The following is a 55,280-nucleotide window of genomic DNA, read 5'->3' as shown; positions in this document are numbered from 1 at the left end:
GTATTCGACGTCACGAGCGGTTTGACTTCGGACGTTCCGTTATCCCGCTTATGGTGCACGCCTTTGTACGCTTGACTCTCTTGCCACGCATGGAATGCTGCTTGATTCGACCACGTCGTCATGATCGTGACGATGTCTTCTTCTTCCTGACTGATATCGACGAGGACTTGCATCCGGTGGAACCCTTCCATCCGTTCGATTCCTTTCGTCGTCTTAAAACGCGCTGCGACTTGATCTGCTGCACCTTTGACGACGTGTAACTGGTTCATGACGATCCACATGTTCTTCTCCCCCTTTTTTCGTCTTCAGTATACTAGAAGTCACGGGTCGTAGAAAACACGGATGCGTTATCGCTTGGTAACGTCAAGCGTTGGATTGTCTCTTTTCCGTCTACGCTCGTCGCGATCATCTCGAAGTAGAGCGAATGCGGGAACGCATCCGGTAACGGTTGAACGGTATGGAAACGTTCCTGATCTGCTACAGACAATGAGCGCTGCATTGGACGTAGTGGTGCCTCCCCATCAGCCGTCGTCTTATACGGCTCGAACCGGATCGATTTCATTTGCTTCGAACCATTCATGCCGTAGACGACAAGGTATCGCCCTTCGTCCGTCGTCAACAAGCGACCTTCGAACCAATCCGTCTCCATCGTCTGTTTCGAGCGAATGATTCGGTCGATTCGTTGTGCATCATCGGTTTGTTGCAGGAGCAAAAACAAGCGGTCGTGCTTCGCTTCAAGATACGCGACGGCATAATGGTCAGATAGTCGTTCGACGAAGTAGACGTCGCGCGCTTCGATTGTCGTGTTCGTCATCTGTGTATATAACCGAGCGACTTGCTTCGCCGTAAAAGAAGCGGTCTCTTGACGTGGTTGCATCCCCGTCAGCGTTCCGAGCACGAGACCGAACAATAAGATGAGGAAAAGACGCCGTTTCATCAGTCGACCTGTTTGACGAGCAGATGATAGCTCATCCCTGGTGGATAATCATCGATTCGTCCGACTTCGACGAATCCCTGTCGCTCATAAAACGGAAGCGCTTGAAACGAGAACGTCTCGACGCGAATTCGCTGAACACCCGCTGCTCGTGCCCATTCCTCCAGTTGACGGAATAATTGGGTACCGAGCCCACTTCCTCGTTCCTCTTCGGCAACGAAGAACCATTCAATATGTAACCAGCCCCAGTACATTTCCCCTGAGATGCCGCCGATCGGTTGATCACCACGCGTCGCAAGTAATGTGACTGCTTGTGTTCCCTCGGAGCGTTTCGTCGCATGAAGTGGTGAACGCTCGACATTATATTGACGCACTTGCTGCCTAAGCCAGTCCTGTCCGTCCTCATTTTCCTTGAGTTGAAATTGCAGCATGTCCAAACTCCTTTCTTGGTATAGTAGTAGTGGAGGTGACTACGATGGAACCTACGTTCCAGATTGATTGTACGAAGTGTTTTGGTTTATGTTGTACAGCACTCGCTTTTTCGAAATCCAGTGATTTTGGTCACGATAAACCAGAAGCGACACCGTGTCGTAATCTTGACGCCGATTACAGCTGTCGTATCCATGACCGGTTACGCGACAGCGGCTACAAAGGCTGTACCGTCTATGATTGTTTCGGTGCCGGACAGCATCTGTCACAGCAGACATTTGAAGGCGATGATGCACCTAAGCGACGCCAAGCGATCTATGCTACCTTCCCGAAGATGGTTCATTTGTTTGAAATGATGTGGTACATAACCGACGGGAAACGTGATGTCACGCGTGACATCCACAATCAACTCGATGAGACGCTTGCTGCACTGACTCGGTACGCGGCATTACCAGCCGATCAATTTGAACGACTTGACTTGATACCGGTTCGTCAAACCGTCCGACCACTCCTTGAAATGATTGCATCGCGTGTTCAAGCTCAGTATAGCGGAAGACGCGACCAGACACCACGCGACTGGGTCGGAAAACAGCTACAAGGACGTAATTTCTCAGGTGCCAGTGTTCAGAATCAGTGGTTGCTCGCGACGAACTTGTCGCACAGTAACCTGCGCGGAGTCAACTTTCTCGGGGCGGATTTGCGAGACTGTAACGTCAAAGACGCCGATCTGACGGATGCACTCTTTTTGACACAGGCACAAATCAATGCGGCAATCGGCAATGCAGCGACGCAGTTACCGCGTCGCTTACTCCGTCCGTCCCATTGGCGTTAAACAGAAGCGAACGATAAGGAGGCACGTTTTCGGTCGATTGATCCGAAAGCGTACCTCCTTTTGCTTGTTATCGTTTCCCGAGCGTAAAGCCGTCAAAATAACGCCCGCCGAATGGTGCGAGATAATCATCGACTAACGCGACGACCTCTCGTCGGTCATCCGATTGATAATACAACTCGAATGCCGTTGTGTGTCGACTAGCATAGTCTTCGTCAAACTCCGCAAGAGCACGGATCGCCCACTTCCCTTGCCCGATGTAGCGACGATTGGCGCGAAGGACGAACTCGATGCTCTGTTCATATAAACGTGACGCAATCGCTAGACCTTCCGCGCGGTTCGTCACACTCTCGAAGTCGTCGAGCATATCACTTAAAAAATAACGTGCGCGCTCTTGTTCCGAAGTCGTCCACGCAATCGGTCCGTCCGCCAATTGTTGAACGGCTTCCTGACGGATAGATGCAAGTCGCGGATGATCCTCGATTGTCCAACTGTCAGCAATCATTCGTTGCAGGGACGGGCGACCACGTTCCCGGTCACTCTCGAAAAACGACTGAATCGTCTCAAAGGAATGGACGAATGCTTCGACCGGGACACCGTCATGGATGAACGACTCCCGGTACGCCTGACCTCGACTTGCTTCAAAAATGATCACATCGACATCTGATTGTGCGGTCGCTTGCCCTCGCGTATGGCTGCCGGCAAGTAAAACAGCACAGTGATTCGGGTACCGTGACGCAACGAGCGGCATGATCCAGTCGCACCACTCCATGCGTGTCCACTTAGTCTTCAACTTGTTCACCGATTCTGGAGAAGACGGCCAGTTCGTCACCCGGTACGGCAACGATCGTCGCGTCGGCTCGGTGTGGTGCGAGACCGATATCGATCGCCCACGATTCATAATATGTATCCGATCCGTTCAAGACGAGCGTTTGTCCGTTGCTAAACGTTAGGAATAAGTGCGGTGCCGTCTTTCCGATCCGGACACCGGTGATGCGTTCCGCGTGAAGCGAGACGATCAAGTGTAACATCTCTTCCTTCGTCGCATGGCGGACGACCCAGTCCTGTGTCGTCTCGACATCGCCATAAAACAGACGATCCGTCTCGATCCGAAGTCGTAGTTCAGGCGCAGTCGTATCGAACAAATTGATGAATTCGAGCGTGACGTAGCCTGCGACATGGACCGTCGCTAATTGTGTACCGATGAAATAGGTCGTCAAGAGCTGACGGGCGAGTTGATGATCTTCTTTGTTCATGATGAGCACCTCATTTAAAAAGAATGAATGGTATCGGGATGAGTCCGAGAAACTTACTTCCACTCAATTTACCACAAATTAGTCGATACGAACATGAGAAGAAAGGCATGTTTTCGGTTTTCTGGGGCACGGAGGTGAGAATACGGTATACTGATGAGGAACTGACGTCGATCGTGATCGACAGAGAGGAGCTCCATTCATGCAATATTTCTACATGAGACCCTATCCGGATGATCCAGACTGTTCTACGCAACAAGAGGAAGCCGACAAGATTGATGTGACGACACGTGTCATCGAGACGCATGATTCGGCCAAACGACGGACGGAATTAGAACAGATGCTCGAGACCCTTCAGACGGGAGACGAAGTCATCGTCACGCATCTCTACATCTTAGCAGACTCGACGCGGCACTTGATCGAGATGCTCGAGCACATGGAGACACGCGGTGCGACGCTGTGGTCACTCCGCGAACAGATTCGGACGAGCGAGCGTGCCTCCTTGTCGTTTCTTGAAACGGCACGCCACCTGGTCCAGCTGCAAAGTGACGTCATCAGCATGTCGACACGTGCCGGACTCTCAAAAGCAAAAGAACAAGGAAAGCAGACCGGTCGACCGCGGAAGCCGGATGAAAATGTCCGCCGCGCGATCGCGATGTATCAAAGTAAAAACTATTCACTCGCTGACATCCGCGAACAGACCGGTATTAGTAAAAGTACGTTGTACCGATATCTCGAAAGCGAGACAATCGATGCAACGGATAAAGGCTGACTCCATCATGGAATCAGCCTTTTTTTCAGCTATTTTGCTTTAAGGTGTTGCCGAGCCATTTTTGGAGGGCTTTTCCGCCTTCATAGAACGAGCTGTCTCGTAATTCATACGTATGACCACCTTGTTCAATCAAGTCGAGGAACGTATTCCCGACATCCCGGTTTTCCCATTTCCGCTGATCCGTCAAATACTTGAAACCGAAGTTACATTCGACGTTGAAGATGATGTGGAAGGGTTCCTTGAACGATTGGACGGCACGAATCATCTCGATCAAGATCATCCGTTTCGGTGATGACGCTTCGAACGTATCGAACAGTGTCGTCCGGCGTCCGTGAAACTCGATGACGCGGATTGCGCGACCGGTATCCGCTTTAAAATCATAACTCGTCCGAATCGAGACGATGATCTCGCGTTGGTCTGGTTGTACTGGCATGGTGTATCGCTTCCTTTCTCTCGGTCGATTATAGCATGGACCTGCTTGAATTTAATAGATATCAACGACTCGGTCTCAAGAAGGATTGTCGTAACCCAAAATTTGTCTTATACTAAAATTACCAAATACATAAAGGAGCGTTTTCGTGAAACATCTATTTTCGATACTCCTCTCGGCGAGTCTTTTGTTCACGGGTTGCTACTGCACCCTCGACGAACGGACGGACGAGCCACACTTCAAATCGCGTGCCCGCTCCATCTCCTCGTACCATACCTTCGACATCGAATATGCGAAAGGGCTACGGAAGGAGCAAGTCTCGAACCGAACAGTCACCGTGACGGATTCGAACGGTGAGCGGATGCAAACGGAGATTGAAGTCCTTGACGGCAAAGAGATCCGAATCAAACCGCCGCGCACTGGATACAAAAAAGGACGTCGCTACATAATCCACATTCGGGATTCGATCGACGCCCGCAAACAAGTCCATACGAATACGATTCGGGAACGAACCTTCACTGTCGACCGCTGACAGACAAGGTTCGTTTTTCATTTGGATCGAGCCGGAAAGACCGTATAACTCATTGAGATGACCCCATCGATCACGAGGACGAGTCCCCACAATTGTAACGTCCGTAAGAGACTCTCCGTCTGCTCAGCATCTCCCAGCCACAAAATCATCGCACCGAGTAACGTCCCACCAATTAAAAATGCCAGCACGTGCCGATAGAACCCGTTTCGCTCTTTACGTGCCTTTGAAATTCGCTCCCGTGATACTTGTTCTCGCAGGATGAACCGGCGATACATCCCGTCCGCCCAGGCAATCATCTGTTTCCCGAAGGCGAGTGAGACGCCGATATAGATCGCAGCAAGTCCGTGCGCGATCGTCGCTGTGCTGCCGCGACTTAAGTCAAACACCGTTAAGACCAGTAAGACAATATCAATGACCGGTGACATCGCCATCAATCGAAAACCAAGCTTCTCTCGCCTGAATCCATAACGCACGATCAGTCCGGCGACAATGAATACCCAAAATAGAATCTCACAACAGACGATTGCCCACGCGACGAGTTGCATATCAATCCTCTCCTTTTTTAATACGACTGTATCATAAAGATAACACCTCTTTCATCGCTTGACTAGTCTTTTTAATACATTCGTGCTAAAAAAGATGATATACTTGAGACATGCCAAAACAAGTCAATCACGAAGAACGCAAACGCCTCATCGCCGAAGCGACGTGGCGCACGATTTCTCAAGTCGGTATTGAACAAGCCAGTGTCCGGACGATCGCCAAGGAAGCGGGACTCTCACTGGGTGCCTTACGGTATTACTTCACGACCCAGGACGAGTTGCTCCGCTTCTCGATGGACCTCGTCCAAGAACGGGTCCAAGCACGCATCACAACCATTTTCGAGAAAGGAGGAACCCCGGAAGAAACGTTATGTGACGTCTTACTTGAGGTCTTACCTTATGCACCCGAGCATCAGCTCGAGATGCAGGTCTGGTTTCAATTCATGATGTCCGCGTATACATCGCAAGCGGCGGAAAATCCGGATGATATCTACCATATGGTTCAAGTACTGTTGACACAGATTCCGGACGGTACACTCCGAGCAGGTTTAGACATTGAGCTTGAGAGTGAACGGCTCGCAGCACTCGTTGACGGGTTAGCCTTTCATGCTCTGTTTCGACCAGAACGATTACCAAAAGAACGCCTGCGTCATGTGCTCGTCCATCACTTGAACGCCCTCTTCGTCCGTCCTTTAGCGATCGACGACAAATAACCCGCTGTTCCCTTTGCGCGCGAGGGAAACAGCGGGTTTTTCATCGTCTTGCTTCTACGAGAATCAACGATAAGGAGCGAATCAAGAAGAACGTCAAAAACGCTGCCCAGACGCCCTGATTTCCAAAAGTCGGTGTCAGCAGGAGGACGACCGCAAAACCAATTCCTGCTTGAATCATCGAATTCCGAACGGGTGTTGCTTCAACCCGCCCGGCAAAGATTCCTTCGTAGATCATCGCCCAACCGGCGAGGAGCGGTAAGATGATGATCCAGAAGTAATAATCGCGCGCCGCGTCTAGAATTGCCTCTTCTGAAGTGAACAACTGAAGGAGCGGTGTCTCAAGGAAGAGGAGCACCAGTGACCAGAAGACGACCGAGTAGAATCCGAACGTCCGTGCCAAACGGACACTCGTCCGGTATCCTGCCTGATCTTGATGTCCTCTCGCCCGACCGACGAGAACCGTTGACGCATGACCGAGTCCACCGAACCAGTAAGAAATCAAATACTGGATTTGTAGCAGGATCGCGTTGGCTGCGAGGATATCCGGTCCGAATTGTCCACCAGCACGTGTGAACCAGCCGGTGACGAGTAGAAGGAAAATCGTGCGAATGAATAAATCACGATTGACTTGAAAGAATTGACGATAGGCTTGCCATGCCGTCAAGGCACGCCATTCATCACGCGTCATCGATAAATGACCACGAATCAGGTACAGACTACAGACGACGATGCTGATCTCCGCGATGACGGTCGCAACCGCGATTCCAGCAACACCGCCATCCAATCTGTAGACGAATCCGATATCGAGAACGACATTGACTCCTGTACTGAACAATTGGACGAACAAGGCGTGCTTGACTTGACCGGTACCAATCAACCAGCCGAGTAACGCATAACCCATCAACACGAACGGTGCGCCGATCATCCGGTATGAGATATACGTCTTGACCGCATCTAGCAAGTCAGCGGGTGGTGCAAGTAAGTACAGTCCGATTTGCTCGAGCAGCTGTCGGAACAACAGGATAAGCAGACCGATACAAGCTGCTAGAAACAGCGGTCGGTAAAGCGACGTCCGTAAGGCGTGCACGTCATTCGCCCCACTTGCTTGGGCGCTGAATCCTGTCGTACTCACTTTTAAGAAACCGAACAACCAGTAAATCGTATTGAAGAAGACGGCTCCGACGGCGATGCCGCCGATCGCCCGCGGATCACCGGATTGACCGATGACGATGGTATCGGTCACACCAAGCAAGGGTGTCGCAATACTTGAGAGAATCAGCGGATAAGCGAGTAACCAGTACGTTTTGTGGGTCGGTTGTGCGTTCACCATGTTCCGGCCTCGACGAATCGTTGGGTATACGCACCACCTGATTCCAATCGATCAATCAAATCAACAGCGCGACCGTCACGTAAGACGAGTATTTCCGAACAGAGGCGCCGGATGAAATCAATATCGTGCGAGATCAATACAAGACTGACACCGAGTGTCTGCTGCAAGCGTTCCAGTAGCTCGATGATCTGCGCCCGAGAGACGACATCAAGTCCCGTCGTCGGCTCATCCATCACGATGATGTCGGGTTCAATCGAAATCGCGCGGGCGATCGCGGCACGCTGAATTTGTCCCCCACTCAATTGATGGGGCACTCGATCGAATAACTGCTCCTCGACCCCGACAGCAAGTGCGAGGGCTGTAATGAGATTTTCTTCTGACGTCGCTGGGAAATGCCGCAAGATCGGACGATGCCGACGAAACGGTTCAAGAATCGATTCCCGCACCGTCCATTCTGGGTTAAAGGAAGCGAGAGGATGTTGAAAGACGGCTTGAATAGCTCGTCGCTCGTTTCGGTGCCCACTCGGAAAAGCCTTTTCATGTAAGGAAATCAAACCATGCGTGGGTTTGAGCAGACCGAGAATCAATCGTCCGAGTGTCGTCTTGCCACTCCCACTCTCCCCGATGATGCCAATCGACGCCTTTTTCGTCACGTGAAATGAGATATTCGACAAGATAGACTGACCCTTTATCTGATAAGTAAGATCTGTTACGGATAAGACTGGTGACATGAACTCTTCCTTTCTTCCAGTGATGTACGATGCGCTTGCATCAAGCTCATCGTGAACGGATGACGACTTTGCTCGATCATCTGTGGTGTTCCCGTCTCGACGATTCGTCCATCCTGCATTAAGACGAGTTGCTCCCCATAATGTAAGGCAGGTCCTAATTCGTGGGTGACGAACAAAATCGTTGCCCCGTACTGGTGTTGGTATTCGGTCAACCAGTCGAGTAAACGACGTGTCAAGACGGGATCGAGTGCCGTCGTTAATTCATCCGCTAAAATCAACCGTGGTTTTAAGGCAACGGCAAACAGGATCGCAAACCGTTGCAATTGCCCACCGCTCAACTCTCCTGGATATCGGTCCAACCAGGTCGGGTCCAACTCAAGTGTTCGCAAGACGTCATCGATATAAGGATGATTGATCTTGCGCCCATGTGCGCGATATGTATCCCGTAACATCTGACGCATCGTTAAAAACGGAAGAAACGCATCGGTATACTGCTGTGGTATGTAACCGATATCGAGACCACGTCGCAGGGGTTCGTCCGAGATGACTTCTCCCTTCGACGACATCCCGTCCGGCAATCGATCCAGTAATCGTTTCAGCAAGAGCGTCTTACCGCTCCCGCTCGCTCCGACGAGACAAATGAATTGGTGAGCCGGTAGCGATAGATTCACGTCATGCAGAAGGACGTGTTTCGCCCGAACGTGTAAGCTCCGAATCTGAATCATTTACGTGTCCTCCTTTTTTCTTCATCCACCGCGTCCATCCCATCGTCGCGACGACGGTCAAGACGATGCACGCACCTGGCAAAAGCATGAGCCGGGGTGCCGAACTGAAATAAGGACGTCCTTCGTTCAACATCGCTCCCCACTCTGGCAGTGGTGCTTGGACGCCAAGCCCGATATAAGAGAACGCCGATAAGAATAAGATGACTTTGCCGACATCCAAACTCATTAACACGACGACTTGCCGAATGATAGTCGGAAGGATGTGGCGTCGTAAGATCATCCTGTCTGTTAACCCGTTGATGCGTGCCATGCTGATGTATGGCTTTTGCATCGTCTCGGTCACGAGTGTCTCACTTAATCGCGCGTAGGAAATCCATTTGATGAGTAATATCGCAAAGATCAAACTTTGAGGACTAGCACCAAATAGTCCGGCAATAACGAGTGCTAGAACGGTGTCTGGAAAAATCACGAGACCATCTTCTAACCGATGAATCCACCGCTTGAGACGTCCATCATAAAAGCCAGCTAGACAACCAAGGCAGGTACCGATGCACGCTGTGAGCAACACAGTAAGCAGGCTGAAACCTAAGGATATCAAACCAGCTAAAAAAAGACGAGCTGCGAAATCTCGTCCTAGACCGTCTGTTCCGAGCCAATGCTCGAATGAAGCAGGCTCAAGTCTTTTCGCTACGTTTGTATCAAAAGGGTTGATAAATACGGTATATGAAATAAACAGTAGTAGACATCCTCCGAAAATGAGCCATCTTTTTTTCATGTGTGTGTTCCCTTCTGCCAATCTGGTCGTAATGTTCGGTTCAGCGATCTTATACCTTGATGCAGGACGAGAATGATTCCTGTCGTCAGCAAGATGTACCCTTGAATCAGTGGGTAATCACGTTGTAGGATCGCATCGACCATCAACTTCCCGACGCCCGGGTAAGCAAATAAGACTTCGAGGACGACGACACCTCCAGCAAGACTGCCGAGCGTCAGACCGAACACGGACAGGACCGGTGGCAAACTGCCGCGTAGCGCATAACGCCAAAGGATCGTCCGCTCAGATATCCCACGCATCCGTGCCAATTCGATGTACGGTTGGTTCAGTTCACGGCGTAGATTCAGTCGAATCAATGGAATATAGACGCTCGCAAGCGGAAAGCCGAGTGATAGAGCCGGGAGTATGAGTGACGTCATCCCTTCCCGTCCCATCACAGGTAACAACCCGAGACGGACGGCAAACAGATCGACGAGCAACAGACCGATCCAAAAGCCTGGCACGGCCGCTCCGCTCATGCTAACAAGGTGGGCGAGACGGACGACGCTTTGGCGCGTCGTCAAGGCGCTCCCGACCCCAAGGGGTAAGGCGATCAATAAGGTGATGGTAAGGCCGCCAAGTGCTAGTTCCGCCGTCACGAGATAACTCTCTTGCAACATCTCGATGACCGGTCGCCCCGTCTGTAACGAGTTTCCGAGACGTAAGGTGAGTATGTCTTGCAGCCAACGGACGTACTGGACGAGCATCGGCTGATCGTATCCTAATTCACGGCGCGCGGCCTCGATTTGTTCGGGCGTTGCTGATAATTCATCGATATTCAATAACGTCAAGACCGGATCACCCGGTAGTAACCGTAACAAGACAAAACAACTGAACGTAATGAGTAGAGTGAATAGACTCAGCGATAGCAGTCGATTGACGATCGAACGCATCAATCGGTCACCTGCAACATGTTCGTGATCATGTAGTATTCACTCTTTTCCGTTTTCCATCCTTTGACGCGTTTGCTGTCATAGGCGACGAGTGTTGAAGGATGGAGCAAGAAGCTATTGTAGCGTTTCTCGTCGACATATCGCGCGATTTGCTCCGCAAGCCGTGAACGCCCCTCGATCTGAATCGTTTCATTTAACGTCTCGATCTGTTTCGTCAACTTCGGATCCGCGACACGACTGAAGTTCAGTCCCCCGTTCGGATGATAGGTCGCGTTCAAATAATATCCAGCATCTCCACGCGGCGCTGTCAGATTGCTGTACGTCGCGATATCCCAGTCCCGGTTACTCGCCATGTATTCTTCTGGGACATCGATCTGTTTAATCGTGATCGCGACACCAATCTTTTTCGCGTCATCTTGAATGACTTGGGCGATCAACGGCAGGTCTGGTCGAGCCGCATACGTCAATAACGTCAGTTTTAAAGGACGACCGTCCTTTTGCATCCGTCCGTTTTGTTTTGTATAACCGGCTTGTTTCAGCCATTCCTCAGGCGTCTTCTGCACTTGTTGCGGATAGTTCGGAGCAAATGGGAATGACGATAGGAACGGACCACGCGCTGGCACCGCATATCCTTGGAGGACGTGATCAACGAGTTGCTTTCGATTGATTAAAGCATCCATTGCCTGTCGGACTTCAAGCGATTGCATCGGACCGTTCGCGACATTCATTGTCAACTGATGGACACGGAACGTATCCGTCGCTTGGACTGTCAACCCTTCAGACTTCAACTGCTTGACACTCTCGATTTCCGGTCGATAGACGATGTCCGCCTGTCCGGCACGCAAAGCGTTCGTCCGTGCGCCAGCATCTTCGTTGAAGACAAAATCAACGGAATCAAGTTTCGCTTGTTCTTGCCAATAGGACTTGAAACGTTTTAACTCGACTTTTGTTCCCGGAGCGAACCGCTCGACTTGGAACGGACCGGTTCCCATCGGTTCCTTCGTCACCCCGCTCGCTTTCGTGTCGATGATTGCTGTGTTCGGATTGACGAGTTCCGAGATGAACTCTGGATACGTCGTCTTCGTTTGAATGAGCAGATCGGGTCCGTCCGTTTTGATCGTCTCGATATTCAAGGCATTCTTGACACCTGGATTTTCGTCGATTGAGCGTTCGAGAGACGATTTGACGGCTGCCGCATCAAGTTGTTTCCCATTATGGAACGTCACGTCTTCCTGTAAGACGATCCGCCATGTTCGCTTTCCTTCGTAGTACCATTTTTTCGCAAGCCACGGCTCGACCGTCAATCGTTCGTCATCAAGACGGACGAGCGTCTCCGTCACCCCTGCGCGAAGCGGAACATAACTGCTGTCCCGATGCGGATCGAGCGATTGTGTCGCGAAGTTATAGACGAACGTCAAATGGTTTTGTTCTTGTGGCTTATCAGAAGCAGCACAACCGGCAAGTGTCAAACCGAGGAAGACACTACCGATGAGGCTCGCAGTTTTATATGTAGACATTGTTCTCCACCTTTAATTCGGAATAATTACGTTTTACATCATATCGTAACGATTCCGATTTAACAAGCGTCTTTTCTATTTCTCTATATTGAATTCGCCATCAAAAAATACCGAATCAACTACAAGCGAACAGCTCGTGTGATCCGGTATCGATGTGTGTCATAAGACATGGACGAATTGTTTTGCCTGACGCTCGAGTTGTTTCGCTGAATCAGCCAATTGATCAAACTCACTGACCGTATGTTCGAGTTGACCCGTACTGTCCTTGACCTTAGACGAAATGCGCTCGATGCTGTGCGAAACATCTTCAATCCGCTCAACGATCCCTTCAATGTTGTTCTTGATCTCCCCGATTGAGTGGGACACTTTGTTCGACAGGTTTCGGACTTCGGTCGCGACGACATCGAACCCGCGCCCATGTTCACCTGCACGTGCCGCCTCGATTGCCGCATTCAAGGCGAGCAGATTCGTCTGCGCTGCAATATCACGGATCGTCTTCACGATGTCGGTGATCGAGTTCGCATCCTTTCGTAAGGCAACAAGGCTCGACAGATTCTCGACGGATTCCGCCTCGACTTGTTGGACGGTCGCCAGCACGTTCAGACCGTCCTGACGACCACTCTCCGATTTGACCGTCAAGAACGCGGATGTCTCGTTGAGTTCAGCTGCCATCCGTAAGACTTCCTGTTGGCGAATCGTAATGTCCGATGCAATTTTTGAGACACCGACGACCCGGCGCCCGTCATCCGAATAGATCGGCATATACGTCGCTTCGAGCCATTTTTGTTGCCCATCGGCAGCACGGCGTTCAATCTTGTCCTGATAGGTGATGCCTTGCATCAATTTGCGCCAAAACAACTCATAATCCGGACTGTTGACGTACGCTGGAAAGCAAAGATCACGGTGGTATTTACCGATTAGCTCTTCCACTTCATACCCCATCGTCCGGGCAAACAACTCGTTGACATATGCGACTTTCCGTCGATCGTCAAAGCGGATGATTGCCAGATTTTGCTCGATTGCTCGAATGACTTGTGTGTCGGTGACGTGTGCTGCTTGTTCCTGCATCGACATGCCGATTCCTCCCTGGATTCAAACTCAAGGTCATAATGCTCCTATTGTCATATTATCCCTTATATCGACAGGTTCCTGCCATTTTAAACTGTAATCTAGTAAATAAGATACGATTTTTAATACGCACTCCATCCACCATCGGCGACGACGATCGCCCCGTTAATAAAACTCGCCTCGTCAGACACGAGGAACAATGCCAATTTTGCGATCTCATCCGGTTGACCGGCACGTGGATTGAGTCCCATGCCGAGCATCGCGCGACCCATCCCGAATTCATTCAGGTTCGTCATCGATTGTCCGATGTTCGTCTCGACGGCTCCAGGAGCGATCCCGTTACAGCGGATCCCCTCTCCGGCGTAAAAGAAGGCTGTATTCTTCGTCAAACCAATGACGGCATGTTTGGAAGCGGTATAGGCTGCTCCTGCTCGGGCACCGTTCAGACCGCCAATCGAGATGTTATTCAGAATGACACCACCTTTTACTTCCTTGAAATGCTTGACCGCTTCGCGCATCAGACGCATCGTTCCCGTCGTATTGACGGCGAAAACATGATCCCAGCGTTCATTGGAGATGTCTTCCACTCCCTCCATTCCGTCCATGATCCCAGCATTGTTGACGAGAACGTCCAGTTTGCCGTAAGCCTCAAGCGCTTGTTGGACGAGTTCTGTTGCTGCGTTAGGTTTGGCGATATCACTTACAACAGCGATCGCTTCTCCACCCGCTTCCTTGATGTCAGAGACGACCCGTTCAACAGTTTCCAACCGAATGTCCGCTGCGACGATCCGTGCGCCTTCTTGTGCAAACAATTTGGCCATGGCTTCACCCATTCCTGAGCCAGCTCCCGTGACGATGATCGTTTTACCTGTTAGTCGCATCATGAATCATCCTTTCGTTTATCGTGATACTAATCTATTCACGAAAAAGGCTCTAGTTTAGTCAAACGTCGTGTCGATTCCATGAAAAAAAGACCCGACGATTTTCGTCAGGTCCTGCAGTTAATGCGTTGCAATTGTTTCAATGCGACATCAACGTTGAGCCGGTTTCCGGATTTCTCCGATTCTCGGAACTTGCTCGGATCAAATAATCTAAATTGATGATTGATCCAGTTTTGTCGATAGATTTCGTGTGCTTGTTTTATGATTTCTTCGTCTGACAACTGTTTCATGTCTATTTCCACGCAGTCGAAATCATCTACACCGAACTCGAAACCACAGCATGGACAAATTTCGTTACTCCCCGCAAAGTGTTCATAATATGGTGGATCTTCAAGTTTATTGCATCCACACACAGGACAGATATAATACGGATCGTTTGGTTTCAAAGATACGATGCCTCCTTAGATAATGATCATTCTTTTCTTATATCTATCGTAACCCATCCAACCGTTATTTTAGAGAGGAAGTCATGTTATGAACACATGAAAAAAGACCCGACGAGTTCGTCGGATCTTTTGACTTCCTTATTGCAGTTCGCGGCTCTTTTCTTCTTGTTCGTTGTTCGATTTATTTTTTGCTTCAAATTCAGCGCGTGTCATGACGTCCTCGACGTGCATGTTGACTTCGACGACTTCAAGTCCTGTCATATCACTGATCGATTTTTTGATTTTAGCGACCGTCTCTTGGAAGATTGACGGAATGTTTTTACCGTATTCGACGATGACTTTCAAATCGAGTGCGACTTGGCGTTCGCCGACTTCTGCTCCGATTCCTTTCGTAATGTCTTCCGAACTCCGGAGACGATCCGTCAGTCCACTCATGAATCCACCACTCATTGACAAGATGCCTGTCACTTCATTCGACGCAATTCCTGCGATTTTTTTGATGACTTGATCTTCGAACGTCAATTTATTCTCGCGTACCACTTCGTTTTCAGTTGTTGTGTTTACTTCGTTTGCCATTTGAAATCTCTCCTTTTGAATGTGTAGTTAGATATATATGAATCAGTCCCGTTGAAAGAACTGAATCCACCCTTCGATATCGAGCGCACCATCGCGCCACTTCCCAATCAAGAATCCGATCGCTGCGAAGGCAACGATGAGAATTGTCGGACCAAAGCCAATCGTCAAGAATAAGATGGCGAGGATTAGACCGACAAGTCCTCCGATCAGTCGGAACCGATACGGGTAAAGTGCTTCCCTTGTCTTCATGTTCCCTCTCCTCTCTTAGACGACACGTTCCGATGTTTTTGTTTTCGTGTCACTGATTGTGACCTTCGTACTCGTGACCGGCAACTCGAGTAAGGATTCGACGGCTTGTTTAGCGCGTTCTTGGATATCCTTCGCGATCGTCGGCAGTCCCTCTTGTCCGAAGACTGAGCAGTCGACTTTTAAAGCAACCGTCTCTTTTTTCGAATGGATATCGGCATGGACACGCGGTGTCCGTACGCCACCAACCCCACGAATCGACTCCAGTGCCGTCCGTTCGATCGTTTCCTTCGAAATCGTGATCGTTCCGTCACCCGTTTGAATCAACAGACGTTGACCTTTCGAGCGGCTGAATAATCCTGTGAATAATAGAATGACGAATACGAATGCTAAAAATCCTCCGATGGATAGAACGGTATAGCTATACCATTGCTGATCCTGCCACTGCTCAATCAATGAACTGAGCCGTGGAACATCATACACACCGAGCACAAGCAGCCCGACACTGACGAGTCCGAGTATGCCTATGATGACGAGTAAGAATCGATTGAACCCATTCATCTGCACCTCTCCTTTACGATTGTTAACTTCTTTCACCCAGGTGATTCAACACATGAACTATTATGTGTATGGTGCTTTTATTCCCGTTCATTCGAACCCGAAACATTTAAATACACTTTTGTTAAAATGTTCATATATTCTGATTATTCAGACTATAATTAACGAAATAAGTGGATTATTTACTATATTTAGCGAAAAAAGACCTCTTTCAACTAAAAAGAGGTCAACAATCTAATTCATTTATCATTTCCCGTATACTTCGTCAATATGTTTTTTGAAAAATGATCATTCTACTTCAATCGGAATGGCAAAATAACCGTTTCCTTCTTCCCACCCTGCTCTAATCTGATAGACATATTTTCCACGGGTCGTTGGTAAAGTGATATTTTCTACGTCCTGAAACGTTTTAAGCTTTTTTCCATTTGCAACGGACCATAACTCAACGGCAACAGTTTTTGGATGCGGACCATTTCGAAAAAGAATCGACATCTGTTCTTCCGGTGCAACGCGTTCACCTTGTTTATCCTCTACTTGCTCAACTGGTCCGATCTTTGTATCAGCCGTCTCCCCTAAAAAAATTCCCGACCACGTATACGTTCCTAAGTACACCTTTGCTTCACGATTTTCAATCGTCACGTCAGGTGCTGGTGGTTGATGGCGGAAAGGATCCAGCGAGAAGAGTAATCCTAAACTAATCAGCACTATACCAATAAACGTTTGTTGTTTCACGAGGCAACCTCCTACAAAATGTTTTTAAATCAATAAAAGCGGCAATACCTTTCAGGGAGTACGTTATTCAAAAGGAGGAGTTCAGATGATTCAGGATAAAGTCGTCATCATTACAGGAGCATCAAGCGGGATTGGGGAAGCAACCGCTAAAGAACTTGCAAAACAAGGGGCAAAACTTGTTCTTGCTGCACGCCGGGAAGATCGTTTGCAAGAACTCGTCAAAGCCGTTGAAGCAGAAGGTGGTCAAGCCGTCTATCAAGTGACGGACGTCACGGATCGCGAGCAAGTCGATGCACTCGCTAAGCTTGCGAAAGACAAGTTCGGCTCAGTTGATGTCATCGTCAATAACGCTGGATTGATGCCACTATCACACCTCCACAAGAATCAACAGGATGAATGGAATACGATGGTCGACGTCAACATCAAAGGTGTTCTCCACGGAATCGGAGCCGTCTTGCCGTACATGCGCGAACAAAAAAGCGGACATGTCATCAACATCTCGTCCGTCGCAGGTCACGAAGTCATGCCGTCAAGCGCCGTTTATAGTGGTACGAAATTCGCCGTTCGCGCCATCACGGAAGGTCTTCGTAAGGAAGAATCCGTTGACAATCACATCCGTGCAACGATCATCTCACCGGGAGCGGTCGATACAGAACTGAAGGACCATATCTCGGATGACGAGATCAAACAAGGAATTGGTGACTTAAAAGCCATCGATGCGAGCGCGATTGCGCGTGCCATCGCCTATGCCGTTAACGAACCAGAGGATGTTGCGATCAACGAGATCTTGATTCGTCCAACGGCTCAACGTTAATTATTTGTAGATTTGTAGATTTGTAGATTTGTAGATTTGTAGATTTGTAGATTTGTAGATTTGTAGATTTGTAGACAGGACCCCTCATTAGCCAAACAGCTAACGAGGGGTCCTGTTATGTTTAGAGTAGTCGCTCCGCGATGAGCTGGTACGACTGCAATCGTTTTTCTTGATCAAAGGCATTGTTAATCAGTAAAAATTGATCCGTTTGATAACGGGTTGCTAATGCCTCAAGCTCTTGCGCAACGACATCCGGTGTTCCGACAATCGTCCGTCGGCGATCTTTACGAATCCGTTCTACTTGAACGTCATTCCAGACCTTTGCTTCTGTCGTCGTAAACGACGGAACGATCGAATTCCCGAGTCGGACGCCTTGAATCCAAGCATCTTGCGTCCGAGCGAGCCGTTCGGCCTCTTCTTGTGTCGGGGCACAGATGACGAAGACACAGACGATGACGTTCTTCCCACCTGCCTCGCGATATGTCGAGAGCGTCTCTTCCCAACGATCCGGATTGATGAAGTGACCAAAAACGAGACCACGATCTTGTTCTGCTGCAATTCGCGCACTACGTGGCGACAGACCAAGGATCGAAATCGGTGACGGTTGACGGTCACGCGGTGTAGTCTTGACGATCCGGTATGGGTGTCGATTCGATAAACCGTCTGTTAAGAAACCCGCCGTTTCATTGACGAGTCGACTAAACTCAGCTGCCCGATTTTTCTCTCCATCCGTCAACGCAAGTCGTGTCCGTTCGCTCCCGCCCGGAGAATTACCGATCCCGAGTTCGATCCGCCCCGGATAAAACGCATCAAGCGTCGCAAAGCTCTCGGCGACTTTCAGTGGATGATACTGCGGCAACAACACTCCACCTGAACCAAGCTTGATTTTTGACGTCTTCGCACCCATTCGGGCGATGAACAACTCCGGTGCCGCACTGAGCAACCCGTTCGTATTATGATGTTCGGCGAACCAGTACCGTTCGTAACCGAGTCGCTCGGCTTCTAAGACGAGTCGTTCCGTCGCTTCCATCGTCGCTTCGACCGTATCGCCCTCATGTAACGGCACTTGATCCAGTATTCCTAGTCGCATCACGCATTCCTCCTCTACCCTATCAGTGTAAAGGGTGGAGGAACGGAGTTCAAAAACGAGGCTCAAACTCGCACGAGACGATCTTCGATGATGACGCCATCTCGCATCTCGATCGTTCGGTTCGCCCGTTCGGCAAGTGTCGGATCGTGGGTGACGAACAGGACGCCGCAGCCTTTTTCTTCGTTTAATGACCGTAAGAGATTGAAGATGATTTCTCCCGTATCCGTATCGAGGTTCCCTGTCGGCTCGTCGGCAAGCAACCATTTCGGTTCATGAACAAGTGCTCGGGCAACGGCGACCCGTTGTTGTTGTCCACCGGAAAGTTGCGACGGCAAACTGCCTGCTTTATCGGCGAGACCGACTTGCGCGAGTAACTGCTCGGCGCGTTCTTTTTTATCGTATGGTACTTTTCGACCGAACAAAGGCGCCATGACATTCTCAAGCGCCGTCAGCGTCGGAATCAAATGAAACTGCTGGAAGATGAAGCCGATGTTCTCGAACCGGAAGTCGGATAGTTCTTTGCTGTTTAATTTGTTGATTGGTTTTCCGTCGTAATGCAACTCCCCGCTCGTCGGACGATCAAGCGTTCCGATTAGACTGAGTAACGTCGACTTTCCAGAACCTGATGGACCGATGATTGAGATGAAGTCACCTGCTTCAAGCGTCACTTCGATGTCTTGTAACGCATGTGTCTCGACTCCGTCTCCCGAAAATGATTTTCCCATTTGTTTGCATTGAAATGTTCCTTCCATATGTAAACCCTCCATATATTCGTGATAACGTATTATTCAAGAATTTATTGGGAATTCCTTCTAAATGAAAGAAAATAAAAAACAGCATTCTTGAAGAACAAGAATACTGTCAAGAAACACGTGGTTGAATGGAGACGAAATTTTTACGATAGACGATCTCATACGGTAAAACGAATAATAGACAGGCAAGAGCCGTGAACTGAATCATGCTTCCGGTTGGTGGTAGCGGAGACAGCGATGCATCATGCCACGCTTCATATAGACCGATGAATAGAAATAAGACGACAGCACTCGTCGTCACGTAGATGAGTAGACGAAGGGTTAACGGATAGTGGCGAACAATCCACAACATTGGTAAACCAAAGATAAAATAGGATAACGTCATCGCAAACGTTCCGAACTGATAGACGATCTCAAAGTCGATCGTCGTCAAGAACGAATACGCTGTGAACGCTAAGAACGAAAGAATCGTCACAACAGCCGCATAACTGATCCAGCGCATACGGTTGGGCTCCTCTCCTGAATGTCGTTCCTGTTCGCGCAATCGCGACAGAAACCGAATATGTACAATTAGTGTAGGCAGTCCGATTTCATTTGTCAATTGTCTTCAGATTGACTTATTCAGTCACTAAACGATTGCACTGGAAGCGGATTCATTGAATAATGGAAAAAATGGACTAGGAAAGTGAGGTTTTACCGATGGAGGACCAATTCACGAATTTTCGTGATCGTTTTGAAGCTACTCCTGATCGCCACGAGTGTCTTTCGTATGACGAGGTCGAGTCACGACTGACGTCTTCGAAACAAGCAGCCCTCGCTTGGATGGAACAGACAGGCGGAGAGCCGAATGTCGTAACCCTTGATGGACGATTCGTCATCGTCGACACTGTCAAAGAGAGTCCGTCTGGTCGTCGAAGTGTCTGTCTGGACGAATCCGCTCGGCTTGGTCGAAAGAAAAATGCGCCTGCCGCAAGTGTCGAGTCGATGATTGAGACGCTAGAGGTGCACCTCTTAACACCAGAACAGTATCAAACACTGCAGACGCAGTTTTCGTTTGACGAAAAAACCTCCAGTTGGCTTGCGACGCCGGACGTGATTCGTCAAAAAGGTGGCGCCTTATTCGGAGATCGTCGTTATGAGACGACGTTCATCTATCACAACGGGGCGGATTCCTATTATGCGAGCCGAGGATTTCGTGTCTGCATTGAGCTAGACTAATCAAAAAACACTCTACGATTAAAGTGGAGTGTTTTTTGTAAATTATAGGTAATAAAACCCAATTATGATATGATGGTCGATGAATAGAGGAGGTGGACGTCATATTTGTATTGGGATTGATTGTAGGTGGTCTTCTCATGTTGATCAGTTTCCGGTTATTCCGCCAGCAACAGCCGGATACGATCGCATTGTGTAAAGATATCTTCTACGTGTTCGAAGTGCAGCCGGAATATCGGTTTCGTTATATCAGTCCTTCCCTCGATGACCATATGGGGAAAGGCGTGGCAGCAGCTAGCTACATGGATCCAGACGAGTGTTTCGCGCGGATTCATCCGGAAGACATCGAAGTCTTGATGTCGAAGATTTCGGGCGACTGTGACTACGATCAGCCGTTTCGGCAACGCTGGCGGACGAATGGCGGAACGTACATCTGGTTCGAAGAATATGCGACACCAATTCGTGAAAATGGACAGATCGTTGCCATCCAAGGGGTGATCCGTAACATTGACGAGCAGTTGAAATCACAACAGGCATTGCTTGATCAATACCGGATCGATGCTTTGACACGTCTTGGTAATCGCCATGCCTTCAACGAGGCTGTCCGCACGCTCGATCAAGATAAGACGACTTATGGGTTGATTCTGCTTGACTTGAATGAACTAAAAGAACTCAACGATCGGTTCGGTCACGCGGTCGGTGATGCCTTGCTTGAACAAACTGGACTTTGCATCCGCCGCTTGACAGATCATGGCTACCGGATCGGTGGTGATGAATTCGTCTTGATTGATGAGAGTCCGTCGATTGAGACGTTTGAGGGATTCGTCGAACACGTTCGCTCGACGTTCGCGACGCACGAAATCGGGCTCGCAATCGGTGCCGTTCATACAACAACAGGACGCCGTGTCGACGACGTCCTGCATGAGGCAGATGAACAGATGTATCAAGAGAAGATAAACGAACGCTTAAGTCGTCAGCATGGATTGATGCGCTTGAAGCAATAAGGTGTTAAAGCGTTCCGGTTGATCGAGATTCGCTGTATGCCCCGCTCCCTCGACTGGTAAGACGATGACGTTTGGCACATGTTCCGCAACGAACGCGGTTGCGTCGACTTCGTATGTTTCATTCGTTCCATTTAGGATGATGACCGGCAAGGTGATCGACTGCAGCATCGTTTCCGTCAGTGCCGGGAAACGGAACGTCATCAAATCCAGAACTGCCCGCGCCGTCGTTTTCCAGGCAGGACCATGCAACTGCTCGAATTGGTCGGCAATCTCCGGTGCCTGCTGTTCGAGGTTAAGGAAAAACTCCCGTTGTTCGCGCATCAGCGGTTCCATCGCTTTAGGAATGAATGGTGAAAAACCCGTGATACATACACCTTCGAGTTCGTCCGGTGGGTCGAGCGCCAGTTTCATCGCAAGCGTCGCGCCGAGCGACAACCCGAGAATCCATCCTGGACCTTCCTGTGCCATCCGTTCGCGGATGGCACGTGTTGCTTGTGATAAGTAATCCTCCGTTGCCGGCTCCGTCGTCATTCCGTGACCAGGCAGATCAATCGGAATGAACGTAAAATCATCCGCTAAAGCAGATAGCTGTGGTGCAAAGTGTGTTGCTGCCGTTCCCATTAAACCATGTAGTACATACATACGTGTCATACGGTAAACTCCTTAAATTGATGTAGTGTCAATATCGCGTCTACGATGACGTCCGGACGATCGCGATGCATCAGGTGCGATGTTCCCGGAACGAACGTCACGTTCGCCTGATAGGATAGATTCGCCTGTCGCTGAATCAATTCCTGCCATTTCTCTTCCATCCGCTCCAGTTCGTCTTTTGGAAAACCAGCAGCAATCATCGTCTCGATTGACTGCGCTTTGTCCCGTCCAAGAACGGTCAACGGAACACCGAGATCGCGCATGCGTGGTTGAAGATCTTTCGCATCAGCTTTCCACTGCGAGATGATCGCATGCATCGACCGGTAATACGCCGGGTTCCAATCCGTGCGGTCATCCCCGTCCGGGAAACGGTCACGTAAATCAGTTGCTTTTGATAGTTCTTCGAACCGATCGATCCAGACAGCGTCATCCCCTTCTCGGTCGAGCACTGGTGTATCAAGCTGATCGAGTTCTGCTAAATCAATGGACGTCGCATCCACGAGGACGAGACCGGCGACGCGTTCTGGATGATGTAAAGCAAAAGCTTGAGCGACGAGTCCACCATAGGAATGACCGACGAGTGTGACTGGAGTCGTGATATCTATCACGTTAAGGAACTGGTCGATTTGGCGTAAGATGCCAGTCGTCCCGTCGATGTAATCATTCGACCATTCGTGCGGATGAAAGCTGACGACGCGGTAGTTCGGTGTCAGTTTAGTCAGAATGTCCGCCCAGTCCTGATACGTCCCACCGAGCGAGGGTAGGAGTAACAACGGTCGACCTGTCGAACCGTCATCATAATACGTCACTTGTTTTCCCTGATGTTGCATAATTCGTTCCATTATAATCACTCCTCTATACTTTGAAAGATGGTGTTTACCTTGATTCGTGCTTTATTGTTTGATTTAGACGAGACGTTACATGACCGGTCCGGTTCTCTTCCCTGTTTCCTTCGGGATCAGCATCAACGTTTTAGTGAAGTTGCGCATGTTCCGATCGACGACTACATCACGACGTTCTTATTGCTTGATCAAGACGGTCGCGTCTGGAAGGACGTCGTCTATGCCGAAATGATTCGTCGCTTCGAATTGTCGCTTTCTGTTGAAGTACTGCTACATGACTACATGACGCGTTACCCGATCTTCGCCCGGAGCTTTCCGGGAGTCGACACCTTTTTTGCGCAATTACCGCCTGAGCTACCCATCGGCTTACTGTCGAACGGTCGGACGACGTTCCAACGTGCCGTCTGTGACGCCATCGGACTGTCTCCCTCCTTTACGCAGATTGGGATTTCGGAACAAGAAGGCGTCCGTAAACCGGATCCGGCATTTTTCTTGCGCTTAACGGACCGTTTAGGTGTTCGCCCGGACGAAGTCCTTTATGTCGGCGACAATTACGACCACGACATCTTACCGGCGCGCGCCCTCGGCATGCAGGCGATTTGGAAGCGCACAGGCGATGTTCCATTGACCGACACGCAATTTTCGGACTGGTGCCAGTTACCTGATCCACTCCAAGACCTGATACGAAAGGAGAACCAGCCATGACGGAACAGATTCGCCGTTTCCAGCCTGACGATTTTGAGCAGATTCATCGATTGAACGCATTAGAAGGGTGGCAGGATCTCGTCGCTGATCAAGAGCGGACCCGCAACGCGTGGATGAATGCCAATGCCGCTTTTGTCCTTGAGTCTGACGGAGAAATCCTTGCCTATGTCCGAGCTTTAACGGACGGTTCAGTGACGACGTTCGTCTGTGAGCTCCTCGGCAGCCGAAACGCACGCAAGCGTGGGTACGGACAACAGTTACTCGATCACTTGCAACTCACCTATCCGACGCGGATCGATCTCCTGGCAACCCGTCAAGCTGCTTCCTTTTATGAACAACAAGAATTTCGTGCTTTCCATGGTTTCCGTAAATCACGATGAAGCGAGTGATTTCGAATAACTCGTGCTCGTCACGCTGTAGCCCATCGATTGATAAAAGTGATGGGCTGCTTCGCGTTCCGGTCGATTACCACTGTTCAGTAAAACGGCAGTTGCTCCTCTTGCATGCGCCCAGTCTTCCGCTGCTCGGATCAAACGGCGCCCAATTCCCTGCCGACGATGTTTCGCGTTGACGACGAACGCGACGATTCGGACATAGGTCGTATCATGCTCGAACGCTTGCGCCTGAAACAGACCGACGCAGCCGAGAAGAATATCGTCGTCTTCTAACACAAGCAATTCATAATCCGGATGACGGGTGACCCGCGAAAATCGTTCGCGTAAGACGTCCTCGCTTGCCGGATAACCAAGTTGCGTCATCAATCCGACCAATTGTGGTAGATCGTCTGTTGTCCAAGACCGGATGGTCATATTTCTCTCCCCCCTTATCGTGTGGGCGACAGAATCATCACCCGTTCTCGACCCTCTTCCTGACCGACGACCAGCACGTGCTCAGATACCGGATCGTCCTTGACTTGATACACGGTAAACGCATCGAGGTTCGACGCAAAATCAGATGTGTCCTGTTCCAGTTGCGTATCAGTCAAGACATCATCCGTGACGCCAAGTCGCTTCCCTTTCAGCTGTTGCCAATCTGTATCCGTAATTTTTTTGGCTACCGTGTATAACTGTTCATCATAATACATGCCGACGACCATCGATTGCGACGATTGCTCGGGAACGGTCTCATGCAAGGAACTAAAGCCGATGATCGTCAGACCGGCAGCGAGACAAGCAGCTTGTAACGAGCGCCGTCGCCGTTTCGCTTTGCGGATACCTTGGATTGTCCGTTGCCTGACAGATGACGGTACGTCGATCAAGATTTTTGGCTCGTGATTCATAGAACTCATCCCCTTCTGTCGTCGTACTTTCTCGAGTGCGCGGTACAACGTGCTTTTGATCGTACTCAGTGGCACATTGAAGGTTTGCGCAATCTCTTGCAATGACAAATCTTCTTCATACCGGAAGTAGACGATTGATCGCTCGGTCGGCTCGAGGACATCCAGTAAATCGTCCAAGTACAAGCGATCGACGAGACGCTCTTCAAACGACGTCGTTTGACTGGGTTCGATCGCGAGCGGCTGAAACGACGCTCGATGTTGCTGGAAAGCGCAATTCATCGTGATGCGCGTCAACCACGTCTTAAAATACGAAGCATCCCGTAAACTCTTTCGTCCACGCCATGCCCGGTACGCGACCTCTTGGACATTCTCAAGCGCTGCCGCCTCCTCTTTCAGATAAATGAAGGAAATACGGTACACATAGTCTTCTTCTGCGAATAAAGCTGCTTCAAAAGCAGCGTCGGATAATGCTGCACCTGACTTTCGAAACACATCGGCATCCTCCTTTTTTGCAATCACTCCCCTATTAGATACGCGACACGTTTAAAAAGTTTCATTTTTTTCAAATTTTTCTTATAATTCCCTTTTCTTGCATGAATGAATTCGATAGGATGGGAAACAGAGAGGATGATGAACGTGTACAAGAAACTCACTGCTTTACCGGAGCTTATGCATCTCGAAGGGGCGGTCTCCATCCACCAGCAAGGTGAACAAATCTTTAGTCATGCTAACGGATTCGCACATCGGCGCTACCGTGTATTGAATACAGAAACGACGCGATTCGGAATTGCCTCTGGTGCAAAACTTTTCACGGCGGTCGCCATCTTACGGTTAGTCGAGGCAGGAAAGGTTGCACTCGACGAACGCGTCGCGACGATTCTACCGGACATAGGAATCGATCTAGACAGCGTGACCATACATCATCTGTTAACTCATACGTCAGGCATCGGTGATTATTTTGACGAAGCGACGATGACCGATTTCGAGGAGGTCTTTCAAGATCTCCCAATGTACCGTTTGCGTCGTCCCATCGATTTTTTACCGTTGTTTCAGGACCAAAAAAGACAGTTCACTGCAGGCGAACGTTTTCATTACAACAATGCGGGATACATCCTGCTCGGTCTCGTAATCGAACAATTGACGAAACAACCCTTCGCGGATTACGTGACGAACGAATTATTCACTCGTGCGCAAATGACGCAGTCTGGCTACTTCCGACTCGATTCCCTGCCGGCGGATACAGCCACCGGCCATATCGAGAATGAAGACGGTACGTGGCGAACGAACCACTATGCGTTACCGATCATTGGCGGACCAGATGGCGGTGCCTTCCTCACAGCATCAGACATGGAACGTTTCTGGCGAAGTCTTCTGACGCGTCAGTTGCTGTCCGAATCGATGACTGCGCAACTGTTTCATCCCCACGTCAAAGTCAACGATGTTGCGTCTTATGGTTACGGCGTCTGGCTGAAACGACTCGATGCCACACACGAGAAGTGGCACATTATGGGTTACGACCCGGGTGTCAGCTTTCATTCCGCCTATTATCCACAATCGAAAACGATCGTCACCGTCTTATCGAATACGTCTAACGGAGCCTACGCGCTCGTTCAGGCCATCGAACAACTTTTACTTGAGAAAGGAATCCATACATGAACCTTTATATTGCTTCTCGCTTTGATCACACGTTGACCGTCCGCTGGCTCCGCGATGAACTCCGCTTGCGTGGACACGATGTAACATACGACTGGACGATGAATGATCGGGCAGAGGATCCCGAAGCATTACGAAAGATTGGTCTTGCTGAATTCGAAGCCGTGCAACAAGCGGACGCCTTCGTCCTCGTGTTACCAGCAGGGAAAAGTAGTCACGTCGAACTCGGGATTGCGCTCGCGACGAATCGCCCGATTTACTTATGCATGCCGGATGCGACCTACTTCACCGGACCATTGGCCAGTACGTTTTATCATATCGGACGGACGACCTCTTGCTTCGGAACGAAAGAAGATTGGCTCGCGCAGATTCTCGCTGATTGCTTACCGGAAGAACAACTGACATCATGAGGACCGTCCCATGCCGGGAAAACGACGTTCGCACGACAGCTTGCTCAACGTCTACCAGCAAGCCTTGTCATCGATCAGGATCTTCAAGCACGTTTTTTGCTCGAACATTATCCGGACCTCGTTCCAACAGAAGGACCGAATCAGATCAAACATGACTTGACGGGATGGTTGATCGAACAGGCAATCACGTCTTCCGTTGAGACCATCATCTTATGTAATGCCAACACCACGCAGACCGGTCGGAAACAATTATTAGATCCATTCTCCCGTTCGACGTTCCGCTCGATCCTCGTCTGGTTCGATTTACCCGAAGTGACAATTGCAGACCGACTGACTCACTCCAAACGCGATGGACGAGAGATTCGTGGCGACTCGTCGTACTACGACATCTATCAGCGTCAACGAATCGAGCCGCCAGTTACAGGTGAAGCGGACCAAATCGTTCGTCTTCGTTCGACGGAAGACGTTGACACATTCCTCGACCATGTCACGAATCCGTCGCTTGATGCTCTCTGCGATGCGGTATTGACTGATTGAACAACATGACAATCGTGCGTAAAGCACCCGCTTCTTCATCAACGCATGCAAAAAGACTAGCCGATATGTAACCGATTACAAAAGAAAGAAGGAACACTCATGTCTGAAGAACAACGACTGACTGGTGGAAATGTCTCCGCTGTCTATCAAAAAGGTGAGCATGTCTATCGCTCACAAAAAGAGAACAGCAACAACGTCCAACGGTTATTACGCCACTTAGAAGCTAAACGCCTATCCGGTGTTCCGCGTTTCGTCGGCATCGACGAACAAAATCGAGAGATCCTGACCTTTCTCCCTGGCGAAACGGCCGATTATCCCCTAAAAGCATACATGTGGCATGATGACGTATTGGACGATGTCGCACGTCTGATGCGCCAGTATCATGACGCGACAGTCGACTTCGACGTCTCACCGAACTGGGCACCGTTGCTCAATACCCCGACTCCATACGAAGTCATCTGTCACAACGATTTTGCCGTCTACAATACGATTTTTCAGGATCAAAAACTGAGTGGCGTGATTGACTTTGACCTCGCAGCACCCGGTCCACGTGCTTGGGATATCGTCTACACGCTCTATACGTTCGTTCCGCTTAGCCGCATACGACAAGCACCTGACGGATCCGTTCTTGCTTATTCACCAGAGCAAGATGACACACGTTTCGCCAAGCGAGTGAGTCGGTTCCTTGATGCGTATGGCTATGAAGGACCGCGTTCCGAACTTCTATCCATGTTATTGTTGCGCGTCGAAGCCCTCTATCTGTTGATTGATCAAAGAGCTGCGGACGGTGATGCTGCCTTTGTCAAGATGAAAGAAGAGGGTCACGATACACATTACCGCGCGGAATACCGTTTCATCGCGGAACATGGGGAGAAGTGGTTTATAAAATAATAAATCAAAAAAATCATAAAGTTAAAACTCAATAAATTTAACTATGGAGGAATATTTAAATGCGTTTAATAAATTTTAGTGTTACGAATTATAAAGTATTTAAAAAGAAATTTACAATTAATTTTTCTACAGATTCAATAGCTATTCTGACTGGTAGAAATAATACAGGTAAGTCTACTATCCTTGAAGCTATCTTTTGCTTCTTTAAAAATGAAACTAAAGCAAAAACTATTTCAACTGACTGTTTTTCTAAAGAAACTGAAGAAATAATTTTTGAAGCAGAATTTAATATTAAAAATGAAAATTATGTATTTATTAAAAAATATAAAAAAGATGCTGCTCCAAAATTTTATGACAAAGACAATATTGAAATTGATAAAAAACACCCTTTAAAACAAATCTTAGAAGAACTTTTAAATAATAAGCCGTTTTATATCACTCCATCGATGTTACCTGAAGATATTGATGAATTAATACACAATATATATTCCGAAATAATAAAAAGCGATTTAGAAAAATTAGAGTCTTTAAAAAGAACCGATGAGGATCAACATGAAGATCATTTAATTGAATTGGCGGAAGAGTATAAAAAACTTAAACAATCCTACCCTGAATTTCTTCGAAAGTTAAAATTAAATACTGATGAAATACTTAATGAAGTAAGCAAAGATGTATCAACTAATTTACAGAGTTTATTTTCAAACGATAATCTGCATTTAGAAGTAATTGGAGGAGAGACAGAAGGGTTTTCTTCGAATGATTTATTAAAATCAACAAATTCAAGCGTAAAAATTAAAAATCATCAACAAGAAAAAATGCTTTTAACAAATCAAGGGACTGGATTACAGAGAATGAGCTTAATATATCTAATACAGAACATGATTCAAAAAAATTTACTAGGAGATAGGGAAAATAAATTATTGCTAATTGATGAACCAGAAGCATTTTTACATCCTGAGGCTGTCCGCGCACTTAGTAGTTCACTATACTCAATTGGTTCAACAATGCCATTAATGATTTCAACTCACTCTCCAATTCTTATTGATTTGTCTGAAGGTCATACTTCAATTCAAGTTTTTCGTGTGGGTGAACATCAAGCGATACAATTATACAAATCTGAAAAAGAAAACTTCGATAAAGACGATATTAAAAATATGAAAATATTGAATTATGTTGATTCATACGTCAATGAGTTTTTCTTTGCAGATAAAATTATTGTTGTCGAAGGCGATACTGAATATATTGCTTTTAAGCACTTAGCAAAAAATAAAAATATTAATCTTCATATTATTAGAGCAAGAGGAAAATCTACAATTTGTACTTTAATGAAAATTTTAAATCAGTTCAAATCCAGTTACGATATACTGCATGACGTAGATAATCATTCAAGATTTTCATCTACAACTTTAAAAGCACAACAAACAAATTGTAAAAAAATTATGCAACAAAAAGGGTCCCGTTCAGGTATTAATGTTTTTTGCTCTATATCAAACTTTGAAAATGCTATAGGAATTGGCGATATTTCAAATGATAAAAAAACACAAACAATTTTTGAAATTTTGAATGCAGACCCAGAGAGTTCTTATGCAGAAACTAAACGTTTAATTGAAAAATTATTTGATAAAATCATATCCAAAAGTGCTAGTACTCTATCACCTAATTTTATGGAAATTCAAAGAGAAAAAGATTATGAGTTATTATTTGAAGATTTAATTGTACAAAAAATACAAGAAGAGACTAAAGTAAAGGCTACAAAATAAAGATTTTTTAAAAGATTAGGATTTCTTATATAAATTTCTTATAGTTTTTCATAAAATCTATAAAATTTAAATGTGTAAAAAAAAATATAAAAATAGACCAATTATAATGTATATTGTCTTTAATGAAATACATTTGGGTCTATTTTTATTAATTTCAACTCATTTTTTCACTTTTCTTCCTCTATCATTCTAACAATCACTCTTGCGCCTTGCTCCGAATGATTCCTAATCGTCAACTCACCATCATGTAAATCAATGATTCGTTTAACGATCGATAATCCAAGACCATGTCCTTCATTCGCTCGTGACTGTTCGCCTTGATAAAAGCGATCGAACACGTACGGTAAGTCCTGTTCTGCGATTCCTGGTCCTTCATCACGGATCGTGACGCGAATGTTCTCTCCTTCACTTAAGGTCACTTCTAACACTCCCGACTCTGGCGAAAACCGAATCGCGTTCTCAAGCAGATTGAGCCAGACGTGCTGCATCAGTTCCTCCTCCCACTCGACGGACACTTCTGGTAAATCAAGCTTCAGTCGAAGTGATTTCTCCGTCCACTGTCGTTCCAGTAGTAAAAGACATGTCCGAAGTTGTTCATCAAGGCGATACCTTTTCCGCTCGATGATCGTCTGATGATCAAGCCGCGATAAGCGGACGAGATTCGAAGTCAAGCGTGATAGACGGGTGCTCTCTTGCTCCATGATCGTCAAGTACTGCTGCCGTTTATCCGAGTTTTCTTCTGTCTGTAATAACCTAGAAAATCCTTGAATCGAAGCAATCGGTGTCTTCAGCTCATGCGAGATCGAGGCGACGAGATCCTTTGCGAGATGGTCGTTTCGTCGCAGTGCTTCGGTCATGTGGTTGAAGTTTTCAACGAGGAGTGCGACCTCATCATTTCCACCTTCCTTGATCGAGACATCATAGTTCCCGTTCGTCACTTCAATCGCCGCTTCACTGATGCGACGAATCCGTCGTGTCACGAGCGTGACGGCAAGCCAGGTCAGGATGAAGGCGACGCCGATCGTGATGACGATACCGATTCCAGCTGACGTTCGTAATCCGTCAAGGATGCGTTGTCCGGCAATCGGTGTCGAGACGAGATATCCTGTCTTCGTTTGGCGAATGTATTGCGACGGTTCGAGCCACGTTCCATCGATCGTGATTTCATCCTTTTGCTGTAACTGGTCACGTTCTGACGACGATAATGATTGTACTTGATTGAGCGACGTGTATTGTGTCGTCTCAATCAAAGACTGATCCATATACTGACTCGCCTCAGCGAACGACAGGTTTTGGTCTTGCATCAATCGTTCAATCTGATCCGTTCGTTGTTGCAATTGATTATTTAGGTCTTGATCGACTTCTTGAAACTGGAACCAGACCGTCATGATGAACGGTAACAGCAGTGGTAGTAACAATAAACCGAAGAGGATGACGAAAAAGCGACCAGAGATCGAGCGGACGAAGCGTTTCACTGGATCACTCCCTTATAACCGAGTCCCCAGACCGTCTCGATCGTAAAATCATCATAGGCGCTGAACTTGTCACGCAACCGCTTGATGTGGACATCGACCGTCCGACTGTCGCTCTCGACATCATATCCCCAAATTTCGTCCATCAACTGCTGACGCGTAAAAATCTGCTTCGGGTGTGCCAGCAAGCGATAGAGCAGTTGAAACTCCTTTTGTGGTAACGGTATCTCACCATGAGGCGTTACGACCGTTGCGTCCGTCATCCGTAGTTGCAGGGCGCCGACGATTAATTCTTGTGCTGCTACAATCTTTGACCGGCGTAACAGCGCTCGGATCCGCAGTAATAGCTCGTCCAAATCAACTGGCTTGACCATATAATCATCGGCACCGGTCGTGAATCCGGCTTCCTTATCCTGAAAGGAATCCAGCACTGTCAACATCAAGACAGGTTGTTCGTACCCGGATTCACGTAGCAGCTCAACCAGTTCGATTCCTGAGACGTGCGGCATCATCACATCCGTCACGACGAGGTCGACGTGTTTCTGATCGAGTTGATCGAGGGCGTCTTTCCCGTCTCTCGCTTCAATCACCGTAAAGCCGGCGGACCGGAGTGTCTCACCTAATAGTAGACGGACATTCCGGTCATCTTCGGCAATCAAAATCGTTACCATCGTCCTCCTCCTTCACTTAAACATTTCGTAAGGCATCGATCGGATTCAAACGAGATGCCTTTCGCGCTGGCATATAACCGAACAAGACGCCGACACCGATCGAGAATCCGGCGGCAAGCAGAATCGTGCTCACGGAGAGTGTGAACGGTGTACTGATCATCAGACTGACGCCAAATGCGAGCATCGCTCCGACAAGAATCCCGATCAGCCCACCCATCAAGGACAGCAAGATCGATTCCAAGAGGAACTGTAGGCGGATCGTACGTGGTTTCGCACCGAGTGCTTTTCGCAAGCCAATCTCCGTCGTCCGTTCCGTGACCGAGACGAGCATCATGTTCATGATACCGATTCCGCCGACGATCAAGGAAATCGACGCAATACCCGTCAACAGGAGCGAGAGCATCGTATTGATTTGGTCAATCGAATCGAGTGCTTCATCCAAGCTGACGACGTCATACGTATCGTCGCGTCCGTTATAGAATTGATACAGCTTTGCCGAGACATCCCGTTTGACGGTCGCGACGTCTGCCGCGTCCGTCTTGAAGACATCCACTTGCTTAACGGCTGTCACCCCAAGCGTCCGCAGGGCTGTCGTATAGGGAATGACGATTTGATCGCCATCCGCGTCACTGACACCGACGATCCGGTAATAGAGTCCATCGAGCTTGATCGTCTTACCGATCGCGACCTGACCCGGATAGAGCGTCCGGGCGACGGACGGACTGACGACGGCGACATGCGTCTGTTGTTTCACATCACTGATGACGATACCACGTCCTTGCGGGACATCTTCTGATTCCCGGTAATAGATGTGGTTTCGTCCTTCGATCGTCACTTGGTCGAGCGTGTGATTTTCGACACGGACGTCCCGGACCGTCGAAACGGTCGGTGAGACACCGCGTGTTCCTTTAATCGTGTTTAACTCTTCCAGTTGTGCAGGTGATAATCCTTCTTTCAACGGCGTCTCTGTCGTTTGGACCGTTAATTTATTGGCACCGAACGACGCGACCTCTTCGTTGATTGAGGCCGTCGCGCCGTTGACGATCGAAATCAAGGCGATGATCGATGCGACACCGATGATGACACCAAGCGTCGTCAAGAACGACCGCATCTTATGATGCCAGATATTCGACCATGCCATCCGTAACGTTTCGCGAATCATGTCGTCACCTCCGTCACCTGACCATCCTCGATCCGGATGATCCGGCGGGCTTGCTTAGCAATATTGACATCGTGTGTGATCATGATGATCGTCTTCCCTTCCTCTGAGAGGCTCTCGAACAACTCCATGATTTGTTTCCCTGTCTTTTGATCGAGCGCTCCGGTCGGCTCATCGGCGAGTAAGATCGTCGGTCGCGTCACGAGCGCCCGGGCAATCGCAACCCGTTGTTGTTGACCACCGGACAGTTGACTCGGTAAAGCATCGGCTTTATCTGTCAATCCGACACGTTCCAGGAGCTCAAGCGATCGTGCGCGGCGCTCTTTGCGCGAGACGCCGGCATAGATGAGCGGTAATTCGACGTTTTGTAAGACGCTCATGCGCGGTAGCAACTGGAACTGTTGAAAGATGAAGCCAATCTCTTCATTGCGAATCGTCGCTAGCTGATCCTCGGATAGATCGTGGACGAGCTGCTCCTGCAAGCGATAGACGCCGTTTGAAGCGACATCGAGGCATCCGATGATGTTCATCAGCGTTGATTTTCCTGAACCCGAAGGTCCGAGGATCGTCACATATTCACCAGCCTCGATCGTCAGCGATACTCGATCGAGGACGATGTGACGATTGGTTCCTTCACCGTAAGTTTTTTGGATTTCTTGCAAATTAACGACCGGCATCAGGACGCACCTCCTGGTGGAGTTGGAAGAAGACCGGAACCACCGTCTTCACTCGGCAGGAAGACTTCGTCTCCGGCGGACAATCCATCCTTGATTTCAATATCCTGTCCGTCCGTCACGCCCGTCTCGATGTATTGACGAGTCGTTTCCCCGTCTTTTTTCACATATACATACGGACGATTCGACTTCGAATACGAAATGACATCGAGCGATAAGACAGGTACATCTTGTGCGAGTTGATATGGTAAACGTCCCTCGACCGTCATGCCGGGTAACCAGTTTGACGAACTCGGTACCGATACCTTTGCATTGAAATACGTACTTCCATTTTCCGTCACAGCTTCCGGACTAATCGATTCGACCTTCCCTTTGATGGTTTCATCAGATGCATCTGTCTGTAGTTCGATCGTATCTTCAACTTCAATCCGTTCGATATCTTGTTCATCAATTTTCAGACGAGCGATCAACTCTTTGCTGTCTGCAACAACGAAGAGGACAGTATTCGGGGCGTAGGCTTCGCCTTCCGTGACGTCAAGACGAACGAGCTGTCCGGAGCGAGGTGCCTTGAAATCTTCTCCTCCTTCGACGCTGACGATCGTTTGACCCGACTTAACGGTATCTCCTTCTTCAAAGCGAACGTCGGTGATACGGACATCACGATCACTGATGACCGTCTGTCGATCTTTCGCTTCAAGCGTGCCTGAGAAGTAGAAGAATGTTTTTAATGTCTTCGACTCGACGACCTCCTTCGTTCCTTGTGCTTCTCCTCGTCCTAAAAAGAGCGTGGAACCGATTAATAGGAGTACCAGGATGACCCCTCCACTGATCCATAACCATTTCTTGCGTGTTCGTTTCATGTTAAATGCCTCCCTTGATTGGTGTTAATCCGATCATAAGGAGAAGTTATGAACCAACTATGAACAAATGTAAAAAAAGTGGTTTGGTCAGAAATAAAAACGCAATAGACAAAATTTTCTAAAAATAATACACTGAACATAACCAAATTATGTAAAAGGAGTGGTCATATGGATATTACCTTTCAAGATATTTCGCATACATTCGAACGAAGCGGTATCCGGACCGACGTCTTGCATCAACTAAACGGTCAGTTTTCGCAAAGTGAGGTGACGGCACTCGTCGGTCCATCCGGGTCTGGAAAATCAACGTTCCTGAGTCTCCTTGGTTCACTCGATCGCCCGACGTCCGGTCAGATTCTTTATGACGGACAGGACATCACGTCTTGGAAGAACAAACGGTTATCGCAATTTCGCTCGCAAGAGATCGGATTCATCTTCCAGCAGTTTCACTTATTACCGGCACTGACGGTATCTGAGAACTTAAAGGTCGCCTTGTTAAAGCAAAAGACATCCTTCAATCAAGAGGAGCGGATTCTCGAGTTACTCGAACGGGTTGGACTCGACGACAAACGGAATGCTTTACCGGCTCAATTATCCGGTGGTCAACAACAACGGGTCGCGATCGCCCGTGCCCTGCTCCATCATCCGCAATGGATTCTCGCGGACGAGCCGACCGGTAATCTCGATTCCGTGACCGGTGACGCAATCTTCGAGCTGTTACTAGAGCTGCATCGTGAAGCTAAATGTGGCGTTTTATTTGTCACACACGACCTAGAACTCGCCGAACGTGCTGACCGGATTCTCTTCATGCAGGATGGACGAATCGTTGAAGATCGCCGGAAGCGTACGGTGCAAAGTGTCTAAGTATTGTTAATGAGGAGGTGTCTCGCGTTGCACACGTTTCGTGCCAAATTAATCACGAGCTTCATCGGCTCACTTGTCGTTTTTCTGTTGCTGTCGGTATCGACACAATCCGTATATGAAGCATTTCAGAATGCGGACTTCTCGGAACAGGAGACGACGATCGTGCGGGGATGTAATCATAACGACTTATCCAATTTATTCTTCACAAAAAACAGTTGTAATTTCGATGAAAAAATTGATGAGAGAGAAGACGGCATCGATTTTGGTGAGTCCGATGAACAAATTAAAAATACGGGAGGCACACCACGCGATCGAAAAGTAAAGGATCTTCCTCCATTTTCTATTTTGAATGTTGTAGAAGGCACATCCTCCAACAACATTCTATTCTTCACCGCTGTACTTGTACTGGTTGCTTTCGTAGCATACCGGATTCGTCGTCGTCGGCGACGTTCATCACAACCACGAGAATTTGAAAGTGAAGCAAACCATTGGGTCCAACCATCGTCTGAAAGTTATGTCCAACAAACAAACCTTCAATCGATGCTTACTCCGCCTGAAGAATCATTACGCCTGATGCTATTTGATTTTAATCAACGATTACCACGTGCCCTCAGACGGCGAAGCCACGAATCGTTGACAGACTGGACGGAGCGCATTCATCTGGTGACGCCACTCTCCCCTTACTTCGTCACCCGCTACGCAGCGCAAGCAGAAGTAGAAGCACTCGATGCACAAGCGATTCACCATTTCGAACAAGATCTTACGCGTTATTTAAAGACGCAGCTCTCCCAATAACAAGCAAAGGAGACTACATATGTTACGCTTCGTCATCAATCAATGGCGCCGGCAGCGCGGAAAATTCATCCTGACGCTCGTCGGTGCGCTCATCATCAGTGCCGGACTCAGTTTGATGTTTAATTTGACCGATTCGAGTCAAGGAACGGTCGAACAGACATTACAAAAGAAATGGTCGTCTGCGTATGACATCGTCGTACGACCGAAGGGAAGTCAGCTTGCAAGTGAGTCGAATGATTTACTAGAACCGAACTATTTGAATGGCATTAGTGGTGGTATTTCCTTCGAGCAATACGAAACCATCAAGAAAATGAACGACATTGCAATTGCGGCACCAGTCGCCGTGATGGGTTATGCAAGCATCAATGTTAACGTTCCGCAAGTGTTAAACTTTCCAAAAGAAGACGGCGTATATCGGTTAACGACGCAAGAATACGATGACTCGGGTATTAAAAAAGAGCGTCTTTATAATCAGTCCTATCATATTACCCAAGGATTAAAAATTCCTGCTCCAGAGAAGAATACATTCTCTACCAGACCGATAAAAGAGTTTTCAGATCTTACGATGAATCACCTGACACTGCTCGTTGCAATCGATCCAGTTGCAGAAGCTAAACTTGTCGGACTGGATAAGAGTATTATTAAAGATAAAAATTCACGCTATTTTGAAGAAACGGATCAATATCGTAAAGGAGGAAGTGATGGCTCATTCCATTCCATTCCAGTCATCATCGATCCCGATGCCGTGAGCCGTGGTAATTTTTTATTTAAAGTCGAAAAATTAAAGGTACCCTTCTCGACTGACAAAGAACAACAATCGTTTGTCAATCGTCTTGCAAAAGAAGACCTGCACAAAACGTCGTTTAATTCATCTTTAAATGACTACCCAGCAAAAGTTCTACAGACGGAAACAGTCTCCGTCATGGACATGCAACGTATTTTTTTAAATTCATTGAATGGAAAAACGACACGATTCATGAATCGTGACGCTTCTGGCTCCAATGTGACGGGTCTATTCTTTAAAACGAGCCCACTAAAATACAAGACTACTAAAAGTCCCTTTCCTACACGCTGGTCCAATGCGTATGCCGTTGAAACAGCTCCAACAAAATTAAAAAATTGGAGTTTTTCTGAAACTAATGTCCCTACATTCGGTTATCGCTCGATTCAATCGACGGGCAAAAAATTTAACTCGAAAGATCCGGGAATGCTCCCTTACGTCGTACCTTATTTTTCGATGAACATCATCGGACAATATGATGCTGATAACATTCAAGTCTCAAAAGATCCGCTAAATCAGTTACCGATGGAGACGTACAGACCGTCAACGGCTGATTTAGTTCTTGACGAAAAACAACAACCGATCAATCCAGCTCGAAAGATTCAATCGTCTGGAAATCCGGTTGGACTACTGACAAACTCACCACATATTCTAACAACACTTGATGTTGCAAAAGAGACATATGGTGAAAAATCGATTTCGTCGATTCGTCTAAAAATCAAAGGGGCTTCGACCGTCAGTGAAGAGTCAGAACAATTACTCCAAGACGTGAAGCAACAAATCGAGCGAGAAACTGGCCTCATCGCGACGATCACTAAGGGTTCTTCCCCACAACCGGTCGTCACGAAAGTCGTCGAACAAGGCAAAACACTCGGTTGGATCGAACAACCATGGGTTCATATCGGTGCTGCGATGACGATCTTCCGCGAGACGAGCGTCGGGTTCTCCGGTGTCATCTTCGCAATGCTCGCCGTCGCCATCGTTTATGTCCTCGCGACGAGTTATGTCTCAATGCTCGCCCGCCGAAAAGAATTCGCTGTCTTACTCGCACTCGGTTGGCGGACGAAGGACCTCTACAAAATCGTCTTGATCGAGGCGGCGATCCTCGCTGGATTCGTCTCAATAGTCGCCTTGATCGTCGAAGGCATCTTCTCATATGTCCGTAATGAAGCGATGAACGGCTGGAGTCTCCTCTGGATTGCGCTGTTCAGTCTCGTCATCTACCTCGCTGGTGCCGCTTGGTCGGCGTGGACGATTCGCCGCATCTCACCGTACGAAGCGATCAAGACCGGTGAATACGCGAAAGCCGCTCGCGTCGGACTGAAACTTCGTTCGACCGCGACACTCGCACTAAAGGAACTGATCGGGAAATGGAAGCGCAATAGCCTATCCGTCCTCTCAATCGCTCTACCGACGGCACTGCTGACGTTCTTCTTATTCGTGACGTTCCATTTACAAGGTGTTCTCTATACATCATGGCTCGGTCAATTCGTTGCCTTACAAGTCGGTCCGATGCATTACGTGACGATGGGTGTTGCGATCACGATCGCTATCTTAACGACGGGTGAGATCATGTGGCAAAACGTCACCGATCGTAGGGCATCGCTCGCCGTCCTAAAAGCACTCGGCTGGACGAACGGCGCAATCCGACAGTTGATCGTCCTTGAAGGCTTCCTCGTCGGTCTCATCTCCGGAGTCATTGGACTGATTGTCGCCTACTCGACGATTTACGTTTTATACGATCTTGTTCCCTGGAATGAGCCGTTGTTGATTGGCGTATCGCTCGCCCTACCGATTCTGTTCGGTGTCATTGCAGCCTTCATCCCAGCACAACTGGCAGCACGTGTTCAACCGTATCAAGAACTGAAAGATGCATCTTAATATTTGGCGGAGGGGCAACAGACGTTGTCCCTCTCTTCACAGGAGGAAGTCTATGTTACCGACATCGATTTATTCGTTATCAGCAGGAGCGGTCGTCTTGAATGACCAAAACGAGATTCTTTTGATCCAAGGACCGGATCGTGGCTGGGAGTTTCCAGGTGGCATCGTCGAGCCCGGGGAAAGTGCAGCTGACGGTATCATTCGCGAAGTCAAAGAAGAGTCTGGAATGGAGATTGAAATCGTGAAATTTTGCGGCATCTATCAAAACCTTGAGGCGAATGTCTGTGCGACCTGTTGGCTTGCAAAAGCGATTGGTGGTCAACCGCAGACGAGCAGCGAAAGTTTAGCAGTCGGTTTTTTCCCGCTCGAAGAAGTGTTACGACGCGTAACGTGGTCGAACTTCAGCGAACGAATCTTACATATCTTAGATGAACAGTCTCATCCATTTTTCGTAGCCTTTACCCCATAAAAGGAGGAATGACGATGTTCCGTTTTGTCTTAAATCAATGGCGCCGGCAGCGCGGGAAATTCATCCTGACGCTTGTCGGTGCCCTCATCATCAGTGCCGGGCTCAGTTTGATGTTCAACTTGACCGACTCCAGTCAAGGAACGGTCGAACAGACGTTACAAAAGAAATGGTCGTCTGCGTATGATATCGTCGTCCGACCGAAAGGCAGTCAGATGACGACGGAATCAAATAATTTACTCGAACCGAATTATCTCAATGGGATCAATGGTGGGATTTCGTTTAAACAATATCAACAAATCAAACAAATGAATGAGGTTGATATTGCAGCCCCGGTCGCTGTCATGGGGTATGTCATGTCTAATGTTTCCTTTGAAAAAGCGATTAAAATTCCTTCCACACCAGGAATCTATCGTTTTACAGAAACCACTTATATTCAAAACGGCTTCAAGAAGGAGCGACAATCAAAAACTGTGCTTCATCTTGCTCAAGGAACAAAAGTTCAAGTTCCTGAGAACGCTTCATTCATTTCTGAACAAATTGATGGTTTTTCAACGGCTGTCGCTAGAAATCCAGTCCTGATCGTCGGTATTGATCCAAAAGAAGAAGCACGGCTGGTCGGTTTGGACAAGAGTGTGCGTACGACGAACAAATCCCGATACTTCAATTCGACCGACCACCATGAGTCAGATACTGCTAATAATCGAAACATCATCCCGATTTTAGTAAATCCGAACTCCTTTAATAAAGGAAGTTACGACTATGATATCGAACGTCTCGATGCTCCTTATCAAACCGAACAAGATCAGCAAAAACTAATTGATAAGGTCATCAAATCACAACCAAAACGGTCTATTATCGATTCTCCTCTTGCCTCTTATCCCGCTAAGAATATTCAACACCTGTCCATCCCAACCGCTAAAGTAGAAGAAACCTATCTGCGAACGATGGTTGAAAAGACAAACAGCTTACAAACGGATTCTGAATATGCAGAAGGAGGACAATTGGTTTATCAATCCGGTCCTCTTCGATTCCAATCAACGGCTAGTCCGTTTTCAAGCCGATGGAGCACAGCTTTTGAAGTATCCGCGACGCCGACACGAATTTCAGGAATCGGTTTTGATAAGGAACTTATTTCTGATGAAGGGTTTCGTTCCCTCACATCAATGGGACAAAAGGTCAAAAGACCAGAACCGGGCTCATCTAGTATCATCTTTCCATTTTTACAATTTAAAGTCGTTGGTTTATACGATCCTAATAAAATCAAGGTCTCAAAAGACCCGCTGAACGAGTTACCAATGGAAACTTATCGTCCTTCGTCTGCCGATCTTATTTTAGATGCGAAGGGCGAACCCGTCAACCCAGCGAAATCGATTGATACGTCTGGTAATCCCGTCGGACTGTTGACGAGTTCTCCAAACATCCTGACGACGATTGACAGCGCGCGAGCAGTCAATGGAGAACAAGCGATTTCTTCGATTCGTCTTAAAATCAAGGGGGCTTCGACCGTCAGTGAAGAGTCGGAGCGACTACTCCAAGACGTGAAAAAGCAAATCGAACAGAAAACCGGATTGATGGTCACTATCACCAAAGGTTCTTCCCCACAACCGGTCGTCACGAAGGTTCTCGATGACGGGAAGACGCTCGGCTGGATTGAACAACCATGGATCCACATCGGTGCTGCGATGACGATCTTCCGCGAGACGAGCGTCGGTTTTTCCGGTGTTATCTTCGCGATGCTCGCGGTCGCGATCGTCTATGTCCTCGCGACGAGTTATGTCTCGATGCTCGCCCGCCGGAAAGAATTCGCCGTCTTACTCGCACTCGGCTGGCGGACAAAGGATTTGTATCACATCGTCTTGATCGAGGCGGCGATCCTCGCCGGATTCGTCTCTACGATTGCCTTGATTGTCGAAGGAGTCTTCTCGTATGTTCGTAACGAAGCGATGAACGGCTGGAGCCTTCTCTGGATCGCGCTATTCAGTCTCGTCATTTATCTCGCTGGTGCAACCTGGTCAGCGTGGACGATTCGCCGCATCTCACCGTATGAAGCGATTAAGACCGGCGAATACGCGAAAGCGGCTCGTGTCGGACTGAAGCTTCGTTCGACGGTGACACTCGCATTGAAGGAACTGATCGGGAAGTGGAAGCGCAATAGCCTGTCTGTCCTCTCGATCGCTTTACCGACGGCACTGCTGACGTTCTTCTTATTCGTGACGTTCCACTTACAGGGTGTCCTTTATACGTCTTGGCTTGGTCAGTTCGTTGCCCTGCAAGTCGGTCCGATGCATTACGTGACGATGGGTGTTGCGATTACGATCGCTATTTTGACGACGGGAGAGATTATGTGGCAAAACGTCACCGATCGCTGCGCTTCACTTGCCGTCTTAAAAGCACTCGGCTGGACGAACGGCGCGATCCGTCAGTTGATCGTCCTCGAAGGCTTCCTCGTCGGTTTAATTTCCGGCATCATTGGACTGATCGTTGCCTATTCGACGATTTATGTCTTGTACGATCTCGTTCCGTGGAATGAACCGTTGTTGATTGGCGTATCGCTTTCCTTACCGATTCTGTTCGGTGTCATCGCTGCCTTTATCCCAGCACAACTGGCCGCACGTGTCCAACCGTATCAAGAACTAAAAGATGCTTCGTAAACTAAGGAGTTGTACACATGAATTCTATTCAGGCAATATTTCTTGACCGGGACGGAACGATTGGTGGAGATGCCACCGTCCACTACCCTGGAACGTTTGCGTTATTTTCTTACGTTCCTTCGCTAATCGAACGCTTACGTAATCAAGGGATTTTACTGATTGCGTTTACGAATCAACCTGGTATCTCAAAAGGCTTGGCCCGCGAAGAGGATTTTCGAACAGAATTACAGAGCTTCGGCTTTGATGATACGCTGATTTGTCCGCATGCAGCGGAAGATCGCTGCACTTGTCGCAAACCATCACCAAATTTATTATGGCAGGCACAAGCAAAACACGATCTCCGACTCGAGCAATGTGTCGTCATCGGGGATCGCTGGAGTGATATGATGGCTGCTGCGCACGCCGGGTGTATCAAAATCTTAGTTCGAACCGGTGCCGGAGAGAGCTCCATTCGTGATTACGCTGACCGAATGGAACAAGCAAACGTTGACTACATTGCCGACAACTTGACGGACGCGATCGCTTGGCTCGATACGCAAAACTGAATAAACGAAAAGGCGCGCTTCCACAATGGAAGTCGCGCCTTTGTTATTTCTTCGAACGTTTTGGTTGAGAAGATGCGTAGACACTAACCGCTAACACAAATAAGATTGCAAACCATGTCCAAAATGACATGTCATCGCCTCCTTTAAATAATGCGTAGGTACTTTAACTATCTTCTTTTTATTACCAATAAATCCCTGCAATCATTTATTAGCGATTTTTCGTAATAGATAAAGCGCGTAGATGATCGATGGAACAGCCATCGCCATGAGGATGATATGGACACTTCCGAATAACACGTTCATAGCTAGATTAAAATCTGACACTTTTTTTCCTCCTATATTTCAATGGTTCTCTTATATTTATTCTACTATAATATTACATTCACTATATTTTGAACCCTTACAATTATGTAATAATTTTCAATTCTCCTTCATTATGAAGGGATTCACGTTACACTGAACGTACGAAACAGAGGTGAATATGTTGCAATTAACATTTGAGTACATGCCTTATTATTACGATGATGATCTTCAATTGATTCCAAATGATTTTTCAGACCCTGATAATTTGCGCTTCGTCATCGAACAAGACTACACGTCAGCTTTTAGCATCTTTACGAATCCAGACGATGAATCCTCCTCGTTTGAAAGTTCATTTCTTGAGCAGTGGTTTCATCGATTACAAGCTTTCCCACTATTCGTCTGTGTAGAGGTGAATCGTTATGTCGAAGAAGAGTTTGAAGCGTTATGTCGCTTTTGTTCAATTACATATAATGATTTAACACCACTTGCGGACAAACGTTTCATCGTCGCTGAACTGAAGCATGTTACCGATTTTCAACACCTGTATTCTTACTTACATTCCCACGCGAGTTGGAATGATCTTGTCATCTGGTCGACCAAACCAAATGTCTTCCGGATTGAATACCGAACGCACTACTACTCCGAAAGACCAGAAAAAACGGTCATCGTCTTCATGCAGGAAAACATGTCTATCTTTGCGTTCAGCTACGATGCAGATGTCGTGAATATTGTCTCGAATCAACCGTTTTTTGAGACGGCCGATCGCCTGTTTAATACCTTACCCGACTTCGTCGTTCCGACCTTAGTTGACGATACAGAAGACGTACAAGAAAAGGAGTGAATCCTTTGGATCCTTTAACAAAACAGCTAATTGAATACATTCTCGAGAAGTATCAGTTAAATGATTACATTCTCTATGAGTCATCTTACGCTCGACACAAAATAAACGACCAAACCGTTTACTCTTTTGAAACGTTTTGGATTCCGCGAGGTGCATATGTTATCGAGGAAGAGGATGGCACGATGCTTCCCGAAGGAACCGTGCAGATTACGATTGACCCTGTTACGAAACGAACGACGACGTTATCCTTACACGGTCCGACCTCGATTCATTCCGTTCCGAACGATTTACGTGATCCAACCACTCGGATGGCTTGGATCGAATCAGAGACCGACATGATCCATGGTACGCATTTTATGGTAGAAGAAGAAAACGACACTTTTTTTAGTTATGTGAGTTGTCATGAAGGGATTCGGCTGTCTCCCGGTTGTTTCATTCATCTGACGTTAACGGACAACGGTCAACTCGATGAGTTGTTCCTATACGGTCCTCATCCGCTTGATCATCATGTGAAACAGGAACCTTTCGCCTTAACGCTCGAGGACATCGAATCGCTAACTAAACAACAACTAAAATGGTTCTCCTATACAAAACCAGGACATCAATACGCGCATACCGTCGTCGAGACGTTCGTGACGCAAGAAGGGTCTATCCTTGTGCCTAGTAAACTGGATTTCACGTCGTCACTCGATCGAAATGACATCTTAACGTGGACAAATCCGTCTTCTTCAATTCTCAAACGCCATCCTATCCAATCAGCAGTAAGCGTGACAGCAGAGGATGTGATCACGCAATCCGAACATCCTGATTTTCGTCCGATCCAGCAAGAGACGGTGAACGCCTGTCGAATTACGATTCAAGAAATCGTCCAAAACGTCTACCCTAGTGAATCAGGACAATGGGCGATTCGTCACATTTACCGGCAACATCCCTACCTTGCTGTCAAATTGTCACGCGCGCATCCGACGTCCTATGTTGAGCAGCATCGGCGCGTCACGATTCTCCTTGACGAAAAGACGCTTCACTGGATTAGCTTGACCGACGATCAGGAACTCCATACCGTGTTCGATTCCGTTAGCGCACCGGAGCTCGAGGATGAGCAGCAAGACATCATCTTCAACGCATTACGTCCGTACCTTTTACTCACGCCGCGTTATGTGTTTGCCGCTTCAAAAGGTCAATACGTTCTTTGTGGCTTACTTGACTCGAACCATGCTTACTTACCGGCAACAAATGAAGTCGTTTTATTGCGCAATCTATAAAGTGAAGATAGATACGAAGGAGTGAACGAGTTGCATCCATTAACGAAAGATTTAATCTCCCATATTCAAGATAAATATCAACTGAGCGATTATGTTTTACATGAAACTTTCTATCGCCGTGAAAAAATTCGTGGTGAAACGCAATATTCGCTTGAGACGTGTTGGTTCCCCATCAATCACGGCCCTTGGTCTGAAGACGAGAGTTATCCAGACGGTACGATAGAGATTCAAGTCGATACAGCTACACGACGAACGACATCAATCAACAAACATGGTGATGTCACAATTTATTCTCTTCCAGAGGACTTGCGTGATTCAGACACACAAACTTCCTGGCTAGAGCAAGAATTAGGAATGACGTTCGACCAGGAGTTCATGTTACTGAAGCACCAAGATTCGCTGTATCAGTATGTCAGCTGCCAAAACGGAATTCGCCTCTTCCCTGGTTTTTTCATTTCGCTTGAATTGACGGACGACGGAGCGCTTGATTTTTTCAGTGTGTATGGAACCCCCGCCCTGAGCAACAATTATCCGACTGAATCGTTTTCACTGTCACCTGTTCAAATCACACCGATCATTACAGAACAGATACGGTTCTTTTCAGCTCCTGGTGATCAACAACGAATACAGGCGCATACAATCGAGGAAATCTTTGTTTCTCAAAACGACTCGCTCACGTATCCCTTTAGTGATCCAGACACTTCGTCCGTTGCCATGAATGAGATCGTGACATGGGACAAACCATCTACGTTCTCCTACACGCGCAAATTGATTAAACGGAGAGACGCCGTCACGGCACGCGATGCCGAAGCTCAAACGCCACACCCGGATTACCGACCGTTGACCGATGGGACATTGATGACTTGTAAGTCAATTGCTGTAGACCTCATCGCTGCGGAGTATCCTGAGGAGTTAGGAGCGTGGACGATTCAGGAAATCTATCGGGATTTTCCATTCATTAACGTGAAAGTACGCCGGACACATGACGACCCAAATCTCGCTCATAAACGTCGTTTGACGATTCTCCTGATTGAAGAAACTTATGAAGTCAGCCTAATCGTTGATAACGAGTCGATTATCGCGCTCTACCATGACTCGTCACAACCGTTGCCTAATAGCGTGCCCAAAGAAGCCATACGTGACGCACTCATGCCTTATCTGACATTAAAGCCATATTATGTCTTCGACCAGGCGCTCGATCAGTACGTCCTCTGCGGACTACTCGACTCCGTTCATGCTTACTTACCGGCAACGAACGAAGTCGTTTTATTGCGCGACTTATGAGTTAGTTCAGCCATTGATCTATCCGATTCCTTATTGCTTTTGGAAGAACGAGTCGTCTCAGCTGTTCCAGTCGCTCATGGTCCACTTCCTGTTTCGTGAGATACTGTTCAATCATCGCGCCCTTTTGTTCCCGTCCTGGAATCAGTTGATAGATGACGTACCAATCGATGAGTGCCATGAACGATAGTCCAGCTGAATCGATTGATTGTTCATCAAACGGATAGATGAACACGCCCTCACCATGACGAATCTGCAGTCCGCTCATCAAATCGATATCGATTCCTTCGATGATAAATTCCTGGAACACTTCCGTCGCATAAAGTGACGTCTCGTCTTGTTCAACGACAGTTCCCATCTCAGATAACAATAGGACTGCCCGTTCGGCGTCCGCTAACGCGACGACGAGATCGATGTCGCGCGGAGTGACAGCAGTCCATGATGGTGTAACAATAATGAACCCCCGATACCAAAGTGAATCTGTTCATGCTGCAAACACGCGACGACTTTTTCTAACACTTGCTCAAGACTCATCGCCGGAACCCCGCTGCTCGAAACGGTCCTTCCATCGAAATCGTAAAGATGATTCGCGCAATTTCATCCGGCGATGTCTCGTTTGGATGGCTTAACCAGGATTCGATGACACCGAGATGGGCGGCTGAGAGATAGGCAATGAGATAATTTTCTGGAACGAGCCGTTCTCCTTGTTCCGGTAGTCCCGAGAACAGAATTTGTTGCATGTAATCACGGACCCGCTTCCGAAACATCCCGTCACTCGTCGGACTGAGTAAGATCCGCATCAGCGTCCGGTGTTCATAAAGAAACGTTAGAAACGGGATGATTCGTCGGTATGGTGAGTCCTCCGTTTTGTTGATCAGGACGAATGGAATCTCGCGTTCGAACGTCGCTTCGATCTTTTCAAAAACCTCATTCGTCATCCGCTCGAGCAGTTCGTATTTATCCGCGTAATGATGGTAGAACGTCCCGCGGTTGACTTCCGCCCGTTCCGTCAACAACTTAATCGTCACGGCGTCAAAACCAACTTCGTCGATCAGCTGAAGGAACGTCTCACGAATCCTCCGGTCAGTCCGGATAACGCGTAAATCCTGTTTTTTCATCGAAATCGCCTCTTTCTTCAACATTTTGTAGAAATCTGTCGCTTAAGCGACAGATGAACGTTAACTGGTCATTGCTCCCAGTTTCTCTCCCTTTTATAATGAAATTAATCAACACGTTGTTCAATAATTATTTCATAAAAGGAGGGAGAATACGATGGATTTACGATTACATGGTGTATCAAAATCATTTCATCAACAGAACGTTCTCCAACAGATTGATCTTTTGATTCCGTCCGGTGAAATTTGTGGCTTACTTGGTCCGTCAGGTTCCGGTAAGACGACGCTGATTCGTTTAATGATTGGTGCGATTCAGGCGGACGCAGGAACAATTCAGATTGGTGACACTTCGATGCCAAGCTTCAAGATGTTATCGCAGATTGGTTTCATGCCACAAAACGATGCTTTGTATGAGGATTTATCGGGGCTTGCGAACCTACAGTTTTTTGGTTCCCTATACAACATGTCCCGTCAGGATTTAGCAAAACGCATCGAGGAGGTCTTGACACTCGTCGATTTAACGAATGATCAAAAAAAGCTCGTTCGCCATTATTCCGGTGGGATGAAGAAACGATTGTCCCTCGCCATCTCAATCCTGCATCGTCCGAGCGTCCTATTTCTGGATGAGCCGACCGTCGGGATCGATCCCGTGTTACGTCGCCAGATTTGGAATCAATTCCAAGCGATTCGTGCGCAAGGTACGACGATCGTCGTCTCGACCCACGTCATGGATGAAATCAACGAATGCGACCGGGCAGCATTGATCTATAACGGTCGGATCATCGCCTACGATCCGCTCGATCGTTTGCTCGCACAGACTGAAAACGGTCAGGTCGAGGAACTGTTCCTGCTCGCTGGAAAGGACGTGACGTGATGTGGCAACTCGCACGACGGGTCATCCGTCAAACGTTGAACGATAAACGAAGCGTCGGACTGATTTTGCTTGCTCCATTATTAATCTTCACCTTGATCTATTTCCTACTTGGAAACGATGACTACACGCCAGTCGTCGCCATCAGTCAAGATGTACCGACTCCAGTCTCACAAGCGATCGAAAAACAGGATCTGTCGCTTAAAACGTATAACGGCAGCGATGCTGACGCCTATCTCAAGGACCATGAAACGGTCGACGTCGTCTTAGATATGAAAGACAATCAGCTAGCGTTGAACCTCCGTGAACCTTCGACGAAAAGTTCCAAAGCGTTACGCGAAATTCAAGCTGGACTGGCATCGCTGCAACCGACGATGCAACTCGAGACGAACTATCTGTACGGAGATGTTGATCAATCGACCTTTGATGCGCTTGGCTTCGTCTTTTTATCGCTGTTCTCATTCTTCTTCGTCTTCATCTTGTCAGCAATGGCACTCGTCAAGGAACGCAGTGGCGGCACGCTCGAGCGGTTGATGATGACACCAATTCGCCAAACCGACGTCATCTTCGGCTATACGCTCGGTTATAGCGTCTTCGCTTCCATCCAGGCAATTCTTGTCGTCCTGTACGCGACGACCGTTCTTGACTTACCATCTGAAGGCTCGATCATCTGGGTCTTTCTGACGATGCTTGGACTTGCCGTCGTCGCAGTCTTGTTCGGCGCAACGATTTCAATCTTTGCTCAGTCTGAGCTGCAGGTCGTCCAGTTGATTCCCTTTACGATCATTCCACAGATCTTCTTCTCGGGTTTGATTCCGCTCGATCTGATCCCGTACGGACTCGGTAACATCGGATATATCACCCCAATCTTCTACGGAGCGAGTGCGATCAAAGAGGTGCTCGTCTACGGCAACGGGTGGTCAAGCATCTGGCCGTACTGGCTCGGACTATTCCTTTATGGAGCAGCCTTGTTCTTGTTGAACATGCTTGCTCTTAATAAGTATCGCGGACACCAAAAAAGACACGGCTGATTACACAAGCCGTGTCTGATTTTGCTCAAGCTGTTCAAGGAAAGCAGTCCGTCGAGAGGGATCGAGTGTCTGTTCCGGAATATCAGCATATCGAACGAGTTGATAGATCTCATGCGGAACCGTGACCTCTAAACGTGTTAACCACTCCGTCAGCGTTTCATATGTCCGCCGTTGTTGCACTGGAGCAAGTGACCGATTGAACGCGTGCACCGCTTCACGAATTTTTGAATCAAGCATACTGTCTTCTGACGAGGACTCGGCTTCAGGCGTTAGCGGAAGCGATAGAGCGGTTCGTTTCGGTTGATGCTTTGATGGAAATGACCACTTCATACGGTTGAATCGTTGTCGACGATACAGGTAGATGATGACTAGAGCGACAATCCAAGGAGTCACACGTACGATTTGATTGATCGCATCTGTCAAGAAACCTTTCCCTAGCTCAACCGGTTTTTTCTTTTTAGGTTCCTTCCGATAACCTTCGTGCCCGCTTTTGGAAGAATTCGGTTGATTGATGATGTGCCCTTCTTTCACATAGATGACTTTTTTAGTCGGTAAGATCTTGCCCGGAATATATACCCAGTTTCCTGTCGATTGATCAATCGGTGGATCAATCAATGCTTGATACGATAGTTTTACACCCATGACGCCTAAAAATAGGACTAGGCACGTCAAAAAAGTCATTCCAATGATTCGATGTCTCATTTCATCCTGCACCTCCAAACCGAATTGAAATCAGTGACACAAGACCTTTTCCCATATGTTACCATGAAAGGAGGCGATTCAGATGAGTTACGAAAAAGTATTTCAAATGCCGATGCAACAGCTGTATCAGATATACCGTCAAAAAGTCGAGCGTAAGCAACGGACACAAGACGAACTCGATGACGTGCTGTTCTGGTTGACCGGACACACGCCATCAACTCTTGAACAAGCCATACAAACCCAAAACGTCGCAGCCTTTTTCGAGAACGCACCCGCCCTGAACGAACGTCGCTTTTTAGTTACTGGTGTCATCTGCGGGATTCGTGTGGAAAACCTAACGGATCCGCACATTCGTAACATTCGCATTCTCGACAAACTCGTCGATGAACTGGCAAAAGGAAAAGCATTAACTAAAATCTTACGATAAGGAGGAATGCTGATGTCTACTTTACTCAGTACACTGGCGATCCTCGTCATGGTGACCAGTGTGACCTATTTCATCGTCTATCAAGTCAAACGAAGCAAAGGAACCCATCGTTCACCCGTCTATCGACTTGTCTTTGGTGGTCTGTCGGTCGGCTTGATGGTCAGTTATTTTTTGCTGACGTGAGTCGTGATTTTTAGTTTTTGATTTTAACAATAAAATCATTAATACAGTATTTGAAATAATAGAGGAGGTATACGCTTGCAACTTCGAAAATGGATCCTTCCGCTTTTGCTACTCATCTGTCTCGCCTCACCGAATGCCGCAACGACATATGTGAAATGGACGGTCGCTCCAACAGGTCACTATCTCGAACGGCTTCAAGCGGCTGACATTCCTTACAAAGTCCGCCAACACACGCTTTACGTTCAAGAAAAGGATCTGCGCCGCGTCACGTCGTGTTGTACATGACAACGATAGAAACCCCCCTCATTTCAGCGAAATGAGGGGGGTTTCTGATCAATCACGATTTAGCGAATCGTTTTTAATGCTGTTGCCCACGGGATGACTTGATCGAGCATTTGGTTGACCGATGTTTCTTGAACGGCTGCCGCTTTTAAGACCGATCCGTTCTCGAAATCAGTGAACAATGATAACGCCGGATGCACCCGGACGTCGGCGATCAATAACTCACCTAAGATGCCGCGCAAATGTTCGGCTGCCCGTGCCCCACCGACAGAACCATAAGAGACGATCCCTGCCGCTTTGTTGTTCCATTCGACACGTAGATAATCGAGCGCGTTCTTGAGTGACGCTGCAATCGAATGGTTGTATTCCTGGACGATGAAGACGAAGCCGTCTTGTGCTGCGACATCCTTCGACCAAGCAGCAGCACCCGACGCATCCCCATCCTTTTCACCTAGAAGCGGTAATTTGTAGTCGGCGATATCAAGAATCGTGTAGTTTGCATCCCCCCGTTGATCGGCGAGTTGTTTGACCCAGTTCCCGACTTGTGGGCTGAGGCGTCCTTCACGTGTGGATCCTAAGATGATACCAATGTTTAATTTCTCCATTTTCATTTCCTCCTCTTGTTTAGATGCTGTCAGTTCATTTTCCTATTAAAGATATTCTTTTTCGATCTTGCGCGTACTCCGGACCGTATCAATCGGACGGACCATTTGTTCGATCTGTGCCCGTTGTGGCTCGAGGAATGGTGGTAATGATAATTTTTCTCCAACCGTTTCATAAGGCTCATCACCCATGAAACCAGGACCATCTGTTGCCCACTCGAACAAGACACTGCGCGCAACACGGGCATAAAGGGACTCGAAGAAGAAGCGATCGACATAACCGGACGTGTTGAAGCGTAGCTGTTGCATCCGCTCGATCCATTCCTGTAAAGCAGCCGTATCTTCAACGCGGAAGGCGACGTGGTGCACTGTTCCGAATCCTTGACGTCCGCTTGGTAGAACGACGTTATGCTCAACGATGACTTGGGCACCATTTCCGCCTTCACCCATCTCGAACAAGTGCAGGGAACCAGCTTGATCGACTTCGCGCATCAACATCGCTTGTTCAAGTACCGCTTTTAAATTGTCGAATTCCGCGATCCGGATGTGAATTGGACCGAGTCCCGTGATCGCGAACTCGAGGGGTACCGGACCATTTTGCCACGGTGTGCCAGAAGCGACACCTTGATTATGCTCGTCAGAGATCAACATGTATTGTTGCTCATCAAAATCGACGAACGAGAGCGTCTGCTTGCCGAATTGTTCTTTGATACCACGGTGCTTGACGTCATATTTGTCAAAGCGTTTAATCCAGTATTCAAGTGCCGCATCCGTTGGAACACGGAACGCCGTCTTGAAGATTTCATTTGTTCCGTGTGACCCTTTTTGAATACCAGGGAAATCAAAGAACGTCATATCCGTGCCGGCAGATCCTTTATCATCGGCGAAGAATAAGTGATACGTCTGGATGTCATCCTGATTGACGGTCTTCTTTACCAATCGCATCCCTAGGACGTTCGTAAAGAAGTCATAGTTTTTCTCGGCACTGCTCGTAATCGCCGTCACGTGGTGGATTCCTTTTAGTTCATTCATGAAAAATCGCTCCTTTAGTGGTTATTATCTCGAATTCGAGATATCAGCCTAAAAAATTTTATTGTTTTTTTGCTTGATAGCCGATCGTTTTGGCTGTCTCGATGAATGCTTCGAGGTCTGACGGGACTATTCCTTGAAATACTTGATTGATTGCTTGCTCGTGCTTTGGAAAAATAGCTTCCATCAGTTGGTGTCCTTCAGAGGTCAGTTCCGCAAATGTCACACGCCGATCCTCTGGACATGCTTTTCGGACAACGTAATTTTTCTTTTCGAGCTTATCGATGACATAGGTGATGCTACTGCTCGTGATCAAGACTTTTTTCCCAATCAATTGAATCGGTTGCCTGCCCCTGTGAAACAGCAACTCAAGAACTGAAAAATCCGTCGGGTTCAATCCCCATTGCGCAACATCCTTCTTGATGACTTCATGTAACGCATCAACTGCGCGCACCATGACCGTCAATGCTTTCAAGTTCGGATTCGGTGGAGTCATTTCGTTCACCTCTTTTGTATCTTCAATTCATATATCTTTAATTCGAGATAAATATACCATCCCGATTTTTATTCGTCAACTGTTTTGCTACTATTTATATAAACTTGATGCGTAACAAACTAAAAAAACTGAGCCGAAGAAAAAATCGACTCAGATGCGATGAATCACATGGTTTTAAAATAGCTTAAATGTTAGACCCAATCAACGAGATCTACGAGGGCTTGGCGTGTTTGCGGATGCGCCGGTGCTTCATTTCGATAACCGAACGCGACCATGACGGCGACATTCAGATTATCCGTCAGGTGTCCTTCATCACGTAACAGCTGTTCGACGGCTTTTTGGTCGAATCCTTCCATCGGGCACGAATCAATCCCGATCTGTGCCGCACTGGTCATCATGTTACCGAGCGCAATGTATGTTTGTTTTGCCGACCAATCCCGCATGGCGCGCTTGGATGACACAAGATCGAAGTCGGCTTCCTGGAACTGACGATAAAATGAATGACGACCTTGCTGTGCTTCAGGCGTTAATCCGATCACATCTTGCATCATATGATGGATGTAAGGCGCGTCAAAATGCATGTCCTGTTCATTTCGAGCCAAGAGGATGACGAAATGGCTCGCTGTCTCGAGTTGTCCGGCAGCGCCCCACGCAAACGGTGCAAGCCGCGCACGAAGCGACTCATCCTGAATGATAAGAAAACGCCACGGTTCGTAGCCAAACGATGATGGAGAAAGACGTCCCGTTTCGAGGATGAAAGCAAAATCATCTTCCGGAATCTGTTTGTCCGCAAATCGTTTTGTCGCGTGACGGAAGGCGAATGCATCGAGAATCTGTTGTTTTCGTAAATCGTTAGTCGTTTTAGTTAACATGTTCTAGCCTCATTTCGTATGATAGTGACATCTGAAGTGTATGCCGCTTCCTAGCAAGCGACAAGTACGCACTTTGAAGTGACATACTATCAATCATGTAACTAAAGGAGACGATCCATATGCCAATCGAAGACAGTTGTGTGTTTCTAAATACCTATTCTTGTGCGACGGCAGCGACGGTCGAAGTGATCGGTGGAAAATGGAAAGCCATCTTACTCTATCAACTACTTGACGGTCCGCTTCGCTTTTCAGAACTGTTGAAGACCTCTGAATCCATCAGTCCGCGTATCTTGACCTTACAATTACGAGAACTCGAGCACGATGGGCTGATCCATCGCGTGACATACGCAGAAGTACCGCCTCGTGTCGAGTATTCGCTTACCCCGCTCGGTGAGACACTTCGTCCGCTCGTCCTGATGATGAAACAATGGGCGACCGATCATATGTCAAGCGTGCTCGAGCATCGTGCTGCAGGAGAACTCGTTCGATGACGTTCTCACTATATGAAGCGCATCTACCGGTATCTGATTTACATCGATCGATTGAATTTTACGAATCACTCGGATTAACCTTTGATCATACCATTGACGATCGAATCGCATTTTTA

At 47.8% G+C, this 55,280-nt stretch carries 69 protein-coding genes and 1 pseudogene (2 of these 70 only partly in view); 30 read left to right on the top strand and 40 right to left on the bottom strand.

All coding sequences use genetic code 11. The annotated features are described in order from the left end of the window. The 3 genes in view from AYO36_RS06630 to AYO36_RS06620 are tightly spaced (at most 32 nt apart) and all read right to left on the bottom strand, a layout consistent with a single transcriptional unit that may run on beyond the window. Positions 1-281, bottom strand: partial view of an antibiotic biosynthesis monooxygenase gene (locus tag AYO36_RS06630; protein ID WP_064299862.1) — the 5' portion only. The gene continues 49 nt to the left of window position 1, outside the view; 281 of the gene's 330 nt are visible here — the first part of the coding sequence; its start codon is at positions 279-281; its stop codon lies off the left edge, out of view. 32 nt (positions 282-313) lie between these two features. Continuing rightward, positions 314-937, bottom strand: coding sequence for a hypothetical protein (locus AYO36_RS06625; protein WP_064299861.1), 624 nt, complete (start codon positions 935-937; stop codon positions 314-316). Further along, a complete protein-coding gene (locus tag AYO36_RS06620; protein WP_064299860.1) occupies positions 937-1,365 on the bottom strand; it encodes a GNAT family N-acetyltransferase in 429 nt (142 codons plus the stop codon). The genes AYO36_RS06625 and AYO36_RS06620 overlap by 1 nt, the downstream gene beginning before the upstream one ends. A gap of 44 nt (positions 1,366-1,409) precedes the next feature. On the opposite strand from AYO36_RS06620, the gene AYO36_RS06615 reads away from it, so the two are divergent. After that, positions 1,410-2,195 carry a pentapeptide repeat-containing protein gene (locus tag AYO36_RS06615; RefSeq protein ID WP_064299859.1) on the top strand — a complete coding sequence of 262 codons (786 nt, stop codon included), beginning with the start codon at positions 1,410-1,412 and terminating at the stop codon, positions 2,193-2,195. Between the two features lie 67 nt (positions 2,196-2,262). Here the strand turns inward: AYO36_RS06615 and AYO36_RS06610 are convergent, their stop codons facing one another. Next, positions 2,263-2,985, bottom strand: a complete 723-nt coding sequence (locus AYO36_RS06610) for a nucleotidyltransferase domain-containing protein (RefSeq protein WP_231884658.1) — start codon at positions 2,983-2,985, stop codon at positions 2,263-2,265. Continuing rightward, complete coding sequence (locus tag AYO36_RS06605; protein WP_064299857.1) at positions 2,975-3,448, bottom strand: hypothetical protein; 474 nt, start codon at positions 3,446-3,448, stop codon at positions 2,975-2,977. Before AYO36_RS06605 ends, AYO36_RS06610 begins: the two co-directional genes overlap by 11 nt. Before the next feature lie 199 nt (positions 3,449-3,647). On the opposite strand from AYO36_RS06605, the gene AYO36_RS06600 reads away from it, so the two are divergent. Beyond that, a complete protein-coding gene (locus tag AYO36_RS06600) occupies positions 3,648-4,217 on the top strand; it encodes a recombinase family protein (RefSeq protein WP_064299856.1) in 570 nt (189 codons plus the stop codon). 25 nt (positions 4,218-4,242) lie between these two features. On the opposite strand, the gene AYO36_RS06595 is transcribed toward AYO36_RS06600, so the two are convergent. After that, positions 4,243-4,650 (bottom strand): hypothetical protein, encoded by a 408-nt coding sequence (locus AYO36_RS06595; protein WP_023468357.1) that lies wholly within the window; start codon positions 4,648-4,650, stop codon positions 4,243-4,245. Between the two features lie 145 nt (positions 4,651-4,795). Here AYO36_RS06595 and AYO36_RS06590 point away from each other — a divergent pair, with 145 nt between their 5' ends. Continuing rightward, entirely contained in the window at positions 4,796-5,179 is a 384-nt protein-coding gene (locus tag AYO36_RS06590; RefSeq protein ID WP_023468358.1) for a hypothetical protein, read from the top strand. 17 nt (positions 5,180-5,196) lie between these two features. Here the strand turns inward: AYO36_RS06590 and AYO36_RS06585 are convergent, their stop codons facing one another. Beyond that, complete coding sequence (locus AYO36_RS06585) at positions 5,197-5,724, bottom strand: hypothetical protein (protein ID WP_058703384.1); 528 nt, start codon at positions 5,722-5,724, stop codon at positions 5,197-5,199. 110 nt (positions 5,725-5,834) lie between these two features. Here AYO36_RS06585 and AYO36_RS06580 point away from each other — a divergent pair, with 110 nt between their 5' ends. Next, positions 5,835-6,434, top strand: coding sequence for a TetR/AcrR family transcriptional regulator (locus AYO36_RS06580; RefSeq protein WP_064299855.1), 600 nt, complete (start codon positions 5,835-5,837; stop codon positions 6,432-6,434). A gap of 40 nt (positions 6,435-6,474) precedes the next feature. On the opposite strand, the gene AYO36_RS06575 is transcribed toward AYO36_RS06580, so the two are convergent. The 12 genes from AYO36_RS06575 to AYO36_RS06515 form a co-directional block, all read right to left on the bottom strand. Continuing rightward, complete coding sequence (locus tag AYO36_RS06575; RefSeq protein ID WP_064299854.1) at positions 6,475-7,764, bottom strand: MATE family efflux transporter; 1,290 nt, start codon at positions 7,762-7,764, stop codon at positions 6,475-6,477. After that, complete coding sequence (locus AYO36_RS06570; RefSeq protein ID WP_197484508.1) at positions 7,758-8,438, bottom strand: ABC transporter ATP-binding protein; 681 nt, start codon at positions 8,436-8,438, stop codon at positions 7,758-7,760. The genes AYO36_RS06575 and AYO36_RS06570 overlap by 7 nt, the downstream gene beginning before the upstream one ends. 35 nt (positions 8,439-8,473) lie before the next feature. Further along, positions 8,474-9,220 (bottom strand): ABC transporter ATP-binding protein, encoded by a 747-nt coding sequence (locus AYO36_RS06565; RefSeq protein ID WP_064299852.1) that lies wholly within the window; start codon positions 9,218-9,220, stop codon positions 8,474-8,476. Next, on the bottom strand, positions 9,168-9,995 hold the full coding sequence (locus AYO36_RS06560; RefSeq protein ID WP_064299851.1) for an ABC transporter permease: 828 nt from the start codon (positions 9,993-9,995) through the stop codon (positions 9,168-9,170). Before AYO36_RS06560 ends, AYO36_RS06565 begins: the two co-directional genes overlap by 53 nt. After that, positions 9,992-10,927: an ABC transporter permease gene (locus tag AYO36_RS06555; RefSeq protein ID WP_064299850.1), complete on the bottom strand. Its 936-nt coding sequence runs from the start codon at positions 10,925-10,927 to the stop codon at positions 9,992-9,994. The genes AYO36_RS06560 and AYO36_RS06555 overlap by 4 nt, the downstream gene beginning before the upstream one ends. Further along, positions 10,927-12,444, bottom strand: coding sequence for a nickel ABC transporter substrate-binding protein (gene nikA / locus AYO36_RS06550; protein WP_064299849.1), 1,518 nt, complete (start codon positions 12,442-12,444; stop codon positions 10,927-10,929). The genes AYO36_RS06555 and nikA overlap by 1 nt, the downstream gene beginning before the upstream one ends. A 159-nt stretch (positions 12,445-12,603) precedes the next feature. Continuing rightward, a complete protein-coding gene (locus AYO36_RS06545; protein WP_231884657.1) occupies positions 12,604-13,518 on the bottom strand; it encodes a methyl-accepting chemotaxis protein in 915 nt (304 codons plus the stop codon). A 116-nt stretch (positions 13,519-13,634) separates the two neighbouring features. Beyond that, positions 13,635-14,393, bottom strand: a complete 759-nt coding sequence (locus AYO36_RS06540) for an SDR family oxidoreductase (RefSeq protein ID WP_064299848.1) — start codon at positions 14,391-14,393, stop codon at positions 13,635-13,637. A gap of 584 nt (positions 14,394-14,977) precedes the next feature. After that, positions 14,978-15,415 (bottom strand): Asp23/Gls24 family envelope stress response protein, encoded by a 438-nt coding sequence (locus AYO36_RS06530; protein ID WP_023468370.1) that lies wholly within the window; start codon positions 15,413-15,415, stop codon positions 14,978-14,980. Positions 15,416-15,457: 42 nt separating this feature from the next. Next, positions 15,458-15,664: a DUF2273 domain-containing protein gene (locus tag AYO36_RS06525; protein ID WP_035397250.1), complete on the bottom strand. Its 207-nt coding sequence runs from the start codon at positions 15,662-15,664 to the stop codon at positions 15,458-15,460. Positions 15,665-15,679: 15 nt separating this feature from the next. Beyond that, entirely contained in the window at positions 15,680-16,222 is a 543-nt protein-coding gene (gene amaP, locus AYO36_RS06520) for an alkaline shock response membrane anchor protein AmaP (RefSeq protein ID WP_064299846.1), read from the bottom strand. Positions 16,223-16,507: 285 nt separating this feature from the next. Next, positions 16,508-16,951 (bottom strand): hypothetical protein, encoded by a 444-nt coding sequence (locus tag AYO36_RS06515; RefSeq protein WP_064299845.1) that lies wholly within the window; start codon positions 16,949-16,951, stop codon positions 16,508-16,510. Positions 16,952-17,036: 85 nt separating this feature from the next. Here AYO36_RS06515 and AYO36_RS06510 point away from each other — a divergent pair, with 85 nt between their 5' ends. Further along, the gene (locus AYO36_RS06510; protein WP_023468374.1) at positions 17,037-17,765 is read left to right on the top strand and encodes an SDR family oxidoreductase; all 729 of its coding nucleotides are present in this window, start codon (positions 17,037-17,039) and stop codon (positions 17,763-17,765) included. A gap of 121 nt (positions 17,766-17,886) precedes the next feature. Here the strand turns inward: AYO36_RS06510 and AYO36_RS06505 are convergent, their stop codons facing one another. From AYO36_RS06505 to AYO36_RS06495, 3 genes are all read right to left on the bottom strand, one after another. After that, positions 17,887-18,855 (bottom strand): LLM class flavin-dependent oxidoreductase, encoded by a 969-nt coding sequence (locus tag AYO36_RS06505; RefSeq protein WP_082874175.1) that lies wholly within the window; start codon positions 18,853-18,855, stop codon positions 17,887-17,889. Positions 18,856-18,917: 62 nt separating this feature from the next. After that, a complete protein-coding gene (locus AYO36_RS06500; RefSeq protein WP_064299843.1) occupies positions 18,918-19,607 on the bottom strand; it encodes an ABC transporter ATP-binding protein in 690 nt (229 codons plus the stop codon). 109 nt (positions 19,608-19,716) lie between these two features. Then, the gene (locus AYO36_RS06495) at positions 19,717-20,109 is read right to left on the bottom strand and encodes a hypothetical protein (protein WP_064299842.1); all 393 of its coding nucleotides are present in this window, start codon (positions 20,107-20,109) and stop codon (positions 19,717-19,719) included. 197 nt (positions 20,110-20,306) lie between these two features. On the opposite strand from AYO36_RS06495, the gene AYO36_RS06490 reads away from it, so the two are divergent. Together AYO36_RS06490 and AYO36_RS06485 are read left to right on the top strand one after the other, a co-directional pair. Beyond that, a complete protein-coding gene (locus AYO36_RS06490; protein WP_064299841.1) occupies positions 20,307-20,825 on the top strand; it encodes a DUF4256 domain-containing protein in 519 nt (172 codons plus the stop codon). A 137-nt stretch (positions 20,826-20,962) separates the two neighbouring features. Beyond that, a complete protein-coding gene (locus AYO36_RS06485) occupies positions 20,963-21,826 on the top strand; it encodes a sensor domain-containing diguanylate cyclase (RefSeq protein WP_064299840.1) in 864 nt (287 codons plus the stop codon). Here AYO36_RS06485 and AYO36_RS06480 read toward each other — a convergent pair. Both AYO36_RS06480 and AYO36_RS06475 read right to left on the bottom strand, forming a co-directional pair. Further along, positions 21,788-22,477, bottom strand: coding sequence for an alpha/beta fold hydrolase (locus AYO36_RS06480; protein ID WP_064299839.1), 690 nt, complete (start codon positions 22,475-22,477; stop codon positions 21,788-21,790). The genes AYO36_RS06485 and AYO36_RS06480 overlap by 39 nt on opposite strands. After that, positions 22,474-23,319 carry an alpha/beta fold hydrolase gene (locus AYO36_RS06475; RefSeq protein ID WP_064299838.1) on the bottom strand — a complete coding sequence of 282 codons (846 nt, stop codon included), beginning with the start codon at positions 23,317-23,319 and terminating at the stop codon, positions 22,474-22,476. The genes AYO36_RS06480 and AYO36_RS06475 overlap by 4 nt, the downstream gene beginning before the upstream one ends. Positions 23,320-23,358: 39 nt before the next feature. On the opposite strand from AYO36_RS06475, the gene AYO36_RS06470 reads away from it, so the two are divergent. After that, on the top strand, positions 23,359-24,024 hold the full coding sequence (locus tag AYO36_RS06470) for an HAD family hydrolase (protein ID WP_064299837.1): 666 nt from the start codon (positions 23,359-23,361) through the stop codon (positions 24,022-24,024). After that, positions 24,021-24,404 (top strand): GNAT family N-acetyltransferase, encoded by a 384-nt coding sequence (locus AYO36_RS06465; RefSeq protein WP_064299836.1) that lies wholly within the window; start codon positions 24,021-24,023, stop codon positions 24,402-24,404. Before AYO36_RS06470 ends, AYO36_RS06465 begins: the two co-directional genes overlap by 4 nt. On the opposite strand, the gene AYO36_RS06460 is transcribed toward AYO36_RS06465, so the two are convergent. Both AYO36_RS06460 and AYO36_RS06455 read right to left on the bottom strand, forming a co-directional pair. Further along, complete coding sequence (locus AYO36_RS06460; protein ID WP_064299835.1) at positions 24,396-24,833, bottom strand: GNAT family N-acetyltransferase; 438 nt, start codon at positions 24,831-24,833, stop codon at positions 24,396-24,398. The genes AYO36_RS06465 and AYO36_RS06460 overlap by 9 nt on opposite strands. Positions 24,834-24,847: 14 nt before the next feature. After that, positions 24,848-25,795: a sigma-70 family RNA polymerase sigma factor gene (locus tag AYO36_RS06455; protein ID WP_064299834.1), complete on the bottom strand. Its 948-nt coding sequence runs from the start codon at positions 25,793-25,795 to the stop codon at positions 24,848-24,850. Between the two features lie 144 nt (positions 25,796-25,939). Here AYO36_RS06455 and AYO36_RS06450 point away from each other — a divergent pair, with 144 nt between their 5' ends. The 5 genes and pseudogenes from AYO36_RS06450 (at position 25,940) to AYO36_RS06430 (ending at position 30,554) form a co-directional block, all read left to right on the top strand. Beyond that, positions 25,940-26,959 (top strand): serine hydrolase domain-containing protein, encoded by a 1,020-nt coding sequence (locus AYO36_RS06450; RefSeq protein WP_231884656.1) that lies wholly within the window; start codon positions 25,940-25,942, stop codon positions 26,957-26,959. After that, a complete protein-coding gene (locus AYO36_RS06445) occupies positions 26,956-27,366 on the top strand; it encodes a toll/interleukin-1 receptor domain-containing protein (RefSeq protein ID WP_064299832.1) in 411 nt (136 codons plus the stop codon). Before AYO36_RS06450 ends, AYO36_RS06445 begins: the two co-directional genes overlap by 4 nt. Positions 27,367-27,378: 12 nt before the next feature. Further along, positions 27,379-27,903: pseudogene (locus AYO36_RS06440) on the top strand (P-loop nucleotide/nucleoside kinase family protein); the annotation flags it as partial. A 99-nt stretch (positions 27,904-28,002) separates the two neighbouring features. Continuing rightward, complete coding sequence (locus AYO36_RS06435; protein WP_064299830.1) at positions 28,003-28,794, top strand: phosphotransferase; 792 nt, start codon at positions 28,003-28,005, stop codon at positions 28,792-28,794. Between the two features lie 59 nt (positions 28,795-28,853). After that, positions 28,854-30,554, top strand: coding sequence for an ATP-dependent nuclease (locus AYO36_RS06430; RefSeq protein WP_064299829.1), 1,701 nt, complete (start codon positions 28,854-28,856; stop codon positions 30,552-30,554). 167 nt (positions 30,555-30,721) lie between these two features. On the opposite strand, the gene AYO36_RS06425 is transcribed toward AYO36_RS06430, so the two are convergent. From AYO36_RS06425 to AYO36_RS06405, 5 genes are read right to left on the bottom strand one after another with little or no spacing between them, the layout of a single operon-like run. Beyond that, positions 30,722-32,029, bottom strand: coding sequence for a HAMP domain-containing sensor histidine kinase (locus AYO36_RS06425; protein WP_064299828.1), 1,308 nt, complete (start codon positions 32,027-32,029; stop codon positions 30,722-30,724). Continuing rightward, positions 32,026-32,697 carry a response regulator transcription factor gene (locus tag AYO36_RS06420; protein WP_064299827.1) on the bottom strand — a complete coding sequence of 224 codons (672 nt, stop codon included), beginning with the start codon at positions 32,695-32,697 and terminating at the stop codon, positions 32,026-32,028. Before AYO36_RS06420 ends, AYO36_RS06425 begins: the two co-directional genes overlap by 4 nt. Positions 32,698-32,713: 16 nt before the next feature. Next, positions 32,714-33,859 carry an ABC transporter permease gene (locus AYO36_RS06415; protein ID WP_064299826.1) on the bottom strand — a complete coding sequence of 382 codons (1,146 nt, stop codon included), beginning with the start codon at positions 33,857-33,859 and terminating at the stop codon, positions 32,714-32,716. Further along, a complete protein-coding gene (locus AYO36_RS06410; protein ID WP_064299825.1) occupies positions 33,856-34,533 on the bottom strand; it encodes an ABC transporter ATP-binding protein in 678 nt (225 codons plus the stop codon). Before AYO36_RS06410 ends, AYO36_RS06415 begins: the two co-directional genes overlap by 4 nt. Continuing rightward, positions 34,533-35,390: an efflux RND transporter periplasmic adaptor subunit gene (locus AYO36_RS06405; RefSeq protein WP_064299824.1), complete on the bottom strand. Its 858-nt coding sequence runs from the start codon at positions 35,388-35,390 to the stop codon at positions 34,533-34,535. The genes AYO36_RS06410 and AYO36_RS06405 overlap by 1 nt, the downstream gene beginning before the upstream one ends. Before the next feature lie 168 nt (positions 35,391-35,558). On the opposite strand from AYO36_RS06405, the gene AYO36_RS06400 reads away from it, so the two are divergent. The 6 genes from AYO36_RS06400 to AYO36_RS06375 are packed head-to-tail and all read left to right on the top strand — an operon-like array spanning position 35,559 to position 43,376. Beyond that, a complete protein-coding gene (locus AYO36_RS06400) occupies positions 35,559-36,254 on the top strand; it encodes an ABC transporter ATP-binding protein (RefSeq protein ID WP_082202561.1) in 696 nt (231 codons plus the stop codon). Between the two features lie 27 nt (positions 36,255-36,281). Next, positions 36,282-37,049: a hypothetical protein gene (locus AYO36_RS06395; protein ID WP_064299823.1), complete on the top strand. Its 768-nt coding sequence runs from the start codon at positions 36,282-36,284 to the stop codon at positions 37,047-37,049. A 19-nt stretch (positions 37,050-37,068) separates the two neighbouring features. After that, complete coding sequence (locus AYO36_RS06390) at positions 37,069-39,711, top strand: ABC transporter permease (protein WP_064299822.1); 2,643 nt, start codon at positions 37,069-37,071, stop codon at positions 39,709-39,711. Positions 39,712-39,763: 52 nt separating this feature from the next. After that, positions 39,764-40,180 carry an NUDIX hydrolase gene (locus AYO36_RS06385; RefSeq protein WP_064299821.1) on the top strand — a complete coding sequence of 139 codons (417 nt, stop codon included), beginning with the start codon at positions 39,764-39,766 and terminating at the stop codon, positions 40,178-40,180. Between the two features lie 14 nt (positions 40,181-40,194). Then, a complete protein-coding gene (locus AYO36_RS06380) occupies positions 40,195-42,831 on the top strand; it encodes an ABC transporter permease (RefSeq protein WP_064299820.1) in 2,637 nt (878 codons plus the stop codon). A gap of 17 nt (positions 42,832-42,848) precedes the next feature. Continuing rightward, on the top strand, positions 42,849-43,376 hold the full coding sequence (locus AYO36_RS06375; RefSeq protein WP_064299819.1) for an HAD-IIIA family hydrolase: 528 nt from the start codon (positions 42,849-42,851) through the stop codon (positions 43,374-43,376). Between the two features lie 201 nt (positions 43,377-43,577). Here AYO36_RS06375 and AYO36_RS17120 read toward each other — a convergent pair whose 3' ends face one another. Beyond that, positions 43,578-43,700: a hypothetical protein gene (locus tag AYO36_RS17120; protein ID WP_255359375.1), complete on the bottom strand. Its 123-nt coding sequence runs from the start codon at positions 43,698-43,700 to the stop codon at positions 43,578-43,580. 157 nt (positions 43,701-43,857) lie between these two features. Between AYO36_RS17120 and AYO36_RS06370 the strand changes: the two genes are divergently transcribed. From AYO36_RS06370 to AYO36_RS06360, 3 genes are read left to right on the top strand one after another with little or no spacing between them, the layout of a single operon-like run. After that, on the top strand, positions 43,858-44,520 hold the full coding sequence (locus tag AYO36_RS06370) for a hypothetical protein (RefSeq protein WP_064299818.1): 663 nt from the start codon (positions 43,858-43,860) through the stop codon (positions 44,518-44,520). Positions 44,521-44,525: 5 nt separating this feature from the next. Next, positions 44,526-45,782 (top strand): hypothetical protein, encoded by a 1,257-nt coding sequence (locus AYO36_RS06365; protein WP_064299817.1) that lies wholly within the window; start codon positions 44,526-44,528, stop codon positions 45,780-45,782. A gap of 30 nt (positions 45,783-45,812) precedes the next feature. Next, on the top strand, positions 45,813-47,066 hold the full coding sequence (locus AYO36_RS06360; protein ID WP_064299816.1) for a hypothetical protein: 1,254 nt from the start codon (positions 45,813-45,815) through the stop codon (positions 47,064-47,066). A 1-nt stretch (position 47,067) separates the two neighbouring features. Here AYO36_RS06360 and AYO36_RS06355 read toward each other — a convergent pair whose 3' ends face one another. The 3 genes from AYO36_RS06355 to AYO36_RS06350 are packed head-to-tail and all read right to left on the bottom strand — an operon-like array spanning position 47,068 to position 48,181. Beyond that, complete coding sequence (locus AYO36_RS06355) at positions 47,068-47,433, bottom strand: hypothetical protein (RefSeq protein ID WP_156501828.1); 366 nt, start codon at positions 47,431-47,433, stop codon at positions 47,068-47,070. A 23-nt stretch (positions 47,434-47,456) separates the two neighbouring features. After that, a complete protein-coding gene (locus AYO36_RS16745) occupies positions 47,457-47,597 on the bottom strand; it encodes a hypothetical protein (protein ID WP_156501827.1) in 141 nt (46 codons plus the stop codon). Then, the gene (locus tag AYO36_RS06350; protein ID WP_197484507.1) at positions 47,594-48,181 is read right to left on the bottom strand and encodes a TetR/AcrR family transcriptional regulator; all 588 of its coding nucleotides are present in this window, start codon (positions 48,179-48,181) and stop codon (positions 47,594-47,596) included. Before AYO36_RS06350 ends, AYO36_RS16745 begins: the two co-directional genes overlap by 4 nt. 154 nt (positions 48,182-48,335) lie before the next feature. Here AYO36_RS06350 and AYO36_RS06345 point away from each other — a divergent pair, with 154 nt between their 5' ends. Both AYO36_RS06345 and AYO36_RS06340 read left to right on the top strand, forming a co-directional pair. After that, a complete protein-coding gene (locus tag AYO36_RS06345; RefSeq protein ID WP_064299813.1) occupies positions 48,336-49,052 on the top strand; it encodes an ABC transporter ATP-binding protein in 717 nt (238 codons plus the stop codon). Next, positions 49,052-50,080 (top strand): ABC transporter permease, encoded by a 1,029-nt coding sequence (locus AYO36_RS06340; RefSeq protein ID WP_064299812.1) that lies wholly within the window; start codon positions 49,052-49,054, stop codon positions 50,078-50,080. Before AYO36_RS06345 ends, AYO36_RS06340 begins: the two co-directional genes overlap by 1 nt. On the opposite strand, the gene AYO36_RS06335 is transcribed toward AYO36_RS06340, so the two are convergent. Further along, positions 50,081-50,782 carry a hypothetical protein gene (locus AYO36_RS06335; protein WP_064299811.1) on the bottom strand — a complete coding sequence of 234 codons (702 nt, stop codon included), beginning with the start codon at positions 50,780-50,782 and terminating at the stop codon, positions 50,081-50,083. Positions 50,783-50,864: 82 nt separating this feature from the next. Here AYO36_RS06335 and AYO36_RS06330 point away from each other — a divergent pair, with 82 nt between their 5' ends. The 3 genes from AYO36_RS06330 to AYO36_RS06325 all read left to right on the top strand — a co-directional run bounded on the left by AYO36_RS06330 (position 50,865) and on the right by AYO36_RS06325 (position 51,677). Next, complete coding sequence (locus AYO36_RS06330) at positions 50,865-51,209, top strand: DUF2200 family protein (RefSeq protein ID WP_064299810.1); 345 nt, start codon at positions 50,865-50,867, stop codon at positions 51,207-51,209. Positions 51,210-51,221: 12 nt separating this feature from the next. Then, a complete protein-coding gene (locus AYO36_RS16740) occupies positions 51,222-51,392 on the top strand; it encodes a hypothetical protein (protein WP_156501826.1) in 171 nt (56 codons plus the stop codon). Positions 51,393-51,467: 75 nt separating this feature from the next. Next, a complete protein-coding gene (locus AYO36_RS06325) occupies positions 51,468-51,677 on the top strand; it encodes a hypothetical protein (protein ID WP_064299809.1) in 210 nt (69 codons plus the stop codon). A 59-nt stretch (positions 51,678-51,736) separates the two neighbouring features. Here the strand turns inward: AYO36_RS06325 and AYO36_RS06320 are convergent, their stop codons facing one another. From AYO36_RS06320 to AYO36_RS06305, 4 genes are all read right to left on the bottom strand, one after another. After that, a complete protein-coding gene (locus AYO36_RS06320; protein WP_050678013.1) occupies positions 51,737-52,279 on the bottom strand; it encodes an NADPH-dependent FMN reductase in 543 nt (180 codons plus the stop codon). Positions 52,280-52,324: 45 nt separating this feature from the next. After that, a complete protein-coding gene (locus AYO36_RS06315) occupies positions 52,325-53,308 on the bottom strand; it encodes a ring-cleaving dioxygenase (protein ID WP_064299808.1) in 984 nt (327 codons plus the stop codon). A gap of 58 nt (positions 53,309-53,366) precedes the next feature. Next, a complete protein-coding gene (locus AYO36_RS06310; protein WP_064299807.1) occupies positions 53,367-53,801 on the bottom strand; it encodes a MarR family winged helix-turn-helix transcriptional regulator in 435 nt (144 codons plus the stop codon). A gap of 191 nt (positions 53,802-53,992) precedes the next feature. Beyond that, the gene (locus tag AYO36_RS06305; protein ID WP_064299806.1) at positions 53,993-54,673 is read right to left on the bottom strand and encodes an NAD(P)H-dependent oxidoreductase; all 681 of its coding nucleotides are present in this window, start codon (positions 54,671-54,673) and stop codon (positions 53,993-53,995) included. A gap of 119 nt (positions 54,674-54,792) precedes the next feature. Here AYO36_RS06305 and AYO36_RS06300 point away from each other — a divergent pair, with 119 nt between their 5' ends. Together AYO36_RS06300 and AYO36_RS06295 are read left to right on the top strand one after the other, a co-directional pair. After that, positions 54,793-55,164, top strand: a complete 372-nt coding sequence (locus AYO36_RS06300) for a winged helix-turn-helix transcriptional regulator (protein WP_035397181.1) — start codon at positions 54,793-54,795, stop codon at positions 55,162-55,164. Beyond that, positions 55,161-55,280, top strand: partial view of a VOC family protein gene (locus AYO36_RS06295; RefSeq protein ID WP_035397179.1) — the start only. It continues 339 nt past the right edge of the window; only the first 120 of its 459 coding nucleotides appear in the window; it begins with the start codon at positions 55,161-55,163; the stop codon falls past the right edge of the window. Before AYO36_RS06300 ends, AYO36_RS06295 begins: the two co-directional genes overlap by 4 nt.

The sequence above is a fragment of the Exiguobacterium sp. KKBO11 genome (assembly GCF_001644945.1).
In the GTDB taxonomy this organism is placed as follows: domain Bacteria; phylum Bacillota; class Bacilli; order Exiguobacteriales; family Exiguobacteriaceae; genus Exiguobacterium_A; species Exiguobacterium_A abrahamii.
This window is presented reverse-complemented; position numbering and strand designations above follow the sequence as displayed.

Excerpts from the sequence above, each read along its gene's own strand:
- AYO36_RS06620 (WP_064299860.1), bottom strand. The coding sequence starts at position 1,365 with ATGCTGCAATTTCAACTCAAGGAAAATGAGGACGGACAGGACTGGCTT.
- AYO36_RS06305 (WP_064299806.1), bottom strand. The coding sequence starts at position 54,673 with ATGTTAACTAAAACGACTAACGATTTACGAAAACAACAGATTCTCGAT.
- AYO36_RS06385 (WP_064299821.1), top strand. The coding sequence starts at position 39,764 with ATGTTACCGACATCGATTTATTCGTTATCAGCAGGAGCGGTCGTCTTG.
- nikA (WP_064299849.1), bottom strand. The coding sequence starts at position 12,444 with ATGTCTACATATAAAACTGCGAGCCTCATCGGTAGTGTCTTCCTCGGT.
- AYO36_RS06310 (WP_064299807.1), bottom strand. The coding sequence starts at position 53,801 with ATGACTCCACCGAATCCGAACTTGAAAGCATTGACGGTCATGGTGCGC.
- AYO36_RS16745 (WP_156501827.1), bottom strand. The coding sequence starts at position 47,597 with ATGAGTCTTGAGCAAGTGTTAGAAAAAGTCGTCGCGTGTTTGCAGCAT.
- AYO36_RS06410 (WP_064299825.1), bottom strand. The coding sequence starts at position 34,533 with ATGCCGGTCGTTAATTTGCAAGAAATCCAAAAAACTTACGGTGAAGGA.
- AYO36_RS06555 (WP_064299850.1), bottom strand. The coding sequence starts at position 10,927 with ATGCGTTCGATCGTCAATCGACTGCTATCGCTGAGTCTATTCACTCTA.
- AYO36_RS06335 (WP_064299811.1), bottom strand. The coding sequence starts at position 50,782 with ATGAGACATCGAATCATTGGAATGACTTTTTTGACGTGCCTAGTCCTA.
- AYO36_RS06490 (WP_064299841.1), top strand. The coding sequence starts at position 20,307 with ATGGAGGACCAATTCACGAATTTTCGTGATCGTTTTGAAGCTACTCCT.
- AYO36_RS06540 (WP_064299848.1), bottom strand. The coding sequence starts at position 14,393 with ATGCGACTAACAGGTAAAACGATCATCGTCACGGGAGCTGGCTCAGGA.
- AYO36_RS06615 (WP_064299859.1), top strand. The coding sequence starts at position 1,410 with ATGGAACCTACGTTCCAGATTGATTGTACGAAGTGTTTTGGTTTATGT.
- AYO36_RS06595 (WP_023468357.1), bottom strand. The coding sequence starts at position 4,650 with ATGCCAGTACAACCAGACCAACGCGAGATCATCGTCTCGATTCGGACG.
- AYO36_RS06475 (WP_064299838.1), bottom strand. The coding sequence starts at position 23,319 with ATGGAACGAATTATGCAACATCAGGGAAAACAAGTGACGTATTATGAT.
- AYO36_RS06580 (WP_064299855.1), top strand. The coding sequence starts at position 5,835 with ATGCCAAAACAAGTCAATCACGAAGAACGCAAACGCCTCATCGCCGAA.
- AYO36_RS06445 (WP_064299832.1), top strand. The coding sequence starts at position 26,956 with ATGAACCTTTATATTGCTTCTCGCTTTGATCACACGTTGACCGTCCGC.
- AYO36_RS06605 (WP_064299857.1), bottom strand. The coding sequence starts at position 3,448 with ATGAACAAAGAAGATCATCAACTCGCCCGTCAGCTCTTGACGACCTAT.
- AYO36_RS06345 (WP_064299813.1), top strand. The coding sequence starts at position 48,336 with ATGGATTTACGATTACATGGTGTATCAAAATCATTTCATCAACAGAAC.
- AYO36_RS06485 (WP_064299840.1), top strand. The coding sequence starts at position 20,963 with ATGTTGATCAGTTTCCGGTTATTCCGCCAGCAACAGCCGGATACGATC.
- AYO36_RS16740 (WP_156501826.1), top strand. The coding sequence starts at position 51,222 with ATGTCTACTTTACTCAGTACACTGGCGATCCTCGTCATGGTGACCAGT.
- AYO36_RS06350 (WP_197484507.1), bottom strand. The coding sequence starts at position 48,181 with ATGAAAAAACAGGATTTACGCGTTATCCGGACTGACCGGAGGATTCGT.
- AYO36_RS06465 (WP_064299836.1), top strand. The coding sequence starts at position 24,021 with ATGACGGAACAGATTCGCCGTTTCCAGCCTGACGATTTTGAGCAGATT.
- AYO36_RS06390 (WP_064299822.1), top strand. The coding sequence starts at position 37,069 with ATGTTACGCTTCGTCATCAATCAATGGCGCCGGCAGCGCGGAAAATTC.
- AYO36_RS06510 (WP_023468374.1), top strand. The coding sequence starts at position 17,037 with ATGATTCAGGATAAAGTCGTCATCATTACAGGAGCATCAAGCGGGATT.
- AYO36_RS06585 (WP_058703384.1), bottom strand. The coding sequence starts at position 5,724 with ATGCAACTCGTCGCGTGGGCAATCGTCTGTTGTGAGATTCTATTTTGG.
- AYO36_RS06380 (WP_064299820.1), top strand. The coding sequence starts at position 40,195 with ATGTTCCGTTTTGTCTTAAATCAATGGCGCCGGCAGCGCGGGAAATTC.
- amaP (WP_064299846.1), bottom strand. The coding sequence starts at position 16,222 with ATGAATGGGTTCAATCGATTCTTACTCGTCATCATAGGCATACTCGGA.
- AYO36_RS06430 (WP_064299829.1), top strand. The coding sequence starts at position 28,854 with ATGCGTTTAATAAATTTTAGTGTTACGAATTATAAAGTATTTAAAAAG.
- AYO36_RS06400 (WP_082202561.1), top strand. The coding sequence starts at position 35,559 with ATGGATATTACCTTTCAAGATATTTCGCATACATTCGAACGAAGCGGT.
- AYO36_RS06460 (WP_064299835.1), bottom strand. The coding sequence starts at position 24,833 with ATGACCATCCGGTCTTGGACAACAGACGATCTACCACAATTGGTCGGA.
- AYO36_RS06405 (WP_064299824.1), bottom strand. The coding sequence starts at position 35,390 with ATGAAACGAACACGCAAGAAATGGTTATGGATCAGTGGAGGGGTCATC.
- AYO36_RS06495 (WP_064299842.1), bottom strand. The coding sequence starts at position 20,109 with ATGCGCTGGATCAGTTATGCGGCTGTTGTGACGATTCTTTCGTTCTTA.
- AYO36_RS06545 (WP_231884657.1), bottom strand. The coding sequence starts at position 13,518 with ATGTCGATGCAGGAACAAGCAGCACACGTCACCGACACACAAGTCATT.
- AYO36_RS06560 (WP_064299851.1), bottom strand. The coding sequence starts at position 9,995 with ATGAAAAAAAGATGGCTCATTTTCGGAGGATGTCTACTACTGTTTATT.
- AYO36_RS06575 (WP_064299854.1), bottom strand. The coding sequence starts at position 7,764 with ATGGTGAACGCACAACCGACCCACAAAACGTACTGGTTACTCGCTTAT.
- AYO36_RS06340 (WP_064299812.1), top strand. The coding sequence starts at position 49,052 with ATGTGGCAACTCGCACGACGGGTCATCCGTCAAACGTTGAACGATAAA.
- AYO36_RS06375 (WP_064299819.1), top strand. The coding sequence starts at position 42,849 with ATGAATTCTATTCAGGCAATATTTCTTGACCGGGACGGAACGATTGGT.
- AYO36_RS06415 (WP_064299826.1), bottom strand. The coding sequence starts at position 33,859 with ATGATTCGCGAAACGTTACGGATGGCATGGTCGAATATCTGGCATCAT.
- AYO36_RS06435 (WP_064299830.1), top strand. The coding sequence starts at position 28,003 with ATGTCTGAAGAACAACGACTGACTGGTGGAAATGTCTCCGCTGTCTAT.
- AYO36_RS06505 (WP_082874175.1), bottom strand. The coding sequence starts at position 18,855 with ATGCGACTAGGAATACTGGATCAAGTGCCGTTACATGAGGGCGATACG.
- AYO36_RS06420 (WP_064299827.1), bottom strand. The coding sequence starts at position 32,697 with ATGGTAACGATTTTGATTGCCGAAGATGACCGGAATGTCCGTCTACTA.
- AYO36_RS06315 (WP_064299808.1), bottom strand. The coding sequence starts at position 53,308 with ATGAATGAACTAAAAGGAATCCACCACGTGACGGCGATTACGAGCAGT.
- AYO36_RS06370 (WP_064299818.1), top strand. The coding sequence starts at position 43,858 with ATGTTGCAATTAACATTTGAGTACATGCCTTATTATTACGATGATGAT.
- AYO36_RS06565 (WP_064299852.1), bottom strand. The coding sequence starts at position 9,220 with ATGATTCAGATTCGGAGCTTACACGTTCGGGCGAAACACGTCCTTCTG.
- AYO36_RS06300 (WP_035397181.1), top strand. The coding sequence starts at position 54,793 with ATGCCAATCGAAGACAGTTGTGTGTTTCTAAATACCTATTCTTGTGCG.
- AYO36_RS06625 (WP_064299861.1), bottom strand. The coding sequence starts at position 937 with ATGAAACGGCGTCTTTTCCTCATCTTATTGTTCGGTCTCGTGCTCGGA.
- AYO36_RS06525 (WP_035397250.1), bottom strand. The coding sequence starts at position 15,664 with ATGAAGACAAGGGAAGCACTTTACCCGTATCGGTTCCGACTGATCGGA.
- AYO36_RS06500 (WP_064299843.1), bottom strand. The coding sequence starts at position 19,607 with ATGGAAGGAACATTTCAATGCAAACAAATGGGAAAATCATTTTCGGGA.
- AYO36_RS06330 (WP_064299810.1), top strand. The coding sequence starts at position 50,865 with ATGAGTTACGAAAAAGTATTTCAAATGCCGATGCAACAGCTGTATCAG.
- AYO36_RS06480 (WP_064299839.1), bottom strand. The coding sequence starts at position 22,477 with ATGACACGTATGTATGTACTACATGGTTTAATGGGAACGGCAGCAACA.
- AYO36_RS06320 (WP_050678013.1), bottom strand. The coding sequence starts at position 52,279 with ATGGAGAAATTAAACATTGGTATCATCTTAGGATCCACACGTGAAGGA.
- AYO36_RS06600 (WP_064299856.1), top strand. The coding sequence starts at position 3,648 with ATGCAATATTTCTACATGAGACCCTATCCGGATGATCCAGACTGTTCT.
- AYO36_RS06530 (WP_023468370.1), bottom strand. The coding sequence starts at position 15,415 with ATGGCAAACGAAGTAAACACAACAACTGAAAACGAAGTGGTACGCGAG.